Origin of the sequence: Streptomyces sp. NPDC021093 (assembly GCF_044333135.1) — a bacterium.
Lineage (GTDB): Bacteria > Actinomycetota > Actinomycetes > Streptomycetales > Streptomycetaceae > Streptomyces.
In genome coordinates this window covers 113,229-170,608 of sequence record NZ_JBIRQJ010000009.1, presented here as the reverse complement: position 1 = coordinate 170,608, position 57,380 = coordinate 113,229, and the positions used below count along the sequence as shown (strand labels likewise).

Here is a 57,380-nt window from a genome sequence, read left to right as displayed (position 1 = left end):
GGCTGGACGGAATGAACTCGGACGAGGAGGCGTACGGCATGGACGAGGTGGTCCTCGACGTAGCCCGCACCATCCGGCCGTACCTTGCCGGTCTGATCGGAGAGGACGCGGAGGTGCTCGACCGGAACCTTGTCAGGCTGCTCGGTCGGGCGCGGGCCGGCGCGGACGTGGACGAGGCAATCCTTGACCTGTTGAGCGAGTCGCCGGCGACACACGCGTGGACAGCGTCCGTGCTCGGAGACGAACGGCATCTGCCGCCGGATCTGCAGTCCAGGGCCGAGCGGTCAGGCGACAAGGGGGGATACACGCCGTTGGGCAATCCACACGGTGGCGATCCCGTTGATGCCGAGCGGTACGTCTGCCCTGAGGACGGCGCCTACGCGTGGTGGCGGACGTCGGTCGGACAGTCGATCCCCGACTGTCCCGATCATCCGGGAGTGGGGCTGGTGTCGCGGTGAAGGCACTCTGATCGTGGGGAAGTTCTGGGAGAGCGTCGGCGGCAAGCTGGCGGAGCGGTGGGCCGCTGTCTCGGTGCCGGCTCTGGTGTTCTGGCTGGGCGGGCTGCTCGCCTGGACGCGTGCCCGAGGCGGGCCGCACGCGTGGGAGGCGTCCGCGGACTGGCTCGGCCGACAACCCGGTGGCGCGCAGGCGGTGGTTCTGTTGGCGCTGCTCTGTGCTGTGGGCGCCTCCGGAGTGGTGATCGACCGGCTGACAAGGCCGATGCTGGCGTTGTTGGAAGGCTACTGGCCCGCGCCGCTGCGGCCGGTCCGCAGACAGTTGACCGAGAGGGTGAGGCGCAAAGCGCGCGCTGCGGGAGACGAATTCCAGACGCTGGCCGGGCCGGTCCACGACGGCAGCGCGACGCCTGAACAGCGTGCACGGTACACGCGTGTCGACAGACGACTTCGACGCCTGCCCACTGGGCCGCGGCTGCTGCCGACGCGTCTCGGCAACGTGCTGCGCGCCGCCGAGACCCGACCGATCGACAAGTACGGGCTGGATGCGGTCGTTGTCTGGCCTCATCTGTGGCTCCTGCTGCCCGATGCGCCCCGTAGCGAACTGGCCGCTGCCCGCAGGTCCTTGGACGCCTCGGTCGGCGCCTGCGTGTGGGGGATCCTCTTCACCGCCTTCACGCCCTGGACGCTGTGGGCCCTGCCCATCGGGCTCGCAGTCGCCCTGGCAGCCACGTTTGTATGGGCCCCCGCCAAGGCCGAGGTCTTCGCCGACCTGCTGGAAGCCTCGTTCGACCTGCATCGAGGGGCGCTGTACACCCAACTGCGATGGCCGTTGCCGGACAACCCCGCCGACGAGCGGATCAAAGGACGCCGGATCACGACATATCTCATGCGAGGGCTGGACGGTGCGAGTCCGACGTTCACCGGCGGTGAGCCGCCCGCCGCGGTAGGGCCGGGCAGCGGCGCCACCGGTACCTCGCCCCCACCACCGGCCAGTACGACCCCACCGCCGTCTCCGTAGGAGGCCGAGAAGATGACATCGGACGACGCCGTCAGCCGACTCGCAGCCCTGATCGGCGCGGATTCCCTGGATGAGGCGGAGCAGATCATCCGCCGGGACGGGGAACTCACCAACGATGCGAGCATGGAACTGCTCCAGGAATGGGCCGAGCAGGCGGCCGCCGGCGGAGACAGGGAAGCCGCCGACGTTTTCTCGTCGCATGCGCGGCTGCTGTACCGCTGCCGGATCGTCGGTGTGGCCGAGACCTTCGGCGAGATTCGCGGACGCCCCATCGGGGTTACCGATGCCTGGGAGCGCGCCAACGACGCGACCGCCGCGTACGAGAACGACGGAGACGAGACGGATCTGGCGAACGCGCAGGAGGCATGGCGGCAGGTACTCGACCTGGTGCCGTACGAAGAAGACCGCACGTCCCCGGAGGCACGCACGGTCTCGCTGGACGGACTCGCCCGCCTGCTGTTCTCCCGCCCGATGGGGGAGACACCCAGGAGTCCGGATGAGCTCGACGAGGTAGTGAGCCTATGGCGCCAAGCCGCGCACGAGACCGCCGACGCATCGGACAGCGCCGTCTACCGCACCAACCTGGGGGCGGCGCTCGCTCGGCGGTACGAGATGAAGGGTGACACCCGGGACTTGGCGGAGGCAGCCACCGCCTTCACGGCGGCCTCGGAGACCGCCTCGGCAGAGGTCCTTACCCGGGCCAGCGCGTTGACCGGTCTGGGAAACGTGCTGGTCGCCCAGTTCGAGTCCGACCGAGCCGCAGCCGACGTCGATGCCGCGCTTCATGCACTGGAGCGGGCGGTCGACCTTGTGGACGCCGACGACCCGGTCCGAGCCGAGTTCGTCAACAACCTGGGGCTCGGGCTGCTTAACCGATACGAGGCAGTCGGTGCGATCGAGGACCTCGACCGCGCGGTGGAGACTCTTGAAAACGCGCTGCAGGTGCTGGACGAGGAGTCACCGGAACTGCCCGGCGCCTTGGCCAACCTCGGCAACGCACGGCTACAGGCGTACGAGAGCGGCGCGGATCAGGCCGACCTTGAGCGTGCCTTCGAGGCCCTGGAACAGGCGCTGGCCCACCACTCGCTCTCCCTCTCGGAACGGTCCGGATGTCTCAACACGTATGGCGGCTGCCTGTTGGCCCGACACACGCGCCACGGCAGTCTCGACGACCTCGACGTGGCGATCGACGGGTGCGAACAGGCGGTAGCGGACACCCGGGCCTCCGCACCCGAGCGAGCCGTCTACCTGAACACCCTTGCCTCAGCGAGACGGGAACGCTTCCTGCGCACCGGAGACGGCGCAGAGCTGCGCCGGGCGGTCGCGGCCGCGGAGGAGGCGGTCGAAATGACCAGCCCCGACGCCACGGAACGGGCGCGCCGCCTCGCCACGCTCGCCGACTGCCTGGCGACCACCCCCGGAGCGGAGGGCGTCCAGCCGGGCCTGATCGATCGGATAGTGGGCTGTTCCCAGGAGGCGTTCGACCTCACCCCGCATGACTCCCCGCAGTGGTGGGTGTACGCGAGCAACCTCGCCGCCGGTCTGCTCGACCGTTATGAGATCGGCCGGGTTCCGGACGATCTCGACCACGCGTGCCGCCACTACGAACAGGCGATCGCCGCGGCCGGACCGCAGCTGCCCGAGATGGCTGCCCTCTGGTACAACCTCGCGGTGAGCCTCCGGCTGCGGTACGAACACGGTGGTGGCCCTGAAGATCTCAGCAGGGCGACGGTGGCACTGCGCCGTGCCGGCGGCCTCGGACTTGCGCACAGCCCGCAGGTCGCACTCCTCGCCGCCCGCACTCTGGGCGACTGGGCTGCCGACCGGAAGTCGTGGGACGAGTCCGCACGTGCGTACGCGGTCGGGCTGGAGGCCATGCACCGTCTGGTGCGGGCGCAGTCCACCCGGGCGCAGCGCGAGACATGGCTACGCGCAGCCCAACGGCTTCCGGCACGCGCGGCATTCGCCATGGTCATGGCCGGTCGCGGCGCCGAGGCCGCCGTCGGCTTCGAGCGCGGCCGGGCGCTGGTCCTCTCCGAGGTCCTGGAACGCGAACGAGTCGACTTGTCCCGTCTGCGCGCCTCCGGGCACGGCGACCTCGCTGATCGCTACCAGCAGGCCGCCGAACAGGTGACCGCACTCGAGCGAAGTAGTCCCGGCGATGCCACGCTGCAGTTCGCCCGGCCTTCGGCTTCGCGACGGCGAGACGCACACCGCGTCGCCCGAACGGAACTGGAAGGGGCGATCGCGGCGATCCGTACCACGGATGGCCTGTCCGATTTTCTGCGGCAGGATTCCGGGCAGCGGTCGCCCCGGTCGGCGGACGGCACAGCGGTGGTCTATCTGGCGCCCGCACCGGCCGGCGGGCAGGCGATCGTCGTAGACAGCGGTGTCCGCGCCATCGCCCTGCCAGCTCTGACCGAGTCGGCGGTCGCGTCCGCTGCCGCGGAGTTCCTGGCCGCGCAGACGGGGCGATCCGCCTCGGTGGCCGCGTGGGAGAAGTGTCTGGACAGTGTCACGCGTTGGCTGTGGGACGCCGTGATGGCATCAGTGCTCCCGGCACTTGAAGGGCACGAACATGCCGTTCTCGTGGCTGCCGGCGAGCTGAACCTGCTGCCACTGCATGCTGCCTGGCGGCCCGCGCAGACTGCGAGCGGCCGGTGGTACGCGATGGACCAGCTGCTGCTGACCTACGCACCCAACGCCCGGGCTCTGGAAGTGTCGCGGCGACTCGCGGCCGGAGCCGACGCAGCGAGTTTGCTGATGGTCGACGCCGCTGGTTCCGAGCGAGCCGCGGACCTTTCCACGATCGGCCATGAGGTGAACGCCGCGCTCGGTCAGTTCCGCCGACACCAGCGGTTGACCGGCGTCCGGTGCTCCGCACAGAGGGTCCTGGCCGCGCTGCCGGAACATCCCGTGCTGCACTTCGCCTGCCACGGCGTCGCGGATCTCACCAGCCCGCTCGACAGTGCGCTACTGCTGGCGCACGGGGAACTGACGCTGCGCGATGTACTAGAACAGCGGCTGCCGTCGGCCAGGATCGCCGTGCTGTCGGCCTGCGAAACCGCCATGTCGGGTACCGCTCTCCCCAACGAAGTAGTCGGGCTGCCGACTGGACTGAGCGAGGCCGGTGTCGCCGGGGTGGTCGGCAGTCTGTGGCAGGTACCCGACATCACGACCACCCTCGTCATGTCCCTGTTCTACCAACTGTGGCGCGAGGACGGACTGGGGCCGGCCCAAGCGCTGCGCGGCGCCCAACAATGGGTACGCGACAGTACGAACGCCGACAAGGCGGCACGATTTCCGGACATCCTCGAGGTCGCCAAGCCCGACATGCCAGCACTGCACCGCCGCTTCTGGCAAACGGCGCGGGCACACACCAACCCCGCCTTCTGGGCCGCATTCACCTACATCGGGGCGTGAAGCGCACGCGCCCATTCTGCCCTTGGCTCTTTGGGCATCGTTCGTTCAAGTTGGCCGGTAGCGGTTCCGCGTACGCTCCGGTCCTTCGTCGTGAACGGGGGCATGAACCTTCCCGTCAATCCCCCCGTTCAGAGCCTGGTCATGATCCCCGATCGGCTGCGGTGAATTCGGGTGGGGCTCGGCGGCAGGCCGGGCACCGCCAGAGGGTGGCGATCAGTGCTGTCTGGAACAGGGACACGACCTGGTACAGGTTCAGGCCTTGTCCTCGTCTCTTGGGCTCAGGCGCTGTTCCAGGCAGAAGAGGTGTGCGGCGGAGGCGAGGGTGACGTGGTGGTGGAAACCCCGGTAGGTGCGGCCTCCGTAGTTGCCCAGGCCCAGGGCCTGCTCCATCTCGCGGTAGTCGGTCTCAATGCACCAGCGGCTTGTGGCATGCCGGACCAGCACCGGCAGCGGCGTGTGAGGGGGCAGGTCGGTGATCCAGGAACGGAAGATGTCTCCGCCGTGCTTGCGGTTCCACTGGACGGGCAGCGTGCGCACTCCAGGCCGGGAGAGTTCCGGTGCTTCGCCGGAAGGGCGTGGCGAAACCGGCACGATTGGGCTGCTGTACGACGCCACCTCGGCCAGACGGAGGCGGGGTGATGGTCGACTCCGCAAGGCGTAGCCCACTTGGTCTGCTCGTCTACGAGCGACTGCCCGTGGAGAGCCTGGCTTCATCGGGCGCCGCTGTTTGGCTGCGAGTGACCGTGGTCACATTTATGGTGGGCTTGCAGTGGGGCGCGGCTGGGGGCGAGTGACGTGCATTGGGCAGATCTTCGACGGGACAAGGACATAGGGCGCCTGGGGGCGATGGCGGACGAGGTCCGATCCCTCGTGTCTGCGGCGGCGATCGAACTGGATCCACGGTCACAGGTCCTCGACCGCGACTGGATCACTCGGGTCGTCGACCGGGTGTCGGCAACGCTGTCCGTCATGGTGATCGGGCAGGTTTCCTCCGGGAAGTCGTCGTTGATCAACTCACTGCTCGGACGGAAGCTGCTGATCACCGACAGCAAGCCGACCGACGGTGTGGTAGCGGTTCTCAACCCGCTCGACGACGGGGCGCCGGAGGAGTACGCCGAGCGAATCTGGTCCGACGGCACCGTCACCCGGTTCGAATCGGTCGAGCGCGCCGTGGATTTCCTCCGTCAGCAGAAGGCGCTGAGTGAGCAGCAGGTGGCCTGCCGGGAAGTGCGGCTGTACCTGCGTGAGCCGTTGCTCCGCAGGCTTCGCCTCATCAGCACACCCGGCCTCGCCGATCGCCTGCAGGCATTCGAAGACGTGACGCTCCGGTACCTGCGGGAGGACGAATCGGATCTGGTCCTGTGGACCTTCTATCCGGAGAGCGCCGGGAACGCTGGAGAAGCTGGTGTCTTCGCCGGCGCGCTCGCGAACCGGAGGGAGGCGGTCCTGGGGGTTGTCACCAGGTCCCTGGAAGACCACGACGACGATCCTGAGTACGACCCGCACCGTGATCCGCGGCTGACCGGACCGGGCGGCGTGGTCGACGTGCTGCGCGAGAACCTCGGGGCCTATCTGACGGACATCGTGCTGTACGACTCCCACGAGGCACGACGACTGGTCGAGCGCCGGCAGCAGGAGCCGGCTCTGGCCGCCGACAGCGCGTTCCAGCGGGAGCTGGAACGCTGCGGTTACGTGTCCCTGCGTCAGGCACTGGACGACCTCGTGGGCCCCTTCGGCGAGCGGATCGAACGCTCCCGCGTGCGGTTGCTGCTCCTGCGGTGTGCCGGTCACGCCAAGGGCCTGGCCGACGTACTGGAGGCCGCGAAGAGCGAGTTCCGACGCCGCGCCGAGTTCAGCCGCGCGTATCTGCTTGAGTGGGCCCGGCTCGAACGTGAGGTGATCGAGCCTGCCCGGACGCGGATGCGGGACGAGATCCGAGCGGTTGCCGCGGAGCGGGCTCAGGAGCTCGCCCCGCTCTACGGACGCGCCAGCGCCGATACGGTGTCGGAGCACTTCACCCTGGTGCGGACGTTGGTGGGCGCGGCGAGGAACTGGGCGGGCACGGGTGAGTCCCCTGCGGACCGCCTCGACCGGCTGATCCGTTCCGCCATCGTGCGCGCCGAGAAGGAGATCTCCTTCTGGGAGCGGGTCAACGTCGGCGGCACATCCGTCACCGACGAGAGCCTTCGAAGGCTGCAACAGGATCTGCGGGACGTCGGGCAACTCGCGACCCCCGCCGACGAGGGTGGGGGAGAGGCCCCCGCTATGCCGCTCGGCCGCCCGGGGGCCGACGCCCAAGAGACCATGAACACAGCCGTGACGATCGCGGGGACGGTGGCCGCAAGGGCCGCGGTTGCGGCCGTGGGCAAGCTAATTGCTCAGCAAGCCGCCAAGGATGCAGCAAAGGAGACGGCCAAGGAGGCAGCCAAACAAGCTTCCAAAGAAGCCGCGAAGTCGGTCACGGCGATGCTCGGAGCCGCGGTGACGGTCGTCCTCGCCGCTCTCACGGCCGCTGACTTCCGCAAGCTGGGCACGGACTTCCGTGAGGACCGGGATGCCCTCGCCGACAAGCTCCGGGCGCGGTATGAAGCCGAGGAGGTGGCCTTCAATCGCCAGATCTTCGACCACCTGTGGGCCCCTGCCGAACGTCGGCTCGAGGCGATGCTCGGCGGCTCACGGGCCTCCCTCGCCCAGCGTGCGCAGGAGGTTGCACTGGGGGAGGAGAAGGCCGCTCGGGCACAGCAAGTCAGGGACCAGCTCACGGCCATGTCCCACGACTTCACGGAGCGGGCAGGGCGATAGGCGTGAGCGAAAGCAAGCCGCGTGCAGGCCGGTCGAGGCGCCGTGCACTGTCCGTGCCTGACCGTTTCCGCAGGGACTCGCTCGCGCTGATGGAGCGAGCGCACGCGCTGGCGTGCGACGTGGAGGGCAGGACAGAAGGCGGCGGCTCGGACACGACCCTGCTGCAGTTCGACCTCTTTGAAGTTGTCAACCTGTGGTCCGCGCGGGCGCCGCAGGTGCTGCTGCTCGGGGCCTATTCCTCGGGCAAGACCAGTCTGATGGCGCGACTGCTTGGCCTGGACTGGCTCCCCGTGGCCATGACGCCGACCACGGCCGTCCCCACCGAACTCCGCTTCGGACGCCGATCGAGGGGCCTGTTGCGGTTCCGAACCAAGGTCCGCATGGCCCTGCCGCTGCAGATCGAACGCCAAGCCCGGAGCAATGCCAAGATCCTGGCTGGCTGGCTCCGGTCGCCGGACGACTTCGGCGTACAGCAGATCCACGAGATCACTGGAGGCGACCGTACATCGGTGCGGGTACCGGTCCTCCTGGCCGAACTGGACCAGGAACTCGCAGGTTGCTCGGAGCAGCCCCTGCCGGCGCGGACGTTCGAACTCACCCTGCGGCGACGGGAGCCGGCTGAGTTCGACCTCGCCGAGCCGGACGCGTTCGCACATCACCTCACCGACCCCGGACTGGCACTGCTCCTGCACAAGGCCACCTGTGAGATCCCGCGTCCCGAGCTACGGCGCCTCACCTTCCTGGACACCGCGGGTCTGTGCTCGCCTGTGCCGTTGCATGCCGAGGTGTACGCAGAGCTCGTCCCGCCCAGGGCCGATGCGATCGTCGTGCTACTGGACGTCCGCCGTCCCGACTCGTACACCAACAATGCGGCACTGGAGGCGCTCCGCCGTTTCGTCCGGGTGCCCGACGACTACCGCCGCGTGATCTTCGCCTTCACCTGGTGGGACCGAGAGGTCAAACGGCTCATGAGTGCCGAAGACTACTCGACCGGTCCCGAGCGGGACTTCGGCTCCCGGCCCCAGCGGGAAGCCACGGCCGCTGAGCGGATGACCGAGCTCCGTGAGCAGCTGCGAGACCTGCTCGCAGACGTAGTGGGAGTCCCGCCGCCCGGCGAACCCGCGACCGCCTTCCTCGCACTGGCCGCTTCCGTGCCGGAGGAGATGCGGGGCGGGCCCGGAGATCTCTGCCGTCGTTTGGAGGAGGACTTCGCGGGGGAGTTGGGCGCCCGGATGTGGAGGGATCGCTGGCAGTCCGCCGTCGAGTTCGGTCCCCGTCTTCGCGAGGCGCACAGGCGGGCGTACGAGGAGGCGGGTCTGCGCTTGGAGCTCTCCGCTGCTGACACCAACCGTGAGTACGAGGCCCGGCGGATCGTACGGGAGCGGCAGCAACTGCAAGCTGCCGTCGAACGCTCCTGCCAGTCCGTGGCCCAGATCGTCCAGTCCTTGGAGCGGGCGATGCTGGTGGACATCGCGGCTCTGCGGACCAAGAAGCGCGTGCTGGAGTACGTTGGGGAAGGGTATGCCCGAGCGGTGGCCGGAGCGCTGGCCGTCCTGGCCGAGGCCGCAATGGAACAAAGCCGTGCGATCTTTGAACTTTGCCCTGAGGCCGCCGTACTGGAGCCTGTCGTGGTCGACGCACGGCTGCTGGCGCTCGACGAGGCGACGCGGAAACGGATCATGGCCCTCTTCACCGGTGCCGGGTACCGGCTCAGAGCCCTTTCTGACACCGCATTCGGTGGCTTCCATGAGTTCACCACGGCGGAGCGCGAGGCCGCTCGTGAAGAGCTCAGGGGCCGCCTGGGATCGGTGACTGACATCCTCTCCATGAGTGCGCGGGACTGGGCGGCGCGTGCCCGATTGATCGAGGGACAGGCCCTGGAGCGCTTGGAGCGACGCGCCCAGGTACTGACCGTCGACCGGGCCGAGGCCGAGCGCCTGCGTACAGCGCTGCGTGAGCGGTTGACCCACCTCGAGCTGCTGGAGCCGGAGGTCGCGGCGTTTGCCCACAACATTGAGGAGTTCGTGACGGGCCGTACCGCTCCCGTGGCAAGAGACGAGACATGGGTGCGGGGGTGGGTACGGAGGTGGATCACTTGAGTCCCGGACGGCTCGGATGATTTCCGTGGCTTCACTGAGCACCCGCGCTCGGTGCTCGGACCGGGTGCCGGCCATCGTCAGGTGGGTCGCGAGGACGGGGGTCTGTCAAAAGAACGAACCGCTCTTCCAAGATCTTCGTAGGCGTTGATCGACTGCTCGGTTTCGGCCCGGATGAGAGTCTCACTGCGGCAAGGTGGTGGCGTGTGATGTCGAGCTGAGGGACCTGCTGCCGCATCTGTCATCGGTGCTGGTCGAGACGGCGGAGACTGACGGAGCCCTGATCCGCATCACAGCGCGGACCGCAGACACGGTGCCGGTGAGCTGTCCCGCCTGCGGACAGCCCTCGGAATGGGAGCACAGCCGCTATGTCCGGCGGGTCGCCGACGATGCGATCGGTGGCAGACCTGTGATGATCAACGTGTGGGTACGGCGCCTGTACTGCGAAAACCACGGCTGCGCGAAGACCACCTTCGTCGAGCAGGTTGATGGACTACTGACCGAGCGCTACCAGTGCAGAACCCCGGCACTACGAAGGGTAGTTGAGGCCTGCGCCGTGGTCTTGGCGGGATCAGCCGCCGCACGGCTACTGACCGTGCTGCATCAAACGCTGACCCTGGCAACGGTGCTCAATTGCCTGATACGACCACCGCGAAGCGCGTAGGGGTGCAGGAGACCCCGTCACTAGACCGGAGGGAGGAAACGGAGGGGAGCGCCTTCTCACATGTACTCGGCCACGTGGACGGTGAGGTCGAGGAGGCGGTTGCTGTAGCCCCATTCGTTGTCGTACCAGCCGAAGACCTTGATCAGGTCGCCGTGTACCTGAGTGAGACCCGGGTCGAAGAGGCAGGAGGCGGGGTCCTTGATGACGTCGCGGGAGACGATCGGGGCGTCGGCGACGCGGAGGATTCCGTGGAGGGAGCCGTCCGCGGCGTCGGTGAACGCGGCGTTGATCTCCTCGGCGTCGGCCTCGCGGTTCAGGACGACGGTGAGGTCGGTGAGGGAGCCGTCCTCGACGGGGACGCGGACGGCCAGGCCGTCGAGGAGGCCGGCGAGTTCGGGGACGACGAGGCCGACGGCGCGGGCGGCGCCGGTGGACGTGGGGATGATGCTGAGGGCGGCGGAGCGGGCCCGGCGGAGGTCTTTGTGCGGGCTGTCGAGGAGGGCCTGGTCGTTGGTGTAGCCGTGGATGGTGGTCATCAGGCCGCGGGCGATGCCGAAGCGTTCGTGCAGGACGGTGGCCATGGGGACGACGCAGTTGGTGGTGCAGGAGGCCGCTGAGACGACGTGGTGTTCCAGCGGGTTGTACGCGTCGTGGTTGATGCCCATGACGACCGTCAGGTCGGAGGCTTTGCCGGGGGCGGAGAGAAGTACCTTGCGGGCGCCGGACTTGAGGTGGACCGCCGCGCTCGCGCGGTCGCGGAACCGGCCCGAGGACTCGATGACGATGTCGACCTGGTGGGCGGCCCAGTCGACTGCGGCCGGGTCGCGCTGGGTGGTGACGGCGATGTGCCTGCCGTCGACGGTGAGGGAGGTCGTGTCGTGCTGGACGGGGAGGCCGAGGCGGCCGTAGGTGGAGTCGTAGCTGAGGAGGTGGGCCAGGGTTGAGGGTGCGGTGATGTCGTTGACCGCCACCACTTCCACGCCGGTGGCGTTGCCGCGTTCCAGGAGGGCGCGCAGGTAGTTGCGGCCGACGCGGCCGAAGCCGTTGATGCCCACTCGTACGGTCATGGGGTGCTCCCTGGGAATGGTTGGCGGTCCGGTGTACTGGTTCGGTCGTGGATCGGTCGTGGATCGGTCGTGGATCGGTCGTGGATCAGTCCTGGTTCGGCACGATGGCCACCGGGCAGTGGGAGTGGTGCAGCAGGGCGTGGGCCGTCGGGCCCAGGTGCAGGCCCACGGGCGTGTGCCTGTGACGGGCGCCGAGGACCAGGAGATCGGCGGTGGCGGTGAGGTCGCGCAGCACCTTGTGGGCGGGGCCCTCGGCGGTGGTGCGGATCACGCGCATGCCGGGGTGGTCGTCGGCCGCGCGCAGGGCGTCGTCGAGGCGGGCCGCCGCCTGCTGTTCGTAGCTGCGCGTGAACCGGGCTGATGCGGACGGGAGGAGGCGCGGGTCCTGGGCGGGGCTGCGCCAGGCGGCCACCGCTTCGAGCCCGCAGGACCGTGCCTTCGCCTGGTGGAGGGCGAACCGTACGGAGGCGGGGTCGGGGGCCTGCCGCTGGACGCCCAGGAGGATCTTTCCGTAGATGCCGTCGCGGTTGGCCTTGTTGCCTCGGACCACGATGACGGGGCATTGCGCGCGGGCGGCCACCGCCAGGCTCACGGAGCCGAGCAGGAGTTCGGTGAGCGGGCCGAGTCCGCGTGTTCCGGTGATCAGGGCCGAGGCATCGTGGGCTTCGCGGAGCAGGGCCGTCCGGGCGTCGTCGGACACCACCGCGGTGGACACCTTGAGGTCGGCCTGCCGCTTCGCGGCGCGGTCGGCGGCAGCGATCACGGTGCGTTCCGCGACGTCCATCCTGGTGGCGCCCGCGAAGTCGTAGCTGAAGGCGGCGCTGTCGTAGTTCTCCCACAGCGAGGCGTGCACGAGCCGGAGCGGCAGTCCGCTCCGGGCGGCTTCGTCGGCGGCCCAGTCGACCGCCTGAAGGCTCGATTCCGAACCGTCGACACCCACGATCAGAGGCAGTTCCATGCTGTTACCCACCTTTCGGCTCGTCGTTCAGGAGCTCGGGAGGAGCTGTCCCGGCCAGGCTCGCCGCTGCGCCCGGCCTCCGGCAGGGTCCGGTCCGGCCCAGGGCGAGGGCCGATCGGTCCCCATTCAGGGAAGCGCTGTGCGGCGCTGGTCAGCGGGAGATCAAGGCTCGGGCGATGCCGTCGGCCCATTCCTCGATGGCCTCCCAGTCGCGGTAGTCGCCGTACCGGCACCCCATGAGGCGGAACATGATTCGCCCGCTGAGCGGGAACTGATCGCGCGCGACGACGCCCGACAACAGACGGTGGTCCCGGTACGACGCCAGGCCTTGCAGACCGTTGACGATCAGCGGTCCCTCCTTGGCCGCGAGCCGTTTCCAGGGCCTGCGCAGGGCTCCCGGCATGCCCACGCTGAAGAGCCACAGGGGACGGCTGCCGAGCGCGTCGCCGTAGCGGTGGACGAAGTCCTTGGCCGGTGGCAGCCACGCTTGGCCGTGGACGGCGCTGCCGAGCACGAAGGCGTCGTACCTGTCCGGTACTTCGATTCGGCTCATCGCCCGCACATCGGCCTTGAGACCGTGCTCCGTGAGTCGCGCTCCGAGACGTTCGGCGATCTCCCGGGTGGAACCGTGAGCGGTCGCGTAGCCCACCAGGATGTCCATGACGTTCACCTCCCTCGGTAGTCCTGCCGCGTGGTGGGTGGCCTTGCGCTTCCAGCCTCGTCCGCCGGCCTCCCTGGGACGAGATGCCACTGGGCCCCTGTGCAGGGGCTGGGTGGCCCTGGTAGGGCGAGGCGAAGGGGACCGGTTGCCCGGAGGGTGCGACCCGGTCGGCCCGCGGACGGCCACCGGTTCCGGCGGCACGCTGCGGGTGACGGCACGGCCCCGTGCTCGAAGGCCCGAGGGGGCGGCGATGATTCCTCTGATCCTGCTGGCAGCGACAGTGCTGGGTGCTGTGGTGATCTTCGGCCATTCCTCGTTCGTCGTGGGCTTCGCCCTCCTGGCGGGCGGCGTCCTGGGCCTCATCAGCTTCCTAGCCGCCCAGGGGCGGCAGATGCCCGGTGAGCGGGAGAAGATCGTCGACGAGCGCCACTACATCGGCGGCCACGACCACCACCGGGACCACTACGACGAATACGACCACCGCCGCTGAAGAAGCGCCTGAGAGCCTGCGGGCCCCGGCCGGGGCCCGCAGGCTCTCAACTGCCCAGTGAGCGCGCATGGTCGGGCACATGGTGCTGAAGATCCCGCGGCGGACGCCGGTACCCCGTGCCCGGAGGCCGTCGCGGGAGCCGCAGCGGTCTGCCGGGCACCGCGCGGTAGGGGACCGTGGTCAGCAGGTGGGCGATCATGTTGAGGCGGGCCGCGCGCTTGTCGTCGCTCTCGACGACGTACCAGGGTGCCTCGGCGATGTCGGTGTGGACGAACATGTCGTCCTTCGCCCGCGAATACGCCTCCCACCTGCTGATCGAATCCATGTCGATCGACGAGAGCTTCCAGCGCCGGGTGGGGTCCTCCAGCCTTCGGCGGAAGCGTTCCTCCTGCACGGCGTCGCTCACCGAGAACCAGTACTTCCGCAGCAGGATTCCGTCCTCGACCAGCATCCGTTCGAAGGCCGGGCACTGCCGGAGGAAGAGTTGGTGCTCCTGCGGCGTACAGAAGCCCATGACGTGCTCCACACCTGCCCGGTTGTACCAGCTGCGGTCGAACAGGACGATCTCTCCGCCGGCCGGGAGGTGCTGGACGTACCGCTGGAAGTACCACTGGCTCCGCTCGCGGGCGGTGGGCGTCGGCAGGGCGACGATGCGGGCGGCACGCGGGTTGAGGTGTTCGGCGACCCGTTTGATGGTGCTGCCCTTGCCCGCCGCGTCCCGGCCCTCGAACACCACGACCAGCCGGACGCCCTCCGCCCGCACCCATTCCTGGAGGGCGACGAGTTCCGTCTGGAGCCGGTACAGCTCGGCCTCGTACACGGTCCGCGGCACCACGGACGCTTCCTTCCTTCCGCCCGTACCGTGCTTCGGACTTCTGGTGGGCGACATCTGTGCCTCCTGTCCATGGCGGCATTCCGTGCGGTCCGTCACGTGTGGGGCACCACGACCACGGGGCACAGGACGTGGTGGATCACGGCGTGGGTGGTGGGGCCGAGATGCGGTCCGGCGTTGGCGGGGCGGCCTACGACGAGGAGGCTCGCGTTGGCGGACGCCTTCAGCAGGTGGTGGCCGGCCCGTCCGTGGACGGTCTCCGGAACGACCTCGGTGCCCGGGAACTTGTGCTGCCAGGAGCCGAGCACGGCTGCCAGTCGGCGCAGCCGCTGCTGCCCCGGGTCCTCAAGAGCGGCAGAGGGTACGAGCGGCAGCGTCCAGGCGTGCAGTACGTGCAGGGCCGTGTGTCGGGCCGCCGCCGCGTCGAATGCGTACTCCAGCAGCTCGTCGCAGGGGCGGTCCAGGTCGAGCCCAAGGAGGACCGGCCGGTACGGCGCGCCCGGTGCACCCGCGCGTTCGTCGGCCGGCTGCTCCCCGGCCCGTACGAGCGCGACCGGGCAGGTGGCGCGCGCGGCGAGTGAGAGCGCCACCGAGCCGACCATGAGCCCGGTCAGTGCGCTGTTCCCGCGCGAGCCGACGACGAGCAGGTCCGAGGTCTCGGCCATGGCCAACAGGGCCGGCACCGGCGGGCCGGTGACCGGTTCCTCAAGGATGCCGAGTGCGGGGTGGGCGTAGGAGAGGTGCAGCGTCGCCCGGTCCAGTGCGCTCTGTTCCCGGGCGGCAGCGTCGCCGGTGGACGGTTGCCGGGGCTGCGTCGGTGCGGTGAAGGCGTGCACCAGGTGCAGGGGCAGCCCGCGGAGCTGGGCTTCGCGGGCTGCCCAGTCCGCGGCGTCCAGGCTTTCGGGCGAGCCGTCGACGCCGACGGTGATCGTGCGCTGGGTGGGCATGGGGCACACCTCCGTGAGGTGGAACACGAGTGGGACGGGGTCAGCCGGTCCAGGTCCGGTCGGCGACCTCGGGGAGGTCCACGCCGTGGGCGCGGATCCAGGTGTGGTGGCGGGTGCGGGCGTCCGCCATGGTCTGGCGTACGGTCGCGGCGCGGACGGCGAGTCCCGGCACGCGGTCGATGACGTCCATGACGAGGCGGTACCGGTCGAGGTCGTTGCGGACGACCATGTCGAAGGGTGTGGTGGTGGTCCCCGCCTCCTTGTAGCCGCGTACGTGCAGGTGCGGGTGGCCGGTGCGGCGGTAGGCGAGGCGGTGGATGAGCCAGGGGTAGCCGTGGTAGGCGAAGATCACCGGTTTGTCGGGGGTGAACAGGGCGTCGTACTCGGAGTCGGGCATGCCGTGCGGGTGTTCCTCGCGCGGCAGCAGGCGGGTCATGTCGACGACGTTGACGACCCGTACGGCCAGGTCGGGGAGGTGGTGGCGGAGCAACTGGGCTGCTGCCAGGACCTCTTGGGTGGGTACGTCGCCCGCGCAGGCCAGCACCACGTCGGGCGGGCGGGTGTGGTCCTCCGTACCGGCCCATTCCCAGATGCCGGCGCCGCGGGCGCAGTGGGTGCGGGCGTCGTCCAGGGAAAGCCAGTCGAAGGAGGGCTGTTTGCTCGCGACGACGACGTTGACGCAGTCCCGGCTGCGCAGCACGTGGTAGATCTGGCCGGCGGCAAGGTAGTTGGCGGCGCGCCAGTGGGAGTCCAGGTCGGCCATGCGGTCGTGAGCCACGTTGCCTTCTCCGTCTACGAGTCGGGACGTACGGGTTACCGGCACGGCTGTGTTCAGTCGTGCGGGACGACGGCCACCGGGCAGGCGGCGTGGTGCAGGACGCCGTGGCCGACGGGACCGAGCTGCATCCCGAGGTGCCCCTTGCGCCGCCGCGCGCCGACCACCAGCAGGTCCGCCGTGAGGGAGGCGTCAAGGAGCGCGGACCGCGCGGGGCCTTCGACGACCTCACGCCGGACCGCGACGTCGGCGAACTCGGGACGGGCGTGCACCGCGGCCTTCAGTGCCTCCGTGACGTGGCGCTCCGCCCGCAGCCGGTGGTCGTCGGGCACGGCCCTGGGATAATCGGGGACCTCGTGGGCAGGGCAGCGCCAGGCATGCACGACCGTCACCGACGCTCCGCGCAGCAGCGCCTCGCGGAAGGCGAACTCCAGCACGGGCGCGGCTTCCTCGGGCGCGTCCACACCGATGGCGACCGTACGTACGGCACCCGGCTCCTTCCCCTTCGCGCCACGTACGACGATCACGGGCGAACCGCAATGCGCGGCCACCGCCAGACTCACCGACCCGAGCAGCAGTTCCGCCAGCTCGCCGTGCCCCCGGCTGCCGACCACGACGGCGTCGGCCTCCTCGCCGAGTCGCGCGAGCGCGAAGGCCGGGTCCTCGGCGACCACCGTGCTCCTGACCTCCACCGCGGGCTGTCGGCGCACCGCGCGCTCCACCGCCGTGGCGGCGACGTTGTCGGCATAGACCTGGAGGGAGGGGCGGCTGTAACCGAAGGCCGGCTCCAGGGCGGCGTAGTGCTCCCACCGCCAGGCGTGGACGACCCGCAGTGGCGCCCCGCGTGCCGCCGCCTCGTCGGCGGCCCAGTCCAGGGCGGCCAGGCTCGGCTCAGACCCGTCGACCCCCACGATCAGCTGCTCGTGCACCGTGACACCACCTTCCGGTACGCCCCTCGGCAGAGGCGCTGCGGGGCTCTGCTGCGGACGCTTCCACGCGGAAGCCGCGCGGGGGAGGGGATAACCGGCCCAGGACAGGGCCTTTCGGCCCCTGCCGCAGGTCCCGTCGCAGTGGGCACGGTGGAGGCCCCGCCGACGGAAGGAAGCGCCATGATCACGCGGCCACGCATCGCTGTGATCGGTGTCGGCAATGAGTTCCGCCGGGACGACGGCGTGGGATGGGCGGTGGTCGGACGCCTCCGTGAGGACTTCGCCGTCCTGTCCTCGTTCGCGGACGTGGCCCTTGCGGTCTGCGACGGTGACCCCGTCCGGCTCATCGGGCTGTGGGAGGGGGCCGACCTCGCGGTGGTGGTGGACGCCGCCCACGCGCACCCCGCCAGTCCCGGGCGGGTACACCGCCTGGAACTGGACTCCGGAACGGCGGGCCGGCCGTCCAGCACCAGTTCGCACGGGCTGGGGCTCGGCGAGGCGGTCGAACTGGCCCGGATTCTGGGCCGGTTGCCGACCCGACTGATCGTGTACGCGGTGGAGGGCGTCGACAGTACCTACGGGCCCGGTCTGTCTCCCGCCGTCGCGGCGGCGGTGGAACCGGTCGCCGGGAGCATCGAGGGCGAGATCCTGCGCCACGGCGGAGCAGCGGGCAGGGGCGGAGGCGGGGGCGGGGAATCGTCCGGCACCGGCTCGGAACCCGCCGGGGGAGACGACCGGCCATGACCTGGACCCCGCGCGCAGCCGCCAGTACGCCCCGCGCAGCCGCCGGGGCACCGTACACGGCCGTCCGCTTCGAGGTGTTCGGCACCGTCCAGGGAGTGGGCTACCGGCCTTTCGTCCACCGGCTCGCCACCGGTCTGGGACTCGACGGCTGGGCCGCCAACACCGACGGGCACGTGGAGGGCGTGGTCGCCGGACTACCTCTGTCTGTGAGGGAGTTCAGTACGCGGCTCCGTACGAACGCCCCGATGCTGGCCCGGGTGCTGCGCGTACGACTGACCGACGCCGAGTATCAACCGGCCTCGCTCGGAACGGGGTTCAGCGTGCGGCACAGCAGTGCGGGACGCCACGGCACCGGCAGTTCCCGGGAGGTCCCGCCCGACGCCGCGATCTGCGACGCCTGCCTGCGTGAACTCCTGGATCCGCGGGACCGCCGCCACCGCTACCCCTTCATCAGCTGCACCGACTGCGGTCCGCGCGCCACCGTCGTCGAGGACCTGCCCTACGACCGCATCCGCACCACCATGCGCCGCTTCCCGCTGTGCGGTGCCTGCGCGGCCGAGTACAAGGACCCCGGCGACCGGCGCTTTCACGCAGAGTCCCTGGCCTGCCCGGACTGCGGACCCCGGCTCTCCTGGCGGGCCGCGCACGCGGGCAAGGAGCTGCACGGCGAGGCGGCGCTGCGGGCCGCGGTCAAGTCCGTCGAGAACGGGGAGATCGTCGCGGCGAAGGGCCTGGGCGGCTATCAACTCGTGTGCGACGCCACCGACGGAGCGGCCGTCGCGGCGCTCAGACAACGCAAGCACCGCCCCGTCAAACCCCTCGCCGTCATGGTCCAGGATCTCGCAGCCGTAAGGGAGTTGGCGTGCGTGTCGCGGACCGAGCGGGCCGCCCTGGAGTCACCGGTGCGTCCCGTGGTGCTGCTGTCCGCCCGCGGCGCGGGTGTGGCGGCCGAAGTCCACCCGGGCACCCGGCGGATCGGGCTGTTCCTGCCGACCACCGGACTGCACCACCTCCTCCTGCGGGAACTGTCCGGTCCGCTCGTCGTCACCAGCGGCAACCTCGCGGGCGGGCCCATCGCCGTCGACGACGAGGAGGCCCGCCGGGTACTGGGGCCGGTGGCAGACGGATTCCTCGTCCACGACCGGCCCATCCGCTCCCGGTACGACGACTCCGTCGTCCAGGCCACCGGCCGTCACCTGCACACCCTCCGCAGGGCACGCGGCCTCGCCCCCGCCTCCCTCCCGCTGCCGGTGCCCGCCCCCGCACCCCTGGTGGCCGCCGGTGCCCAGCTCAAGCACACCTTCGCCCTCGCCGCGGGACGATCGGCCCAACTCTCGCCACAGGGAGGTGACTTGACCGACGCGGCGACCCTCGACGCCTTCACCCGCGGTTACGCCGATCTCGTCCGGCTGACAGGTCTGACCCCTGCCGCCGTCGCGCACGACCTGCACCCCGGCTACCTCTCCACCCAGTGGGCCCACGCCCAGCCGCTGCCCCGCGTCCCCGTCCAGCACCACCACGCCCACCTGGCGGCCTGCGCCGCCGAACACGGGCTGAGCGGCCCCTTCACCGGCGTCGCCTACGACGGCCTCGGCCTCGGCGACGACGGCACGCTCTGGGGCGGCGAGATCATGGTCGCCGACCTGACCGGCTTCCGGCGGGTGGGCCGCTTCGCGACCGCCCCGCTGCCCGGTGGCGAGGCGGCGGTCCGCCACCCGTCACGGATGGCGCTGGGCTACCTCTACGGGCTGGAGGCCCTGGGAGTTCCACGCCCCTACCCCTGGCTGACGCGTGCGTTCACCGACCGGCTCGACCCCCGGGAGGCCGAGGTCGTCCGGACCCTAGCCGAGCGGGGCCTCAACTCCCCACGGGCCTCCAGCGCGGGACGGCTCTTCGACGCGGTGGCGAGCCTGCTCGGCCTCACCGACACCGTCAGTTACGAGGGCGAGGCCGCAGCCGCCCTGGAGAGCGCGGCAGGAAGCGTGCGGACGGCCCCGCTGGCCCACCGGCTGGTACGGGCGGGCGGGCTGTGGGTGTACGACCCCGCCCCGACCCTGACCGACCTCCTTCAGCGGCAGCACGCCGGGGAAGGCGTGCCGGAACTCGCCGCCGCCTTCCACCTCGCCGTCGCCGAAGCGACCTCCGACCTGGTCGCCCGCGCGGTCGCGGACGGCGCCCCGCGCACCGTGTGCCTGGCCGGCGGCTGCTTCGTCAACCGGCGCCTGCTCACCGAAGTCCGCCACCGACTGCGCGCACAGGGACTGCGGGTCCACGCCGCGGAGAGCGTCCCGGTCGGCGACGGCGGCATCAGCTACGGGCAGACGGCCGTCGCCGCCGCCCGCCTCGCGAAGGAGTGAAGACCATGTGCCTGGGCATCCCCGGCCGCGTACTGGAAACCCACGACGACACCGGACTGCGCATGGCCACCGTCGACTTCGGCGGAGTGCGCAGGCCGGTCTGCCTCGCCTACACCCCGGACGCCGTCGTCGGGACGTATGTCATCGTGCACGTCGGGTTCGCCATCACGGAGGTCGACGAGGCCGAGGCCGCCCGCACGCTGGCCGTCCTGCGTGCCATGGCGGGCGCGGTGGAGGCCGAACTCGGCGAGCGACTGCCCGGCCCGGCCCGGCCGACCTGACGGACGCCACGAGCACGCGGCCGCGCCCGATCCGGCTCCGGGCGAGCCGTGACCGTACCTGCTGCACATTCCTCCCGGGAGAGTCACCTGTCCCGGTGGGGCCGAGCCTCCCCTGCTTCGGTCTCCTCCTGTGCTTCGGTCTCCTCCTGGCGCCGGGTGGAGACCGGCAGGGGCAGCGAGAACCACACGGCTTTGCCCTCCTGCGTCGGCAGGATGCCCCAGCCGGAGGCCAGGTGGTCCAGCAGCGCCAGGCCACGCCCCGACTCCTCGTCAGGCCCTGCGGTCCTGATGCGAGGCAGGACGGGGCTGCCGTCGCAGACCTCGACGTGAAGTTCGTCCTTGGTGCGGCGCAGGCGCAGCCGCATGGGGTCGCAGGCGTGGCGCACCGAGTTGGCCATGAGCTCGGAAGCCAGGAGGCAGGCGGTGTCGACGAGGTCTTCGCAGTCCCATCCCCGTAGGGTCCGGCGCAGGAACCGGCGCCCGTCCCCCACGCTGATCGGTCGGGCCGGCAGGAGCGCGGAAACGGCGGTCGTCGGTGCCGGGGGGATGCGGGCGAGGAGGAGGGTCACGTCGTCGGCGTACTCCTGAGGGCCGGGCAGCAGGGCGCCGAGAACGGAGTCTGCGGCCGTTTCCAGGCATGAAGTGTTGGCATTGGCCTTCTCCAGGGTGATGGCGAGGGCGTCGATCTGCTCCTCGATGTCGCTGGTCGGGGTTTCCACCAAGCCGTCGGTGTACAGGGCGAGAACCGAGGCGGGCTCCACCACCACCCGGGTCTCCTGGTGGGGCACTTCGCCGACGCCCAGAGGAACGCTCACCGGAACCGGGAGTCTGCGGACCTGCCCGGTGGGGTCCACCATCAGCACCGGCAGGTGTCCGGCGGAGCACACGGTCAGTGTGCTGTCGTCGAGGTCCAGGATCAGGTAGCAGCAGGTGACGAGCTGGTCGGGCAGTTCGCTGACGACCGCGTCCAGCGCCCGCATCAACTGCCAGGGCGGCATGCCGGTCTTGGCCAGGGCGTGGGAGGCCGAGCGCAGTTGGCCCATGACGGCGGCGGCCTCAAGACCCCGTCCCATGACGTCGCCGATCAGTACCCCCACGCGACCACCGCCCAGTGCGATCAGGTCGAACCAGTCCCCGCCCACGCCCGGGCCCTGCCGTGCCGGGAAGTACCGGCTGGAGGTGTCCATGTCGGGCAGGGGTGCGGGCGAGCCCATCAGGCTGCGCTGCAGGGTCAGAGCGACGTGGCGCTGTTCGTCGTAGAGCCGGGCCAGCTGGGCTTCGGCCGCCTTGCGTTCGCTGACGTCGCGGATGGCGGCGGAGACCAGGGTGCCTTCCGGCGTCTCCAGGGGGCTGAGGCTGATCTCGACCGGGAATTCGCCCCCGTCCTTGCGCAGCCCGTACAGGTCCAGGCCGGCGCCCATGGGGCGTACCCGGCGGTTGTCGACGTAGCCGTGCCTGTGAGAGGGGTGGTGATGGTGAAAACGCTGCGGGACCAGGACTTCCACCCGGCGGCCCAGGAGCTCCTCGCGCCGATAGCCGAACAGGGCCTCGGTCTGGGCGTTGACCAGCTGGATGGTGCCGGCGTCGTCCACGATCACGATGGCGTCCGGAGCGGCTTCCAGCAGGGCCCGGAAGCGTGCCTCCGCCGCCTTGCGCTCGGAGACGTCGCGCACGGCGGCGGAGATGAGGAGACCGTCGGGCGTCTGCAGCGGGCTGAGGCTGATCTCGACCGGGAACTCCGCCCCGTCCCGGCGTAGTCCGTACAGTTCGAGGTTGGCCCCCATCGGACGGACCTGCTGGTTGGCGGAGTATCCCAGCCGGTGGCCCGGGTGCTGGTCCCGGAAGCGCTGGGGCACCAGAACTTCGACGGGCCGACCGAGCAACTCGTCGCGGCCGTAACCGAACAACGTCTCCGTCTGGGCGTTGACCAGGCGGATGATCCCGCCGTCGTCCACGATCACCATGGCGTCGGGTGCCGCTTCCAGCAGGGCCCGAAACGGTTCCTCCGTGACGGGAATCCCGCGTGGACGTGTCCTGTGCTTGGCCGGTTCCATGGAGCATCTCAGCACCCGCCGCACGGCGAGCGGGTGGTTTGTCGCCATCTGCGCTTTTGTGACGGGTTCTTGACCGTTTGAAGCTGCCCCGGCCGGGGCCCGTTCGTCCGGCCGACGGACGGGCGTGCCGATGGATGGGGGAAGCACCGTCCGCGAAGCACGGAAGCCGACGCCGGGCGGAGACCTTGCTGGACGGCTCCCGGAACAGGACCTGCTCGGGCCCGACCGGGAACCGGTCGGCCATTACGTCGCCACGGCTGCGGGGGCACCGTCGAAGCAGAGGGAGCAACGGCGTGCCCCGGCGCTCTCAAGGCTCTCCACGAGTGGGACCGGGGAACCGTCGAGGCGTCCCTCACGACAGTGCACGAAGCCGGCTGTCGGGCAGTGGCCGCCGTTTGCGGGACTGCGGCGGCCACTCGCCGACCACACCCACGGCACAAGATGCCGACGGGCACGGAGCACGACGTGACCGGGGTCGCGCACGGGGCTGTCCCGCACACCGTGCCAGGCGCGGTGAAGGCCGGGACCGGAGAGCGAAGCTGCCCGGCCCGGCGGGCGAGCAACCGACCGGCCCCGGCGGCAGGGCCGGTCGGCCCCTGACAGCACCCGTCCAGCCCCTGCCCGCCGCTCCGGTTCCGCCGGACGCTCGAAGTGCCGACCCACCCTCAGGAGGCCCACGATGACGGACGGCGCGCACCCCGGCCCCCCGGCCCACGCCCTGCTCGCGGACGGCACGACCACGTGCATCCGTACCGCCGGCCCGGACGACCGGGCGCAACTGCGGTCGCTGTACGAGGAGATGTCCCCGGAGCACCTGAGGCTGCGGTTCTTCGCCGCGAGCCGCCGCTCCGCCGAGCAGGCCGCGGACCGGGCGAGCGCCCCGGCCCGGCCCGGTTACCTGGCGCTGCTCGCCGAGAGCGGGGGCAAGGTGATCGGCCTGGCCGAGTACGAGTGCACGGAGGCAACCGACAGGGGTGAGTTCGCCGTCGGCCTGCTCTCTGCCGATGTGCCCCGCGCCAATGAGCCCCGTACTGATGAGCCCCGCACCGACGGGCCCCGCACCGCCGAGATCTCCCTAGCCGTCGCCGAAGGGCTCCACCACCGGGGCATCGGCACGCTCCTGCTGGAGCACCTCGTCTCGGCCGCACGTGCCGAGGGCGTCACCGTCTTCACCGCCGATGCCCTCGCCGAGAACCGCCAAGTGCTGGAGGTCTTCGCCGACCTCGGTCTGGCCGTCGCCCGTCGGCTGGAGGGCCCCGAACTGCACTGCACCATCCGCCTGGACGAGGACGAGACGTATCTGTCCGCCGTCGAGACCCGTGGGCGCAGGGCGGACGTGGCCAGCCTGGAGCCGCTGCTGCGGCCGGACACGGTCGCCGTCGTCGGCGCGCGCCGCAAGCCGGGCTCGGTGGGCCGGGCGATCCTTCGCAATCTGCGCACCGGCGGCTTCCCCCGCTGGCTCTTCGCCGTCAACCCGCACGTCGACTCACTGCTGGGCGTGCCGTCCTTCCCCTCGGTCACCGCACTGCCCCGGATCCCCGACCTGGCCGTGCTCGCCGTCCCCCTGCCCGCCCTGGTGCCCGTCGCCGAGGAGTGCGGCAAGAGCGGAGTGCGCGCACTGGTCGTGGTCTCCGCCGGGCTGGACGCAGGCCTGGGCGCGGACCTGCTGGCCGTGTGCCGCCGTTACGGGATGCGGCTCGTGGGCCCCAACTGCCTCGGCGTCGCCAACACCGACCGGGGCATGTCCCTGGACGCGACCTTCGCCGCCCATCACCCCCGGCCCGGCTCCGTAGGTGTCGCCGTGCAGTCCGGCGGGGTCGGCATCGCCCTGCTGAGCGGGCTGTCCCGGCTGGGCCTCGGAACGTCCAGCTTCGTCTCGCTGGGTGACAAGTACGACGTCAGCGGCAACGACATGCTTCAGTGGTGGGAGGCCGACGGTCGCACCGAACTGGCCCTGCTGCACCTGGAGTCCTTCGGCAACCCGCGCGTCTTCTCCCGCACCGCACGCCGCGTCACCCGGCGCATCCCCGTGCTCACCGTGGACGCGGGCCGCACCGACACCGGCCGCAGGGCGGCCGCCTCGCACACCGCGGCAGCCGCCACCAGGACCGTGACCCGGCAGGCCCTGTTCACCCAGGCCGGCATCACCGCCACCCGCACCATCGGCGAACTCCTGGAAACCGCCGCCCTGTTCCACTCCCAGCCGCTGCCCGCCGGGCCCCGGGTCGCGATCGTCACCAACGCGGGCGGGGCGGGTGTCCTGGCAGCCGACGCCTGTGCGGAGGCCGACCTCCAGGTGCCGCTGCTCGGCCCGGACGTACGCGAGCGACTCCTTGCCGTACTGCCGACAGGCGCCTCGGTCGCCAACCCGGTGGACACCACCGCGGCGGTCACCGAGGAGCAGCTGAAGACCTGTGTGGATCTGCTCACCGAGTGCACCGGTATCGACGCCGTCCTCGTGGCCCTCGTGCCCACCGCAGTTGGCGCGGCGACCGGCGACGACCTGCCCGGGGCCGTCTCCCGTGCCCCGGGCCGTCGCTCCCGGGCGGTCGCGGCGGTCTGCCTCGACCAGGACGAACCGGTCGCCCTGTTGCCCGGCGTCGACGGAGGAGCCGTGCCCAGCTACGCCGACCCGCAGGCTGCCGCCCGCGCCCTGGCACACGCCGCCCGGCGCGCCCAGTGGCTCGCCAGGCCGCCCGGCACCGTCCCCACCCTCACCGGAGTGGACACCCCTCGGGCGCACACCGTTGCCGAGGCGTGGCTGGCCGCGCACCCCGAGGGCGGCTGGCTGGAACCCGGCGCCTGCGCAGAGCTCCTGGACTGCTACGGCCTGTCCCAACTCCCGTGGGCCTGGGCCGAGTCCGAGGACGAGGCCGTCCTCGCCGCCGAACGGCTCTCCGGCGTCGACGGCCGGGTGGTCCTGAAGGCCCACTGGCCGGGACTGCTGCACAAGAGCACCCAACGTGCCGTCCTCCTCGACCTGCGCGGCCACACCCAGATCCGGTCCGCCCACCGGGACCTGGAGACCCGCTTCGAGGGACTCATGACCGGAGTGGTGGTCCAGCCGCTCGCCCCACGCGGCATCGAACTCTTCGCGGGCGTCGTCCAGGACGAGGTGTTCGGCCCGCTGGTGCTCTTCGGGCTCGGCGGCACGGCCACCGACGTACTGGACGACCGGGCCGCCCGGCTGGCCCCGCTCACCGGTGCGGATCTGCACGACCTGATCACCGCGCCGCGCTGCGCCCCACTGCTGTTCGGGGAAGGTGGCGCGGGCCCCGTGGACCTGGAGGGCCTGGAGCAGACCCTGGCGAGGCTGTCCGCGATGGCGTGCGACCTGCCCCAGCTCGCGGAGGCCGACCTCAACCCCGTACTGGCACGGCCGGAGAGCGTCACCGCACTCGACGTGCGGATTCGGCTGCTGCCCCGCACCGCCCACGACCCATATCTGCGCCGGTTGCGCTGACCCGAGGTCACGGCGCCGTCCGTCCCGAGAGGAGTGCACGATGAAGCACAGCAAGACCGGCTCCGTGATGACCACAGAGGTCGTCACCGCCCGCCACGACACCCCGTACAAGGAAGTGGCCCGGCTCCTGGCCGAACACCGCATCAGCGGACTGCCCGTCGTCGACCCCGACGACCACGTCGTCGGCGTGCTCTCGGAAACCGACCTCCTGGTGCGCGAGGCGGAGGCCCCCGACCCCTACCGGGCCCCGCGCCGCTTCCACCTGCCCCGCATCACCCCGGCCGCGCGTACCACGCGGACCAAGGCGACAGCCCGTACCGCAGGACAGCTGATGTCCACACCCCCTGTCTGTATCCACGCGGAGAACACCATCGCGGAGGCCGCCCGCAGCATGGCCCGGCACTCCGTCGAGCGGCTGCCCGTCGTTGACGAGGAGGACCGGCTGGTCGGCATCGTCACCCGCCGCGACCTGCTCCAGGTGTTCCTGCGCCCGGACGACGAGATCCGTCACGAGGTGATCGAAGAGGTGCTGGTGCGCACCCTCTGGCTGCCCCCGCAGTCCGTCGGCGTATCCGTCACGGACGGAGTCGTGACCCTCGACGGCCAGTTGGAGCGCCTCAGCGAGATCCCGGTCGCCGTGCACATGGCGCGGCAGGTCGACGGCGTCGTCGCGGTCGTCGACAAGCTCACCTACCGCACGGACGACTCCCACCTCCGGCCCACCGAGCAGGCACTCCAGGGCGTGGCCGACGACTGGCTGCGCAAACTCTGAGAAGGGACGGCCCACGATGACGGTCAAGGTGCTCGTCGCGTACGCGACGAAGAACGGGTCCACGGAGGAAATGGCACGCACCATCGCCCAGACCCTGGAAAAGGAAGGCGTCGTCGCCGACCTCCGACCGACGGCGGAAGCCGGTGACGTACGGGAGTACGACGCCGTGGTGCTCGGCAGCGCGCTCTACGCGGGACGGTGGCTCAGGGACGCCCGCCGGTTCGCCGCACGGCAGCGGGCGGCGCTGGCCGCCCGCCCGGTGTGGCTGTTCAGCAGCGGCCCGCTCGACGCGAGTGCGGGCGAACGGGACATCCCGCCGGTCCGAGGCGTCCGCCGCATCAGCAGCAGGATCGACGCACGGGAGCACGTCACCTTCGGGGGCTGCCTGCGCGCCGGAGCGAAGGGCCGGATGGCCCGGATGATCGTCGACTCCGGCAAGGGCGGCGACTTCCGCGACTTCGCGGCAATGGACGCCTGGGCCCGGCGCATCGCCGCCGAACTCCACACCCTGCTCGTGGATCGGCAGGTGGACTGACGCCATGGATGCGCCGACCCGGCCCGGCGCCCGGCTCGCAGGGTGGCGGTGGCGGCGCAGTCCGCTGCGCCGACCCTGCGACGTCATCGAAGCGTGGACCCGGCTGGTGATGCTGACGCTGCTGCTCGGCGTGGTGCCGTCGGCCGGAGTGTGGACCGGCGTTTCCAGGTACGACACCGCTCGCTCGGAGGCGGACCGGCAGCGCGCCGCCCACCACGTCGTACGGGCCACTGTCGCCCGGAACGCCCCCGACCCGTCCGCCGCCTACGGCACGGGCCGGACGGTGCACCCGGTGTCCGTGCGGTGGACCGGTCCCGACGGCACCCCGCGCGTCGCCGTGGTGCGGGTCGAGGCCGGGACACCCGCCGGCAGCGGGACCGACGTCTGGCTCGACGCCTCGGAGCAGGTGGTCGAAGCCCCGTCGACCGGCGCCGAACTGTGGACCGTGGCCATCAGCACCGGCTGGGTCACCGTGGTCGGCGGCTGTCTGCCGGTGGCGGGGATCTGGTGGGCGCTGCGCACCGCCGCCCACCGCAGGCGGACGGCCGAGTGGGCGCGGGACTGGGCCAGGACCGAGCCGTCGTGGAGCGGTCGGCGGGCCTGAGTCCGCCCGTCCGTACCCGGTGGGCCGCCGGGTACGGCAGGACCACAGATCTGGCCCCGTACGACCCCGATGGGGGCCGGTCGGCCCCTGCCCGCAACTGCCCGTTCCTCCGAACCTGGAAGTGGCAGAGGACAGCGGCCCGGCCCGCCTCCCGCCCCCGCCCAAGGAGGGCAACGATGACCACGACCACCGCCACGGCAGTGCTCGACAAGGACGGGCTCGACGCCCTCGTCGCCGCACTGGTCGCGGACGGCCGCACCGTCGTCGGACCCACCGTCCGCGACGGCGCCGTCGTCCTGGCCGAGCTGGAATCCGCCGGCCAACTCCCGTACGGCTGGGGCGTGGAGCTGGAGGCCGGACGCTACCGGCTGTGCCACCGCGAGGACGGGGCGGCCTTCGCGCACTCCGCGGGACCCCAGTCCTGGAAGAACTTCCTGCACCCGCAGCGGGAGAAGCTGTGGAGCGCCGACCGTACGGCGGACGGCGACGTCACCATGCACGCCGAGCGCCCGGAGCCGCCGTCGTACGCCTTCCTCGGCGTCCGTCCCTGCGACCTGCGCGCCATCGAGATCCAGGACCGCGTCCTGACCGGCGGACACTTCCGCGACACGGGCTACGGGGAACGCCGGAGGGGAGCGTTCCTCATCGCCGTCGAATGCACCGCACCGGGCGCGACCTGCTTCTGCGTCTCCATGGGCGGCGGCCCCGGTACGGACAGCGGGTTCGACCTCGCGCTGACGGAGGTGATCGACGAAGCAGGACACCGCTTCCTCGTCCGGGCGGGCAGTGACGCAGGGGCCACGCTCCTGGACAAGCTGCCGAAGCGTGCGGCCGACTCCGCCACCCGCGACGCCGCCCGCACCGCCGTGGCCGGGGCCGCCGACGCGATGGGCCGGGCCATGCCGCCGGTGAACCTCCAGCAGCTGATGGGGGAGAGCCTGGAGGCCGCCCGCTGGGACGACGTCGCCTCCCGTTGTCTGACCTGCGGCAACTGCACCATGGTCTGCCCCACCTGCTTCTGCACCACCACCGAGGAGGTCACCGACCTCACCGGCGACCACGCCGAACGCTGGCAGCGCTGGGACTCCTGCTTCGACCTGGACTTCTCCCACCTGCACGGCGGGCCCGTCCGCTCCTCGGGCCGCAGCCGCTACCGGCAGTGGCTCACCCACAAACTCGGCACCTGGCACGACCAGTTCGACAGCTCGGGGTGCGTGGGCTGCGGGCGCTGCATCGTCTGGTGCCCCGTCGGCATCGACATCACCGAGGAAGTCACGGCGCTCAAGGCGGAGGCCGACGAGAAGACCCACCAGGAAGAGGCAGAACAATGATCCCCGCGCGCACCACACTGAACGCCCTGCCCGCCGAACACCGCCAACGCCTGATGCGCATCGCACGCGAGACGGCCTTCCCCGCGGGCACCCGGCTCTTCGAGGAAGGCGGGCACGCCGACCGGTTCTGGATCGTCCGCACCGGATCCGTCGCCCTGGACATGCATGTCCCCGGCCGCAGGGCCCCCGTGATCGAGACTCTCGGGCACGGTGAACTCGTCGGCTGGTCCTGGATGTTCAGCCCGTACGTCTGGCAGCTCGGCGCCGAGACCCAGAGCCCCGTACGGACCTACGAGTTCGACGCCACCGCCGTCCGGCTGATGTGCGACGACGACCCCGCGCTGGGCATGGCGGTGAGCCAGTGGGTCGGCCGCGTCCTCACGCACCGGCTCCAGTCGGCCCGCACCCGGCTTCTGGACCTGTACGCCCCCTACGGCAGTGGAGGCGGTGTGCGGCGATGACCACCGCCGTCCCCGTTCCGTACCGGGTCGTGGCGCGCTGGGAGGAGACCCCGGACACCGCGACCCTGCGGATCGAACCGGTCGCCGAGCCCCTCCCGCCGTTCGCGCCGGGACAGTTCGCGATGGTCTGGGCGTTCGGCCGGGGCGAGATACCGCTGTCGGTGAGCGCCATCCCCACCACGGGCGGCCTCGCGCACACCGTCCGCAGCGTCGGCGCCGTCTCCGAAGGCCTGTACGCGGCAAGGGTCGGCCAGATGATCGGGCTGCGCGGCCCCTACGGCACCGGCTGGGAACTGGAGAAGGCCGTCGGACAGGACCTCGTGGTCGTCGCGGGCGGCATCGGACTCGCCCCGCTGCGGCCCCTGGTCCGCGACGCGGTCGCCGACCCGAAAGCGTACGGACGCCTCAACGTCCTGGTGGGCGCCCGCACCCCGGCCGACCTCATGGCGAAGGTCGAGACGAAGCAGTGGCCGACCGCGTACACCGGAGTGACCGTCGACCGGCCCGACGCCCGCTGGTCCGGCCAGATCGGCGTCGTCACCAGACTGCTCGACCGGGCCCGCTTCGACCCGCACCACGCCACGGCGTTCGTCTGCGGCCCCGAACCGATGATCCGCGCCGCCGCCCGTGACCTCGTGCACCGCGGCCTCGCCCCCAGCAGTATCCGGGTCTCCCTCGAACGCAACATGGGCTGCGCCACCGGACACTGCGGCCACTGCCAGCTCGGCCCGCTGCTGCTCTGCCGGGACGGCCCGGTCGTCGGCTGGAACCAGGCCGAACCGCTGCTCTACACAAGGGAGTTGTGAGATGCGTACGACGAGCAGGCCGACCCTTGCGGTCTTCAAGCTCGCCTCCTGCGACGGCTGCCAGCTCACCCTCCTCGACTGCGAGGACGAACTCCTCGCCCTGGCGGGCGAGGTGGAGATCTCCCACTTCCTGGAGGCGTCCAGCACGGTCCGTCCCGGCCCGTACGACCTGACCCTCGTCGAGGGCTCCGTCACCACTCCCGCCGACGCCGAGCGCATCCGGGAGATCCGTGCGGCCTCCCGCCACCTGGTCACGATCGGCGCCTGCGCAACGGCGGGCGGCATCCAGGCACTTCGCAACATCGCCGACATCGAGGAGTTCACCCGGGCCGTCTACGCGCGGCCCGACTACATCGACACCCTCGCCACCTCCACCCCGGTCTCCGCCCACGTCGACGTCGACTTCGAGCTGCGCGGCTGCCCCGTCGACCGCCGCCAGCTCCTCGAAGTCATCACGGCGCACCTGGCGGGCCGCAAGCCGGACGTCTCCGACCACAGCGTCTGCTTCGAGTGCAAGCGGCGCGGCACGGTCTGCGTCACCGTCGCCCACGGCACACCCTGCCTGGGCCCGGTCACGCACGCCGGCTGCGGGGCGATCTGCCCGGCGTACGGGCGGGGCTGCTACGGCTGCTTCGGGCCTGCCGGGCGCCCCGATGCCTCCGGCAGGGCCCTCTCGGTCAACCTGCCCGCCCTCATCCCCGTACTGCACCGCGACGGCATGGACGACCGCGACGTCGAGCGCTTCCTGCACACCTTCAACTCAGCAGCGTTCGAGGATGAGTTGCGGGCCGGCGAGGAGGAAGTGAAGCCATGACGCACCGAGGCTCCCGCGTCCTGCACGTCGGCTCGCTCACCCGGGTCGAAGGCGAAGGCGCCCTGCACCTGAGCGTCCGCGACAACACCGTCACCCGGGCCCGGCTCCAGATCTACGAACCGCCGCGCTTCTTCGAGGCCTTCCTACGTGGCCGTGCCCACACCGAACCTCCCGACATCACCGCCCGGGTGTGCGGCATCTGCCCCGTGGCCTACCAACTCAGCGCCTGCGCCGCGATCGAAGACGCCTGCCACGTCACCGTCGACCCGAAGATCACCGCGCTGCGCAGGCTCCTGTACTGCGGCGAGTGGATCGAGAGCCAGACCCTGCACATCTACCTCCTGCACGCCCCCGACTTCCTCGGCTGCGACGGAGCCCTCGAACTCGCCCGCACCGCCCGCCACCACGTGGAACGCGGACTGCGCCTCAAGAAGTCGGGCAACGCGGTCCTGGAGCTCCTCGGCGGCCGCGCCATCCACCCCGTCAACGTCCGCCTCGGCGGCTTCCACCGCGCGCCCACGATCGCCGAACTGCAGCCCTTGGCTCCGGAGTTGAGGCGGACACTGGACGACGCCTGGCAGACCGTGGAGTGGGTATCCGGCTTCGAGTTCCCGGACGCGACGGTCGACGCGGACCTGTTCGCGCTGACCGCCCCCGGCACGTACGCCATCGAAAGCGGCACCCCAACCGTCCTGCGCGCCGACGCCACCCTGAACACCTTTCCGCTGCACACGTTCCTCGACCGGGTCCGCGAGGAGCACCTCCCGCACTCCACCGCGCTGTACTCCACCCTCGACGGGCGCCGCCATCTCACCGGCTCCCTCGCCCGGTTCGCGATCAGCGGCCGCTGGCTCACCCGCACCGCCCGCGACGCCGCCCGCACCGCCGGACTCGGCGACCCCTGGGACGGAGCGGTCTGCCGCAACCCGTACCGCTCGATCCTGGTGCGGGCCGTCGAGGTCGTGTACGCGGTCACCGAGGCACTGCGGATCATCGAGACGTACGAGCCCCCGGCCCGCCCGTACGCCGATGTGCCACCCGTCGCGGGCACCGGCCACGGCGCGACCGAGGCACCGCGCGGCCTGCTCTACCACCGGTACGCACTCGACGCCGACGGCACCGTCACCGACGCCCGGCTCGTTCCGCCCACCGCCCAGAACCAGGGCGCGATCGAGGACGACCTGCGCCGCACCGCCCAGGCCGCACTCGACGCGGGACAACCGGACGACGCCGAGCTGGCCGCCCTGTGCGAGCGGGCCATCCGCAACCACGACCCGTGCATCTCCTGCTCCACCCACTTCCTCGACCTCACCGTCGAACGCACCCACACCGTCCGAACCCCACCCAGGAGGCCCGCCGTGCCCAGTTCGCCGCACATCGTGAGCGACGTGATGACCCAGACCGTCGTCTCCGTCGGACGCGACGCCGCGTTCAAGGAGATCGTCCTGCTCATGGACCAGTGGAAGGTCAGCGCCCTGCCCGTACTGGAGGGCGAGGGGCGGGTCGTCGGCGTCGTCTCCGAGGCCGACCTGCTGCCCAAGGAGGAGTTCCGGGACCAGGCTCCGGACCTGTCACTGTCCGACCGGCACCCCGCCGCACCTCTGCCGACCGGACGGATCGCGTCCCTCCGGGCGCGGCACCTCGCCGAACTGGCCAAGGCGGGAGCGACCACGGCGGGGGACCTGATGAGCACCCCGGCCGTCACCGTGCACGCCGACACCACACTCGCCCAGGCCGCCCGCATCATGGCCAGGCTCGGCGTCAAACGGCTCCCGGTGATCGACCGCATCGGCATCCTCCAGGGCGTGGTCAGCCGCAGCGACCTGCTCAAGGTCTTCCTGCGCTCAGACGCCGAACTCGCCGCCGAGGTGCACCGGACCCTCGCCCCGCTCTTCCCGCAGCAGGACGTGACAACCTCCGTGGCGGACGGCGTGGTCACCGTCCGCGGCACGATGCACGACCGCCGCCTCGTCCCGGTGGCCGCACGGCTGGCCCATGCCGTGGAGGGCATCGTCGACGTACGGATGGACCTCACCGAGCCGGACACACTCAGCCGATGAAGTACCTCGACGAGTACCGCGACCCCGCCCTCGCCCGGCGGCTGCTCGCCGAACTGGAGCGCGTCGCCACCCGCCCCTGGCACCTCATGGAGGTGTGCGGCGGCCAGACCCACACCCTGGTGCGCCAGGGCATCGACGAACTCCTCCCGGCCGGCCTCCGCATGATCCACGGTCCCGGCTGCCCGGTCTGCGTCACCCCGCTGGAAACCCTCGACCGTGCCATGGCGATCGCCGACCGTCCCGGCGTGATCCTCACCAGCTTCGGCGACATGCTCCGCGTCCCCGGCAGCACCACCGACCTCCTCGCCCTGAGCGCCCGGGGCGCCGACGTACGCGTGGTCTACACGCCCATGGACGCGGTACGCCTCGCCCAGCAGCACCCGGACCGCGAAGTCGTCTTCCTCGCCGTCGGCTTCGAGACCACCGCACCCGCCAACGCGATGACCGTCCTGCACGCCGCCCGCCTCGGACTGGCCAACTTCTCCCTGCTCGTCAGCCACGTCCTCGTACCGCCCGCCATGACCGCGCTCCTCGACGACCCGGCCTGCGAGGTCCAGGCGTTCCTGGCCGCCGGACACGTCTGCGCGGTCATGGGCTGGCAGGAGTACGAACCGATCGCCCACCGGTACGAAGTCCCCGTCGTGGTCACGGGATTCGAACCGCTCGACCTGCTGGAGGGCATCCTGATGGCTGTCGCCCAGCTCGAAGCAGGCCGCCACGACGTCGAGAACCAGTACGTCCGCGCCGTCCGCCGCACCGGGAACACCGCCGCCCAGGACGTCATCGCCCAGGTCTTCCGCGTCACCGACCGGGCCTGGCGCGGCATCGGCACCCTGCCCGCCAGCGGCCTCGAACTCGCCCCCGCCTACGAGAAGTTCGATGCCGCACGGCGCTTCGACGTCGGCGGCCTGCACCCGGTCGAGGACCCCGCGTGCATCGCCGGAGCCGTTCTCACCGGAGCCCGCCTCCCCACCGACTGCGCCGCCTACGGAACCCGCTGCACCCCGCGCACCCCGCTCGGCGCGCCCATGGTGTCCGCCGAGGGCACCTGCGCCGCCTTCCACGCCGCAGGCCGCACCAGGAGGAGCACCGTATGAACACCGCCCTCGCACCGAACGCAGCCTGCCCCCTCCCGTACAGCGAGAACGAACTCGTGCAGCTGGGGCACGGGGCGGGCGGGCGGCTCACCGCCGAGCTGCTCGAAACCCTGGTCCTGCCCGCCCTCGGGGGCTGTGAGACCGGGCCGCTCGAAGACGCCGCCCCGCTCCCCGGCTTCGAGGAACTCGTCGTCTCCACCGACTCGTTCGTTGTCAGCCCACTCTTCTTCCCCGGCGGCGACATCGGCTCACTCGCCGTCCACGGCACCGTCAACGACCTCGCCATGCGCGGCGCCATGCCCCTCGCACTCACCCTCTCGGTGATCGCCGAAGAAGGACTGCCGCTGACCGAACTGCGCACCGTCCTCACCTCCACAGGCAAAGCCGCACGCGAGGCAGGTGTCCCCGTCATCACCGGCGACACCAAGGTCGTGGGCCGGGGAGCCGCCGACCGGCTCTTTCTCAACACCACCGGCATCGGCCGCCGCCTCCCGAGCCTCCGCCCCTCGGCCGCCGCGGCCAGGCCGGGTGACGTGGTGCTCCTCTCCGGTCCCATCGGGCTGCACGGCACCGCCGTCCTCTCCACCCGCGAAGGGCTCGGCTTCGAGACCGACATCGCCTCCGACACCCGCCCGCTGCACCGCCTCGTCCGCGCCCTGGCACCGTACGGACCGGACATCCACGCCCTGCGGGATCCCACCCGCGGCGGCCTGGCGACCTCCCTCAACGAGATCGCCCACGATTCCTCGCTCTGTGTGGAGATCGATGAAGCGGCCGTACCCGTCCCGCCGGCTGTGGCAGCCGCCTGCGACCTGCTCGGACTCGATCCCCTGATCGTCGCCAACGAGGGCTGCCTGATCGCGTTCGTCGCAGCCCGCTCCGCCGACGCGGCTCTGGACGCCCTGCTCTCACAACCCGAAGGAGCGCAGTCCGTACGGATCGGGAACACCGTGCCGGGGCCGGCGGGCCGGGTGGTGATGCGCACCCTCGTCGGCGCGCGCCGGGTGGTAGACATGCCGGTCGGCGAGCAGCTCCCGCGCATTTGCTGACGGTCAATCAATAGTGGGCAGGCAAGGGCTGATTGGGGCCGACCGGCCCTGGTGCGTCGCCCCCACGCAGGGCACGATCGCTGCGGGACGACAGAACGCGAGGGGCAGTCATGACCGTACGGGCGTTCTCGCCACAGGAACCGATCCGGGTCTTCCTTCTCGACGACCACGAAGTCGTACGGCGCGGGGTGCACGACCTGCTCGGCGCCGAGCCCGACATGGCGGTGGTGGGCGAGGCGGGCACCGGTGAACAGGCCCTGGTCCGGGGTCCGGCGCTGCGTCCGGACGTCGCGATCCTGGACATCAGGCTGCCGGACGGCGACGGCATCACCGTCTGCCGCGAACTCCTCTCCCGCACACCGGGGCTGGCCTGCCTGATGCTGACCTCGTTCGACGACGACGACGCGCTGCTCGACGCCATCATGGCGGGCGCCTCGGGCTACGTCCTCAAGCAGATCAAGGGCTCGGACCTGGTCGAGGCCGTCCGCACGGTCGCCTCGGGCCGGTCGATGCTGGACCCGGCCACCACCGCCCGGCTGATGAGCAGCCTGCGCGGACCGGCCCAGGAGACCACGGCCGGGGACGCCCGGCTGGCCGGTCTCACCCCGCGGGAGCGGGAGATCCTCGCGCTCGTCGGCGAGGGCCTCACCAACCGTCGGATCGGCAAGCAGCTCTACCTCTCCGAGAAGACGGTCAAGAACCACATCTCCCGGCTGCTGGCCAAGCTCGGCGTCGAGCGCCGCATCCAGGCGGCCGTCCTCGCCACCCGGTTCACCCCGCCCGACACGAAAGGCGAGTGAACAGGCGTCACTTCAGTCCGTGGAGCGGAACCCTCCACCTCAGGCGCGTCCCGCCCGTCGCCCCGGGGCCGACGGTCAGCCGTCCTTCGAGCCGCTCCGCCCGCTCGGCGAGATTGCGCAGCCCGCTGCACCGCTGCTCCTCCTCGCGCAGCCCGACGCCGTCGTCGGCCACCGCCACCGTCAGTACGCCCTGGCCCACGGTCACGGCGACGTCCGTCCGCGACGCCCGGGCGTGCCGGGCCACGTTCGACAGCGCCTCGCCCAGCACCGCGACCACCTCGTCGGCCACGACCTGCGGCACGTCCGTGTCCAGCAGCCCCTCCATCCGCAGAGCCGGGGTGAACCCGAGCGCCGAGATCGCCTCCTCCACCGTGCGCACCGCCCTGATCCGCAACCCGCTGCCGGGCACCGGCGATTCGTGGGCGCGCAGGCCGAAGATGGTCGACCGGATGATCTTTATGGTCTCGTCGAGGTCGTCCACCGCGCGCACGAGCCGTTCGGCCGCTTCCGGGTGGTCGACGAACCGCCGGGCGCTCTGCAGGGTCATTCCGGTGGCGAACAGCCGCTGGATGGCGAGGTCGTGCAGGTCGCGGGCGATCCGGTCGCGGTCCTCCAGCAGGCTCACCTGCTCGGCGTCGCGCCGCCGGTCCGCCAGCTCCAGGGCCAGGGCCGCCTGTCCGGCGAAGCCGGGCAGCGGGGCCGTTTCAGCTGCGCTGAAGGGCGGCCTGCCCGTGGTGCGGGCCAGTACGAGCACCCCGCGCTCGCCGATCGGCACCGCCACCGCGGGACCGAGCCCCTTCCAGCGTTCGGGAGCGAACGTCACCCGGGGATCGTCCGCGACGCAGGCCGACGACACCAGACCGGCCGTCTGGAGGGCGATGCCCGCGAGGGTTCCCTCCCGGGGCACCGTCAACCCACAGTGAGCTTCAGCGCCCTCACCCAGCGCCAGCACCCCGCGCAGCGTCTCCGCGCCCTCCACCAGATCGACCACACCCAACTCGGCCGACGTGATCCGGCGGGCCCTCTCGACCATCACCTTAAGCACCCGGGCCTCCGGCATCCCGGACAGCAACCCGGCCGTGAACTCGGTGCTCGCCTCCAGCCACTGCTCGCGCAGCCGCGCCTCCTCGTACAGGCGGGCGTTCTCGATCGCCACGCCGGCCGCCACGGCGAGCGTGGTCAGCACCGCCTCGTCCTCCGCGTCGAACTCGCCGCCGCCGCGCTTCTCGGTCAGATAGAGGTTCCCGAACACCGTGTCGCGCACCCTGACCGGCACCCCCAGGAACGAGTGCATCGGCGGATGGTTCGGCGGGAAACCCGAAGAGGCCGGATGGTCCGCGAGCTCCGGCAGCCGCAGGGGCTCCGGATGGCGGATCACCTCCCCCAGCAGTCCGTGCCCGGACGGAAGGTCCCCGATCCGCGCCCGCAACTCCTCGTCGACCCCCATGGTCAGGAACTGCGCGAGCCGCTGATCCTGACCGATGACCCCCAACGCCCCGTACTCGGCGTCCACCAGCACCACCGACGCCTCGACGATCCCCCGCAACACCTGCGGCAGATCCAACTCCCGCCCCACCGACAGCACGGCCTCCAACAAGCCGTGCAACCGGTCCCGCGTGCCCCGCACCGCTTCGATCCGCACCTGGAGCTCGTCGAGCAACTCGTCCAGCCGGAACCTCCCCAGCCGACTGTCCGCCCCACTGCCCCCGGCCTCGGTCCCGCTCATGGACCCCACCTTCCGATCCGGCAGGCAAGAGAGGACACCCGCACTCCACCGTAACGACGGAGCACACCGGCGGAAGGCCCCGGAGCGCAGCCGGTGGCGGAAGGCCGGAAACAGCGCCCCGTGGGTCCCGTTGGTCTACCGTGGCAACGTCAGCCGACGGGACTCCCCGGGTGCCACCGATACCGTCTGCCCCGGGAGTTCGATGTCGATCGGCGACCGGTCCGAGGCCGGAACGCTGACGTCCAGCTGCCCCGGAACCATTCGCAGGCGTACATCCCAGTGCCCCTGGTAGCGGAGGGAGAAACCGTACTCGGACAGTTCGGGCAACGGTGCCGGGGCGAGCCGCAGGACATTGCCACGGGTTTCGAGCCCGGTCAGGCCCCGCTGTACGAAGTCGAGGATGCCGGCCATCGCGCCGAGGTGGATCCCCTCACCGGTGGTGCCGCCCTGAAGGTCCGCGACGTCGCCCCGCAGCGCCTCCTGACAGAACCCCCACGCATCGGCACGCCGCACCCGTGCGAGCACGTGGCCGTGGACGAGCCCGCTCAGGGTCGAACCGTGGCTGGTGCGGCGCAGGTAGTGATCGACGGTGCGGCGCCAGGTGTCCTCGTCGCACCGCACCCCCAACCGGTCGAATACCGAACGCAGTTCAGCAGGGGGGAGGAGGTAGCCGAGCATCAGGACGTCGGCCTGCTTCGACGCCTGGTAGCGGTTGACCGAGTCGCCCTCGGCCTCCAGGATCCGGTCGAGCCGCCGGATGTTCCCGTACCGCTTGCGATACCCCTCCCAGTCGAGCTCCGCCAGTTCCCCGTACCCCTCGAACTGGCTGATGACACCCGCGTGGAAGGGCACGTGCAGCGTCCGCGAGACCTCCTCCCACAGTTCCAGCTCGCCGCCGTCAAGACCGATCCGCTCGACGAGTTCCCGACGCCGAGGCTCGGGCAGGACGCCCAACAGCTCCAGGGCACGAGCAAGGACCCAGGCGGCCATCACATTCGTGTACGCGTTGTCGTCCAGGCCCGGCTCGCCCGCCCCCGGATACGCGTCGTGATACTCGTCGGGCCCCACCACCCCACGGATGCGATGACGGCCGAGCCCTTCGTCGTACGTCGCCGAGGCCGCCCAGAACCGGGCGATCTGCAGCAGCATCTCCGCTCCCTTGGTGTGCAGGAACTCGGTGTCCCCGCTCGCCGCGCAGTACTGCCACACGTTGTACGCCACGGCCGAACCGACGTGGCGCTGAAGGCGCGAGTGGTCCGGCAGCCAGCGCCCGGACCGGGGGTTGAGGTGCAGCTCCTGGGTCTCCTCCCGGCCGTCGCTGCCGCTCTGCCACGGGTACAGGGCGCCGGTCAGGCCCGCGTCCCTGGCGGCGCTGACGGCCTGGCCGAGGCGCCGGTGGCGGTAGGTGAGCAGGGCGCGGGAGACCTCGGGTAGATGCAGGTTGAGGTACGGCAGGACGAACAGCTCGTCCCAGAAGACATGCCCGCGGTACGCCTCACCGTGCAGCCCCCGTGCCGGCACCCCCACGTCGAGGTCCGCGGTGTGCGGCGAGAGGGTCTGCAGCACGTGGAAGAGATGCAGCCGCAGGATCCGCCCCGCTTCCCCCGGGACGTCGAGGGCGGCCCTGTGCCACAGCTGGTCCCAGGCCGTCAGGTGCGATTCGAGCAGCTCGTCGAAACCGGGTGCACGCGCGACCCGGTCGCAGGCGGCGTACAGCGGGTCGCTGATGGCGGGATCGCGCGAGGTGTGCAGGGTCACGGCCTTGTCGACGGTGACGGTCTCACCGGGGAGGAGTCGAAGCCGGACCCGTTGCGCCACGAGGTGTTCCCCGTGGTGAATGGTGGCGGGCGCGTCGGCGGTTTCGGCGGTGAGGCGGGCCGCCATGCCGATCCGGATGTCGGAGGTGCTGGTGCGGCAGCGGAGCCACACGGTGCCGGGCCCTGACTCGCCGGTGTGCACGTGGACGAGATGGCGACCGTTCAGGTCGTGGTAGCGGTGCACTCCACTGTTGGTGACGCCACCGTCGAGCGCCGCCTCGACTTCGAGGTACCCGGAGAAGCCCTCGGCCGTGAACTCGGTGCGCAGCGCGGCCAGATGGGGATCACCCATGTGCACGAGACGCAACTGCGTGACGCAGAGAGTGCCGCGCCCGGGAACCACGTACCGCATCCTCCGCTCCAGGAGCCCCGAGCTGAGCAGGAGGGTCTGCCGATATCCGTCCGCCACGTCGGAGTCCGGACGAAGCCATGCGCCGGGCCCCTCGTCGCCGTGCAGACGGAAGCGCAGAGGAAGCCAGTTGGGCAGATTGACCATGTCCTCGTTCTCGACACGACGGCCTGCCACCGTGGAGCGGAGGCGGTTGTAACACCCCGCCGCATACGTGCCCGGGTAGTGCACCCCGTCCGCCGCGCACTCGGGGGCCGCCCCGCGGGTGGCGAAGTAGCCGTTGCCGAGGGTGCACAGAGACTCCCTGAGCGCTTCCTGGTCAGGGTCGTAACCCTCGTAACTCCACGTCCGGTCCGTGTCCGGAACGCCGATGTCCGTCACGCCGGTGCTCCTTCCACGACCAGTTCACCGAGATCCCGCACGACCAGGTCGGCGCCGCGCCGCCGCAGTTCCTCCCCGGCGGCCTGCCCGGACGTCCGGTTCACACCGATCACCAGACCGAACCCGCCGCGCCTGCCCGCCTCCACTCCGGCCAGGGCGTCCTCGAAGACGGCGGTGTCGGCGGCCGGGACCCCCAGCCGTCGGGCGGCTTCCAGGAAGAGGTCGGGCTCGGGCTTGCCAGGCAGCCCGAGCCGGGCCGCCTGGGCGCCGTCCACCAGGGCGTCGAAGAGCCCCAACACGCCCGCCCGAGTGAGGAGTTCACAGGCGTGCCGGGAAGCGGACGCGGCGGCGAGAGGCAGCCCGTCCCGCCGCAGGACGTTCAGCAGCCGTACCGTACCCGCAAAGGCATCGACGCCGTGCTCCCGCAGTTGCTCGGTGTACCGCCGCTCCTTGTCAGCGGCGACGGCCCGCACCAGGGAGGGGTCGGGATCGATGCCGCGCGAGGCGAGGAACGCGGTGGCCCCGTCCTGACGGGACCTGCCGTCCACGAGGCGCGGATAGTCGTCCGCCACGTCGAACGGCCTTCGCTGGTACGGATCTTCAGGCGGGTGCTCCCTCAGGAAGGCGTCGAAGGAGGCCTTCCAGGCGGCCGCGTGGACCCGGGCCGAATCCGTGATCACGCCGTCCGTGTCGAAGACGGCGGCCCGGACGCCGTGCAGGGCGGGTGCGGACTCCACGCGGGGACCCGCCCCGTCCGGACGTTGCGGTGGAGTTCGTCGGGGGATGGCAGGCACGGAGGTCTCCTCTGCTCGCTCTCGCGGCCCTGACGGGCACGGCATCAGCCTCGCGTCGGAACAACGTTGCGTACAGGGCCCGTTGGACCTCGACGGGGTACGGGGGACGCCGTCAGTGGAGCGAACCGGGACAGTTCATGGTCACCGCGGCGATGACTCCGAGGTCGAGCAGCACGCCGAAGGACAGCCATGCGTGGAACCAGAGTGCCTTGAGTGCCAAGCCGGCCGCGGCGGCGGCGACCGCCACGGCCGGCCACGCGTCGGCCTGCGCGACGACGGCCGCCCCCGCGGCGACGTACAGGACGGCAACGGCACCGGCGAGGAGGACGGAAGCCTGCCCGGCCCGTGCCTGTGGCAGCTCGGCGACGGCGAACGCCCAGGAGTGCCGCGGGTCGAACGGCGCGGACGAACGGGCGGACCCGGCGGAGGAAGCCCACCACACCGGCAGATGAGCGAGACCGTGCCGGACCAGGAACACGGTGACGAGGGCGGTCTGCTCATGGACGCGCTTCCGGCTCCTCGCCACCCTGGTCGAGGCGGAAGGGCGGGTAGGCGTCCGTGAGGGGAGCGGCGTACGCGGCGACCCGCAGCACCCACCGGTTCAGCCCGATCACCAGGTCGAAGAGGCCCCGGGGATAGCGCCCGGTGAAAAGAGGAGGGCGATGCCGGCGAACAGTAAGAGCACGCCGACGAGTCCGCCCGCCGCCCATGGCACGCGGACACCGCCGAGCAGGAAGCTGAGCACCAAGAAGTGGGGGACTGCCAGCAGCCACCACTTCACCAGGACCAGGCCCCGGGAGAGTTGGTCCGGATACGCCACGTCGTAGCGCGCCGGATAGTCGGGTGCGTCTCGCAACGTGAACGGCGGGTAGCGGTCGGTACCGAGCGCGCTGTAGGCGTAGTACCCCACCCGCCAGCTTCCGCGCAGCACACCCGCACTGAACTCGAAGAGCGGACGCGGCTAGCGGCCGGCGATCAGGATGGTGAAGAAGGCTACGACCCACACCACCAGGAGGGCCGCCCACAACAGGATCAGCACGAGGTAATGGGGCAGCGCCAGCAGCCACTTGACCAGCCACAGCCAGCGGGACAAGGGCGAGTCCAGCCGGGCCGAGAGACGGGCCGGATACGCGGAGTACGGAGACTTCGGGGGAGCGGTGTTCATGCTGCTGCGACCTTCCAGGCGAACAGCGTCGCGGGCCTCGACGGCCATGGGTGAAGCCCGGGGCGAGCGCGGAGGAGCGGAGAGAAAGGACTGCGCCGAGAGCAGTGGCGGCGCAGCGCAGGGAGAGCGATGAACCACTCGCTCCCTCAGAAGGAGAACCTCCTGTTCCCGATACGAGGCTGCCCTCTCCTCAACGAGCGCCCGGGGTCGGACGGCCCCATCGGGGTACCGGTCGGCCCTGGAACGTGGGCCGGAACCCTGCCCGACCCGCTCTCGCGCAAGGTCTTTCGGCACTCGCGCGCTGCCCCGCCCCGGCGGGACTCTGGAATCGAGAAAGAAGCACAACCACCCGACAAGGAGGGCGAGATGACAGGAACGACCGAGCGTCGGACGACCTGGCCAACCCTGCTTCCCGACCTGTTCAGCTGGGTCGAGTCGGGCATCCCGGGCCTGCACACCGCACCCGGCCTGCACAGCATCCGCATCGAGGAGTCCCTTGAGGACGGCACCTACATCCTCCGCGCGGAGCTTCCCGGAATCGATGCCGACAAGGATGTCGAACTCACCATCGCCGAGGGCATCTGTGGCGGCCAGCTCCCGGACTGCCTGCTGCTCGTCCGCCAGGGTGGCCAACGGAAGTACGGTGCTCTGGCGCTTCTCGGGCGTTGTGCTGAGCACATGTGAGCTGGTTACGCGGCCGCCGAAGGCGGATCGGAGCCTACGCGGTGTAGCGACCCATGGTCCGGCCGGAGGAGTCCCTGAACAGCCGGCCGGTCTCCGAGCTGCTCTTCGCAGCAACGAGCAGGGCCAGTGCCTGATGGGACAGCCGGGCGCTTTTCGCTCCACCCCTTCACGTTCGTCCGTGAGCCCCTATCTTGCTGAGATGGAGTGGTTCACGCTCGCCAGCACCCTTGTCGGTGGAATGATCGCTGCCGTTGCCGCTCTACTCGCGGATGGTCGTCGCTGGAAGCGGGAACGCAGCAATCAAAGCGCAGAGGTTCGACGCACCCTATACGGGAGCTACCTGGCTAGCCTGACGCAGGCCAGGCACACGTGCAGTGCCTTGGCGCGCGATCCGGAAGCATCGGCAGCTGCGAGGCGTAGCGCGATCAACGTAGCGTTCGATCCATGCAACGCCTTCCGTGCGCAGGTGACGATCGTCGCTCCATGGGAACTGGTTACTCCATCGCGCCGCGCATTCCTAGACCTGCAAGAGTTTGGGAATCGCATTGTCGCAGGGTTGAACTTGGAAGATCCGGAATACACCGTACGACGGATCAGGCACGACCAACTTCTTACGGTGCTGATTGACGCGATGCGGAAGGACTTAGGGAATGCGACCTAAGGGCCCGCAGAAGAACAACCTGCGTGCTCGCATCTCGCTGACCTGGGGCGTCAAGTCCCAGAACCAAAAAGTTGGTGTTATCTACGAGCCCTTAGAGGGCGAGCGGGTTCTTCTGCGTGCCACGGACCGTCGACGATTCCATGCTGCCGAGGGTCCGCCTGCGCGACCGGGAAATGAGTCGGGCGACAGTGTGGCCGACTCATCATCGCTGCGGATTATCGCGTTCGGGAAACGGTGGGTTTCTCGGGCGATGCTCTGCTGGTTCTTCAGGAGCACCCGCCCGTTGTATCAGCGTGGTCAATACATCCTGTACGAGCGGGAGTTCATGCCTGCGCGGGAGTAGAATGGGACTATCGGGAACAGCCCTTGAGCCGGTCCTCGTGTCGGCCCCGTTCCCGGTGAACGATGATGCCGGGCCATCTTTTCGTGGGTCCGGAGACGGGTCCACGTCATGATCGCGACCATCGCATACCCGGAGCCGCGGCAGGCGACCGCAACGGTGCCGTCCGTCCGCCTCGCCCTGAAGGCCCGGAGTGTCGGCAAGGGGCTGTTGGACGGGGCGTGGTGGCCCCGCTCGCGTGACTTGTCGCGGGAGCTTCCCGCGCTCACGGAGGTGCTGGACCCGTTGTGGGGGCGGATCACTCATATCGCGGTCAACCCCGCGCGGTGGCCCCTCATTCCGCGCAGAGTACCCGTCCACGGGCATGTGGTGAAGGTCGGCTGGTTCAGGGCCGAACTGGACCCGCACAAGATTCTCCTGCTGTCCTACAACTCCGGACGCTGGGACCTGCTGGTCGTTCCACCGCACACCGGCGCGGCCGCGGCCGCCCGCCTGATGGCTGCTGCTTCCGACGTGGCGGGTCCGTTCCGCACCGCGAGTGCCCTCGTCGCGGCTGAGGAAGCCGCGTACGGCACTCTGGGCGCGGGCTGGCAACAGGATCCTGAAGAGGGGTGGGAGGGTGAAGGCGGAGCTCGTCCGGCCACTGTGGCTGTTCCTGGCTGTCCGGACTGTCCGGGCGGGCGTTCCGCGAGCGGTCGTGGTGCCCTGGCACTCCAGGCAAGGATCAAGAAAGCAGACCTCGAACTGATGACGGTCACGATCGAGGCCATGCGCGGCATCCACGCCGAGAAGACCGATCCTTAAGAGAGGACCCTCACCCACAAGCGCCCGTTCTGCCTCCGGCAGGGCGGGCGCTTCGCGTTGCCGCCCCTTACTCGTACTGCGGTCCGCTCGCGTCAGTCCGTAGCGGGACCCGCAGGGTTTATTGAGCAGGACCAGCATGTACTCCCTGCTCCTCTTGGCTGCTCACCTCGACTGATGAGGCCCTCGGCGACCTGACTGCGCATGTCCGCGTCGAATCAAGGAAAGGAGCTGCAAGAGCACCTCCTCGCTTCTGAAGGTCACGCCAGTCTCGATGCCATGAAGCACGAATCGTGGCTGGTGCACGGCTTCGACGACGAGCACCAGGGTTGGACGCCGGCCAGGGTCAAGCTGCTGATCGGCCGGATGTTCCACGTCGGCTGCACCGTCCAGGGGATGTGACGGCTGTTCAGGCGCCACGGCTGGAGCTGCCAGGTGCCCGTCCGGTGGTGCGGGTGGCCGGGCGGCGCGGTGGGCGGGTCAACATCGCCGGGACGGTGTGCTTCCAGCCGGGGGTGCGGGCCCGGATGTTCTTCAAGCTGTACGTCTGTCGCGGACGCAAGGGCGAGCCGAAGTCGTTCACCTGGCAGGACTACCGCGACTTCCTCCAGATGGTGCACCTGCAACTGGGCACCCCGGTGGTGTGGGTCTGGGACAACCTTTCCGTCCACCTGCAGCAGGAAGCCTTCGACTTCGCTGAGGAGCACAAGGTCTGGCTGGTCATCTTCCATCTGCCGCCGTATGCATCGGAGACCAACCCGCAGGCGGGGACCTGGAGCCTGCTCAAGCGGGCCCTGGCCGACTTCGCCGCCGCGGATCTGGCGCACCTGATCCGCGTGAGTAAGCGGAAGCTGAAGAAGATCCAGTACCGGTCGCACTTTGATCGACGGCTGCCTGCCAACCACCGGCCTGGACTTTGTCGGCCTGAATGATCAGCCGGACATCGCGGATTCAAGCCGAGTAGATACGCGTGAAGAGCAGCAGACTCCTGCATGGCGCCTGAGCTCAGGCACGTCACGCCGTGATCCGCTGCGTCCATCGCCAGGAACCCGGCTCGCCCGTTCTCTTCCAGGACGCGAGCCCTCTCCTGCTTCTGGCACTTCAGGGTTCGCGGGGCGAGAGGTATAGAGAAGTGTCTGAGTAGGATCCAGGGCGCAACTGTCCGGATTCCAGGAGGGTTTCGGGTTCACCGGATGCATTTCCTGCCGCTCCAGCTAGGCTTACTCCCGGCGTTTTCTGGCACTGTGGCCCTTGGTCCTCGGCTCGTGGCATGCGGTGGCGGACGGGGGAGGGGAAGTGTTCAGTCCACTGGTGTGGCCCGCGTTTCTCAAGCGCCGAGCCCTCGACCCGCTCGTGCCTGACGGTGACATCACCTCGGAAGAGCTGCGCGTTCGGTCCTACGACGTCGAACCCCTGTTCCGGTGGTTTCACGCCCGCCGTCTCCGGCCCGCGCTACTGCTTCTGTTCCTGCCCCTGGAATTCCTGCCGCTGATCGTCAGTACCGCGCTGACCGGGAATCTGAACCATCCAGAAATCTGGCAGGTCGCGCAAGCGGACTTTCTTCGCATGGTGAGGCTGGGAGATGGAACCTCAGATTTCGCGGTTCCATTGGTCAGGGACTATCCCTCGCTGATCAATGTCGTGATCGCGGCGGTCACTCTCCACCTCGCCTTCGGAAACTGCCGGCGTGCGGACGAATTCGCCGCCCGCCTCCATGCGCAAGGCATGCTGCGGGTGCCCCCGCAGAGCCGAACCGTCGTCCGTCTGGCCGTCCTGCGGGCGAACCGGAGATTCGCCGCGTGCGGTCGGCATTCGTGGGCCGTGGCACTGCTCTCCGCCGGGGTAGCCCTGCTTCTCATGGGCGCCTTCCGTCAGGGCGGGGTGTTCTCCTGGCTGGCACCCGACGGGGATACCGCGTCCCGGCGTGCGTGGAGTGCTGCGGCCTACCAGTCCTGGTGGGCCTCGCCGGAGGCCGGGGGCCTGGCCGGTCCCCTCGCCTATGGGCTGGTCGCGACGACGGTCTCGTACGTGATGATCAAGCACAACCTCATGGGCGTCTGCCTGATGTCCTTCTTTGTCGCTATACGGAAAGATGTGCACTATGCCTTCGACATGACCGATGCCGATGGTTTCCACGGCTGGAAGGACGCGCGGGCGCTCGTACAGGGAGTCGTCGTGTCCGTGCTGATCAGCCTGGTCGCGTTCGGCTCGCTCTTCCTTTCCCTCTCGGTGCACCAGGTCCGCTGGACGACCCCGCTGCTGTTGCTCTTCCTGCTCGGCGTTCCCACGTACTTCGTCGGCCCTCTGCTTCTCATCCGGCGGGCGATGCGGGGGTTCCGTGAGCGGGAGATCGCACGGCTGCGGGGCTGCTTCGCCGACCTGCGGGAGCGTACGAGCGCGGACTCACTCGAACGGTTCGAGATAGAGAACGTCGAGCGGCGAGAGATCGCGGTCGTACGGGACGGTCGTGTCCGTCTGTTCCGGGTGAAGGAGGTAGTCGCCACGACCTCCGTCTATCTGGGGTCGGTGGCGGCCGCCATGGTGCGCATCCTCACCCGCTAGGTTCTCCGCGGCTGGCATGGTTGGCGTGTTGGCCTCGCGGCGGCTTGGTGGGGTCGTGGGCGGCGATACCTGCTCGGCGATCGTCAACTGTTCGCGGATCACCGGTCTGACCAGGGACGTGATCGCTGAACTCGTTGCCGGGATCGGCCCGTTGTGGGCCGCTCAACGGCACCAGAGACTTTCGGGACGTCCGCGGCAACGCGCCTTGGGAGCGGGCGCCCGTTACACGTTGGTCTTCGTCGACCGACTAGTTGCCACGCTCTTCCCTCTCCGGCATGAGGTCACCCACGACGTGCTGGCCTGCTGGTTCGGCGTGGAGCGCTCCAACATCACCCGCGCGATCGGAAAGATCCGGCCCTTGCCGGCCCAGCGCGGCTGCACTGCGGGACTGGATGCCCGGCTGCGTACGCTTGCTGACGTCATCGACCACCTCGGCGCGAGCGGGCAGGGCGCCATCATCGAAGCCACCGAGATCCGCGTCCGCCGCCCCACGCAGGCAGTTGGACTACTTCGATGCCCCGGGAACTGAGCACACTGTCTCCTGCCCACGTGATCTGATCGAGCCCGGTCAGGAGTCAAGGACGTACACCACGACACGTGACATCCAGGAGTCCGAACTCCACTCCAAGCGCGCCATGTGCCACCTGAGGGTCACCAGCGGCCAGGAGCAGGAGTTGTTGGCCAATCTGCATGACGGCTACGCGTTTGAACTCCCGGCAGGCGTCGAATCAGTTTCCAACTCTGTCACCGTCGAACGTGCTTGGAAGTGACAGTGGCTGGTTCGATTGAGCGGCCCTGTCCGGGATCTTGAGGAGCGAAGGTCATTTGCCCTGGCGCCATCAACGCGGGCGACAACCCGGGGCGGTCGCCCCGGGGCTACCTGGCTTCGAGGTCCTCCAAGGGCGGCGGCAAGGGTGATGTGTGCAGGCTCCCTTTCGCCACGAAGTCGCGCTGGCTGGCCTGGGGCGATGCAACGTATCGGGCTACCCGTACATTCACTTCCGGGACGAGGCGTGGATGAAGACCGCCGCCTTGTACTGGCCGCGGATGGCCCGTGTAGTCCCGGCCGGTTTCAAGCCGTCGGATTCCGGCTCAGCTCTCGCGCACAGGGACGAGCTTGATTTCCTGGTGGACGCGGACCCGGACGTGGCGGCGCATGCCGTGGCCCCGGTCTTCCAGCGGCTGATCAACGACCACGAGTGGGGTCCTCGGTGTGGCGCCGGTCGGTCGTCTGTTCCGGAATCAGGCGGGCACATACGTAGACCCTGCTGCTTGCGGCACGACGGGGGCACGTGCTCGGGAGTACGTGCTGACCCGTACGGAGCTCGCTGCCGGGCTGGCCAAGCGTCCGTGCGATCTCCGGCACGCGGGGATCTCGTTCTGGCTGTACTCCGGGGTGGACCCGGCCGAGTGCGCTCGCCGTGTCGGCCAGACCATTGAGGTGCTCTTCCGTCACTACGCCAAGTTCCTGGATGGTGTCCGGGAGCAGGCCAACCGGCTCATTGAGCAGTCGATGGAGGAGTGGGATCGCGTCCACCGGGGTGCGACGCCTGGGGCCTGAGGCGGGCTCTTGGTCCGTGACTGGTCCGGAAGGGCTGGTCAGGAGCGGGATACCAGTGGGATGAACAGGGAGTTACGCCTCAAATCGATCTCGGCGTCGATGGGGTCGACAGAGGGGCGCCTGGCGGGAGAAACCCCAGTTCAGGCGCCCCTTTTCGCGCGTCTAGAAGAAGCCGAGCTTGTTCGGCGAGTACGACACGAGGAGGTTCTTCGTCTGCTGGTAGTGGTCCAGCATCATCTTGTGCGTCTCGCGGCCGATGCCCGACTGCTTGTAGCCGCCGAAAGCAGCGTGTGCCGGGTAGCTGTGGTAGTTGTTCACCCAGACTCGGCCCGCCTGGATCGCGCGGCCCGCCCGGTACGCGGTGTTCATGTCGCGGGTCCACACGCCGGCCCCGAGGCCGTACAGCGTGTCGTTGGCCGTGCCGATCGCGTCGTCGAAGTCCGAGAAGGACGCGACCGCGACGACCGGTCCGAAGATCTCCTCCTGGAAGACGCGCATCCGGTTGTCGCCCTCGAAGATCGTCGGCTGGACGTAGTAGCCGCCCGCCAACTCGCCGTCGTACTCGATGCGCTGACCGCCCGTCAGGATCTTGGCGCCCTCCTGCTGGCCGATGTCCAGGTAGGAGAGGATCTTCTGCAGCTGGTCGTTGGAGGCCTGTGCGCCGATCATCGTGTCGGTGTCGAGGGGGTGCCCCGGTTTGATGAGTTCGGTGCGGGCGATCGCCGCCTCCAGGAACTCGCTGTAGTGGCCCCGCTGGATGAGCGCACGCGACGGACAGGTGCACACCTCGCCCTGGTTGAGGGCGAACATGGTGAAGCCTTCGAGGGCCTTGTCGCGGAAGTCGTCGTCCGCGTTCCACACGTCGTCGAAGAAGATGTTGGGGCTCTTGCCGCCGAGTTCGAGGGAGACCGGCTTGATGTTCTCCGAGGCGTACTGCATGATCAGCCGCCCCGTGGTGGTCTCCCCGGTGAACGCGATCTTCGCGACGCGCGGGCTGGAGGCGAGCGGCTTGCCCGCCTCGACGCCGAAGCCGTTGACGATGTTGACGACCCCCGGCGGCAGCAGGTCGGCGATCAGGCTCATCCAGAAGTGGATCGACGCCGGGGTCTGCTCGGCGGGCTTCAGGACGACGGTGTTGCCGGCGGCCAGCGCCGGCGCCAGCTTCCAGGTCGCCATCAGGATGGGGAAGTTCCACGGGATGATCTGGGCGACCACGCCGAGCGGCTCGTGGAAGTGGTACGCGATGGTGTCGTCGTCGAGCTCGCTGAGGGACCCCTCCTGGGCGCGCAGCGCACCCGCGAAGTACCGGAAGTGGTCGATGGCGAGGGGAATGTCGGCGGCCAGGGTCTCGCGGACCGGCTTGCCGTTCTCCCAGCTCTCCGCGACCGCCAGCTCCTCAAGATGCGTTTCCATCCGGTCGGCGATCCTGAGGAGTATGTTCGCGCGGTCGCCGGGAGCGGTGCGCGCCCAGCCGGGCGCCGCCGAGTGCGCCGCGTCCAGGGCGAGTTCGACGTCCTCGGCGGTGCCGCGGGCGATTTCGGTGAAGGTACGGCCGTTGACCGGGCTCGGGTTCTCGAAGTACCCGCCGCGCACGGGGGCGACGAATTCGCCGCCGATCCAGTGGTCGTAGCGGTTCTGGTACGAGACGAGTGCACCCTCGCTGCCGGGCGCGGAGTATCGGGTCATCGCGGTGGCCTCCCTCGGGCGGTGCCGTCCGCCGGTGGACGGCACCCGGAGGGACGCTAGAGCGGGCGACGTTGCAACGCCGTTGCAGGAGTCCGCGCAGGAGTCCGTGCTGGTGTCCCTGTTGGTGCTCCCGCAGGTGTTCCTCCGGCGGCCGGTGCCGCCCCCAGTTCCGCGTCGAGCGCGGCCACGCGCGCGTACACGGCCGGACGCCGCTCCGCGGGCACGGCGGCGGCGAGCGCCCGCCACACTCCGAGGTCGTCCTCGCCCCACGGGCTGTACACCCAGTCCGACAGCAGCCCTGGATCCGCGCGCGCCACCAGTGCGGCCCGTAGCTCACCCTCCAGCCGCCGCCTCAGCCGTACGACGGCGGGCGCCTGCGAAGCGGGCAGCAGCGGCCCCGGGTACGCCCCCATGGCGGCGGCCACGGCGCCCGAGCCGAGCCGCCTGGCCACCACCGTGAAGTCCGCGTCGACCGGGACGGTCAGCCGGTACGGGCGCGAGCACAGCAGGTCCGGCCCCAACAGGCGGCGCAGCCGCGACAGTTCCGCCCGCAGTGTCACGGGCGTCACCGACTCGTCCTCGTACAGCTCGCACAGCAGCTCGTCGCCGGAGAGGCCCTCGGGGCGGCGGGCAAGCACCACCAGGATCTCGCTGTGCCGCCTGCTCAGCCGCACTTTGGACCCGCCCGCAACCAGCAGCGCCTCGTCACGCCCCAGGGCATGCAGCAGGGCCGTACCGGTGTCCGGGGACGGCGGGGGAGCGAGCAGCGCCAGCTGGGACTCGGCGGCGCGGGCCACGGCCTGTACGAAGGCCAGGCTGTGCGGATGGGCGAGGCTGTCGCCCCCGGTGATGTCCACCGCGCCCAGGAGCCGCCCCGTGTGCGGATCGTGCAGAGGGGCCGCCGCGCACGTCCACGGATGCACGGGCCGCAGGAAGTGCTCGGCTGCGAACACCTGGACCGGCCGGTCCAGGGCGAGCGCCGTGCCCGGCGCGTTCGTCCCCACCGAGGCCTCGGCCCAGCGGGCGCCCGGCACGAAGTTCATCCGCCCGGCACGCTCCCTGGCACGCGCGTGCCCCTCCACCCACAGCAGCCTCCCGTGCGCGTCGCACACCGCCAGCAGATGCTCCCCGTCGTGTGCGTACGCCCCCATCAGCTCGCGGACCAGGGGCATCGCCCGGGACAGCGGATGGCCGTCCCGGTACGTCCCGAGCTCGTCCTCCGCGAGCTCCACGCGCGCGGAGCCCTCGGGGCTCACCCGGGCGTGCGCGGAACGCCGCCAGGAGTCGGCCACCACGGGGCGCACCGGCCGCTCGATGCGGCCCGCCGACGCGAACGTGTCGTACGCCCGGCGCAGCACGCCGAGCCGCGCGCCGGGATCGGCACCGGGATCCAGAGCCACCCATGTGTCGGTCAACTCGGCCTCCCCGGCGAAGACTTCGGACGGAAGCGGGCCCGGCGGGCCGCGAGATCCATCGTCGTACCGCCGGGGGAGGGCGACAAGCGGTGCGGCAGCCGACCCGAGCGGCGGGAACCGGCCTGTGACGTCCGCCGTCGCTCCGTCCAGCTGCGCCGTCCACCTGCTCCGTCCAGCCGCAGTGCCGTCTGCTGCCGCGCGTCCGCTACTGCTCCGACTGCGCGGCGATGATCAGCTCCTTCATCAGCTCACGGCTCAGCTCCGGATCGTCCTCGAAGGGCAGCCAGTCCCGCCCGCACCTGCACCGCATCCGCACCGGGTCGCCCCACCGGCCCCCGGCGGAGAACCCGATGACCGCCGCGCAGCCCGGGCAGGCCATCGGGCCTTCCCCCGCGACCACGATCGGCGCCAGCATCTCGATCGACCAGGGGTCCAGCAGCTCGAACTCGTCCACGACGGCGCGCCTACCGGGGCGGAATCTCGCCGAGGCCCGCGCCCGGCCGCCACGGGGCGTCCGGAGAGATCCCGGAGTGCGGGGCGGCCTCGGCTTCGCGCGGGCGCTGCAGGGCGAGCTCCGGCGCAGCCAGGCTCTTCTCGGTGTCCATGCAGCGGATAGTGGCACGGGAGCGGAGTGCACTGCCAACCGGTGCCCTGACCGCCCGGCCTGTTCGGCGGGCCCCGGGTCACGCCGCAGCCGGGTCCGGGTCCCGCCGCAGCCGGTTCCCGGTCCCGCCTCCGTGCTGGTCCTGTCCCGTTCCCGGCCCTACCCCCGTACCGTCCGTGCCACCTCGCGCAGGTGCCGGTGCAGCCCGCGGTGCGGGTCGCCGGGCGGCAGCCACTCCTTGCGGATCTTCGCCACGCAGGTGTAGTTCGTGTCGCAGACGTTGGCGAGCGGTGCCTGGCCGGCCTGGCTGACCAGTTGGTACGCATCCAGCTCCGACAGGCCGTAGTCCCGTGCCAGCCACTGCACCAGATCCAGCTGGGAGATCCGGAACGCATCCTCAAGAGGGCGCGCCGAGCCCGTCGAGAGGATGTGGGTGTCGGACTCCAGGCGGGGCCACGGTGTGGCCACCCCCTTCAGCAGCTCGACCACCACGACGGTGTTCATGGCGCACTCCACGGCGACCCCGCACGTCTCGCCCTCGCCCTGACGGGCATGCCCGTCGCCCAGGCTGAGCAGCGCGCCTTCCACGTTGACGCCCAGGTAGCAGGTGACACCGGTACGCATCTCGGGGGTGTCCATGTTCCCGCCGTGCGCGTCGGGCACCAGCGCGGAGCGCACCTCCAGGTTGGCAGGCGCCACCCCGACCGTGCCGTGCATCGGGTCCATGGGCAGCTCGATCTCGATGTCGCTGTCCCGGGCGCGGAAGAGACAGGTACGCCGTTCCCGGTCCAGCTCCCACATCCACACCACCTCGGGCAGCGGCGCCTGCAAGGAGGCCGTCGCGTGCGTCGAGGTCAGCGCGCCGAACAGGGGCACAGTCGTCGACGCAGCCCAGTCGCGCGCGGGCTCGATCGACACGAAGTGCACCGCCACCGTGTCGCCGGGCTCGGCACCCTCCACGTAGAACGGCCCGGTCTGCGGATTCAGGAACGGGAACTCGCACACCTGCGACACGAGGTCCTTCTCGGACCGCACCCGGCCCGCGAAACAGTCCTCCGTATACAGGTCGAGCACCGTGCCCGGCGCGATCCGTGCCACGGGCGCGGCTCCGCCGAAGGTCCAGGCGAACTCGCCCTCTTGAGGTCGTACGGTCACCACGCGGGGATCGGTCATCGGTGTGCGGCTCCACTCTGGGGGTTGTGCGGTGGCGGGGGACTCTGCGGCGGGTGCGGGTGCGGGTCGAGGTCGTTGGGCAGGTCGTCGAGGTGCACCCGGCCGGTCTCCGCGACCCGCTCCGGATGCCTGCGCAGCAGTACGCCCAGGACGACGACCCCGAGGAGCATCCAGACGGCGACGACCGGACCCGCGTACGACACGGGTGCCTTCAGCTCCGACACGAAGTCGAAGGCCGGGATCCCGGCGGCCGTCAGCAGCGCGGGGACGAACGTCGCGATCCCCAGCACCGGGAAGAGCAGGTGCAGCACCGGGTTGAACAGGTCCCGGCGCCGCCGCAGGAAGTACCCGATGCAGGACAGGTTGACGACGATGTACACCCCGATGACGACGGTGACGATGACCGTGGCCAACAGGACGAACGCCGTCAACGGGTCGTACGCGAAGCCCAGTCCGAGCATCGCGGCCACCGCGACGGCGAACTGTACGGCGATCCCGGTGACGGGGGAGCGGTGACGGGGGTGCAGCCGGGCGAAGGCGCTCGGGAAGACCCCGATGCGGCCGAGGGCGAAGGCGGTCCGCGTCGAGACGTTCGCGCAGGCGTTGGCGTTGGCGACCGTCGAGTTGACCACCGCGAGGAACAGCAGCAGCCAGAACAGCCCGAACGACGCCCGGGCCACCCCCTCCCACGAGGCGGCACCGGCGGCACCGAACCCGGCGAACTTCTCCGGCCCCAGATAGACCGCCATCGCATAGGTGGTCAGGACGTACACCAGGCCGATGGACAGGGCGGCCCCGAGCACCGCGCGCCGCATCGTACGGCGCGGATCCTTCGCCTCCTCAGCGAGCGGCGCAGCGGCCTCGAACCCGGCGAACGCGAGCACCGTGTAGACCGACCCGGCGAAGATGCCGCCGACTCCCTCGAACCCTTCCGCCGTGTGCGAAGTGCCGAACACCGAGAGGGTGTTGGCATCGCCCGCCTGCGAGATCAGCAGCACCGCGAACACCACGAACACCAGCACCTCAAAGATGCCGAGGACCGTCCCGAAGCGCGCCGACGCCCGCACCCCGAAGAATCCGGCCAGCGCGATGATCACCGCTCCCGCCAGGGACCACGGCCACCACAGGTCCGCGGGGTAGGAAGCCCACTCCTGGTGCAGCGTGCCCGCCGTGGTGAATCCCAGCTGGAGCAGCAACAGCGCCGGTACGAGCGACTCGACGAAGGCGTACCCCCAGCCCACCAGGAAGCCCACCGTCGGATGCAGCCCCTGCGCCGAGTACGTGGCCACGGAACCGGCGGCGGGCATCCGGCGGGCCAGCTCCGCCACGCACGACGCGGTGAACAGACAGGCCACCAGCGCCACCAGCACCGACAGCGGCAGACTGCCGCCCGCGAAAGCGGCACCGGCCGGGATGGAAGCGGCGATCGCCGCCGCCGGCGCCATGGCCGTCACGCTCTGGAAGAGGACGTCACGCAGCCCCACCGCATCGCGGCGCAGTCCCGTTTGCGGTTCCCCCGACACCCTGTGCTCCCCTGTCCGCCGACCGGATTGCCTCGTTCGCTGAACGGTTGCGCGATGTGCGGGATCACCGTACGGCGCGGGGCGCATGCGGAGGAAGAGGTACGGGGGAAGTGCCGTGCCCGCGCGACACGGCCGCGCCGGAGTGCGCCCGGACATGCGGAATGTTGCGGTCCGTCGAGCGAAGGGTGCCAACTTGCCCACAGGGCTCGCAGGATGACCCCGTACGGTCGACTCTGGACGGTATGGCCACGCCGCCCGTACCACCGCACCAGCCGCCGGGAACGCCGTCCGGAGGAGGCTTCGGACCACCACAGGGGCCGCCGCCAGGGCCGCCACCAGGCCCTCCGCAGGGCGGCCCGCCCGGTGAGCCGCCCGGCGGCTACGGCCCGCCCACCTCGGGCGGCGGACCCGGCTGGCCCCCGGAGGACCAGGGCCCCGGTGGGCCGCCCCGGGGCCCCGGCGGCCGGCGGCCCCTGGTGATCCTGCTCGCCGTCCTGCTGGCCGTGGCCGCCGTCGTGGCGGTCGTCCTCGTCGTGACCGGCAGCGACAAGTCCGGGCAGCCGAAGGCACCCGCCCCCAGCACCACCAAACCGGGACCCTCCTTCAACCTGCCGAGCGAGTTCCCCACCAGCATTCCGACGGAACTGCCTTCCGACTTCCCGACGCTCCCGTCCGACTTCCCGACGGAGCTGCCGTCGGACTTCCCCACGGAGCTGCCCAGCGACCTCCGCTCGGAACTGGAGTCCTTCCTGCCCTGACGACGGTCCCGCCTTGACAGCAGTCGCCACCGACACCTCTTGAGGCGGCCCGGGGGGCCTGCCGCATGCCGCGACGGTGTACTCAGCGACACCGGCGCAAGGGGGCAGGCCCCCGCATGCTCCGGGTGGTGACGCCATGGCCGCGGCCGGTTCTGATCCGTAGATTCACGGAGAGTCAGGCGCCGTATCTTCCCAGTGCGCCTCCAGAGACCGGAGTTCCCACATGCCCCAGGCCATCGCCGCCGCGACGGAGCACTCCTCCGGTGCGGCCCCAGGCAGCGACTTCGCGCCACTTCTGCGCGAGGTCCGGGGGCAGGGACTGCTGGAGCGCCGCCACGGCTGGTACGCCGCGCGGATCGGGGTGAACCTGGCCGGCCTGGCCGCGGTGATCACGGGCATCGTGCTCCTCGGCCACACCTGGTGGGTACTGCTCCTCACGGTCCCGTTCTCCCTCGTGTGGACACGCACCGCCTACCTGAGCCACGACGCAGGCCACGCCCAGATATCGAGCAGCCGCCGCGCCGGCCGGTGGCTCTCGCTCACCCATGCCAACCTGCTCCTCGGCATGAGCCAGGCCTGGTGGAACGAGAAGCACAACCGCCACCACGCCAACCCCAACCACGTCGACAAGGACCCGGACGTCGGTGTCGGAGCGCTGGTCTGGACCCAGCAGCAGGCCGCGGGCCGCGAGGGCTTCGCCCGCTGGCTCGCCCGCCACCAGGCCCGGCTGTTCTTCCCCATGCTGCTGCTCGAAGGCATCGCCCTGAAGGTGTACGGATTCCAGGACCTGCGCCGCCAGGACGTGCGCGAGCGCAAGGTCGAGGCAGCCCTCCTCGTCGCTCACCTCGGGCTCTACGCGGCGCTGCTGCTGACCACGATGTCCCCGCTCACGGCACTCGTCTTCGCACTGGTGCACCACGCCTTCTTCGGCCTCCAGCTGGGCATGGCCTTCGCGCCCAACCACAAGGGCATGGAAATGCCCGACCCCGACGGCGAGCGCTGGGGCCACCTGCGCCGCCAGGTCGTCACCTC

50 protein-coding genes and 3 pseudogenes (1 of these 53 only partly in view) are annotated in these 57,380 nt (G+C 70.5%); 33 read left to right on the top strand and 20 right to left on the bottom strand.

Going from position 1 to position 57,380, the window contains the following annotated elements; all coding sequences use genetic code 11:
- Positions 1-11: 11 nt before the first annotated feature.
- The 3 genes from ACH4SP_RS28130 to ACH4SP_RS28120 are packed head-to-tail and all read left to right on the top strand — an operon-like array spanning position 12 to position 4,899.
- On the top strand, positions 12-458 hold the full coding sequence (locus tag ACH4SP_RS28130; RefSeq protein ID WP_398418680.1) for a hypothetical protein: 447 nt from the start codon (positions 12-14) through the stop codon (positions 456-458).
- Between the two features lie 13 nt (positions 459-471).
- Entirely contained in the window at positions 472-1,476 is a 1,005-nt protein-coding gene (locus ACH4SP_RS28125; RefSeq protein ID WP_398418678.1) for a hypothetical protein, read from the top strand.
- Between the two features lie 12 nt (positions 1,477-1,488).
- Positions 1,489-4,899: a CHAT domain-containing protein gene (locus ACH4SP_RS28120; protein ID WP_398418676.1), complete on the top strand. Its 3,411-nt coding sequence runs from the start codon at positions 1,489-1,491 to the stop codon at positions 4,897-4,899.
- Between the two features lie 252 nt (positions 4,900-5,151).
- Here the strand turns inward: ACH4SP_RS28120 and ACH4SP_RS28115 are convergent, their stop codons facing one another.
- Positions 5,152-5,436, bottom strand: coding sequence for a hypothetical protein (locus ACH4SP_RS28115; RefSeq protein WP_398418674.1), 285 nt, complete (start codon positions 5,434-5,436; stop codon positions 5,152-5,154).
- 309 nt (positions 5,437-5,745) lie between these two features.
- Between ACH4SP_RS28115 and ACH4SP_RS28110 the strand changes: the two genes are divergently transcribed.
- From ACH4SP_RS28110 to ACH4SP_RS28100, 3 genes are all read left to right on the top strand, one after another.
- Positions 5,746-7,701 (top strand): dynamin family protein, encoded by a 1,956-nt coding sequence (locus ACH4SP_RS28110; protein WP_398418672.1) that lies wholly within the window; start codon positions 5,746-5,748, stop codon positions 7,699-7,701.
- Positions 7,702-7,754: 53 nt separating this feature from the next.
- Positions 7,755-9,800, top strand: coding sequence for a dynamin family protein (locus ACH4SP_RS28105; RefSeq protein ID WP_398418670.1), 2,046 nt, complete (start codon positions 7,755-7,757; stop codon positions 9,798-9,800).
- Between the two features lie 196 nt (positions 9,801-9,996).
- Entirely contained in the window at positions 9,997-10,461 is a 465-nt protein-coding gene (locus ACH4SP_RS28100) for a transposase family protein (protein ID WP_398418668.1), read from the top strand.
- A 56-nt stretch (positions 10,462-10,517) separates the two neighbouring features.
- On the opposite strand, the gene gap is transcribed toward ACH4SP_RS28100, so the two are convergent.
- From gap to ACH4SP_RS28085, 3 genes are all read right to left on the bottom strand, one after another.
- Positions 10,518-11,528 (bottom strand): type I glyceraldehyde-3-phosphate dehydrogenase, encoded by a 1,011-nt coding sequence (gap, locus tag ACH4SP_RS28095; protein WP_398418666.1) that lies wholly within the window; start codon positions 11,526-11,528, stop codon positions 10,518-10,520.
- Positions 11,529-11,613: 85 nt separating this feature from the next.
- Positions 11,614-12,486: a universal stress protein gene (locus ACH4SP_RS28090; RefSeq protein WP_398418664.1), complete on the bottom strand. Its 873-nt coding sequence runs from the start codon at positions 12,484-12,486 to the stop codon at positions 11,614-11,616.
- 151 nt (positions 12,487-12,637) lie between these two features.
- Positions 12,638-13,147: a flavodoxin domain-containing protein gene (locus tag ACH4SP_RS28085; protein WP_398418662.1), complete on the bottom strand. Its 510-nt coding sequence runs from the start codon at positions 13,145-13,147 to the stop codon at positions 12,638-12,640.
- Between the two features lie 250 nt (positions 13,148-13,397).
- Between ACH4SP_RS28085 and ACH4SP_RS28080 the strand changes: the two genes are divergently transcribed.
- Positions 13,398-13,637, top strand: a complete 240-nt coding sequence (locus ACH4SP_RS28080; protein WP_398418660.1) for a hypothetical protein — start codon at positions 13,398-13,400, stop codon at positions 13,635-13,637.
- 46 nt (positions 13,638-13,683) lie between these two features.
- Here ACH4SP_RS28080 and ppk2 read toward each other — a convergent pair whose 3' ends face one another.
- The 4 genes and pseudogenes from ppk2 to ACH4SP_RS28060 form a co-directional block, all read right to left on the bottom strand.
- Entirely contained in the window at positions 13,684-14,526 is an 843-nt protein-coding gene (gene ppk2 / locus ACH4SP_RS28075) for a polyphosphate kinase 2 (protein WP_398418658.1), read from the bottom strand.
- Between the two features lie 38 nt (positions 14,527-14,564).
- Positions 14,565-15,416 (bottom strand): universal stress protein, encoded by an 852-nt coding sequence (locus tag ACH4SP_RS28070; RefSeq protein WP_398418656.1) that lies wholly within the window; start codon positions 15,414-15,416, stop codon positions 14,565-14,567.
- Between the two features lie 40 nt (positions 15,417-15,456).
- Positions 15,457-16,119: pseudogene (locus ACH4SP_RS28065) on the bottom strand (phosphoketolase); the annotation flags it as partial.
- Positions 16,120-16,247: 128 nt separating this feature from the next.
- Positions 16,248-17,120: a universal stress protein gene (locus ACH4SP_RS28060; RefSeq protein ID WP_398418654.1), complete on the bottom strand. Its 873-nt coding sequence runs from the start codon at positions 17,118-17,120 to the stop codon at positions 16,248-16,250.
- A 180-nt stretch (positions 17,121-17,300) separates the two neighbouring features.
- On the opposite strand from ACH4SP_RS28060, the gene ACH4SP_RS28055 reads away from it, so the two are divergent.
- From ACH4SP_RS28055 to ACH4SP_RS28045, 3 genes are read left to right on the top strand one after another with little or no spacing between them, the layout of a single operon-like run.
- Complete coding sequence (locus ACH4SP_RS28055) at positions 17,301-17,864, top strand: hydrogenase maturation protease (protein ID WP_398418652.1); 564 nt, start codon at positions 17,301-17,303, stop codon at positions 17,862-17,864.
- Entirely contained in the window at positions 17,861-20,221 is a 2,361-nt protein-coding gene (gene hypF, locus ACH4SP_RS28050) for a carbamoyltransferase HypF (RefSeq protein ID WP_398418650.1), read from the top strand. Before ACH4SP_RS28055 ends, hypF begins: the two co-directional genes overlap by 4 nt.
- Before the next feature lie 5 nt (positions 20,222-20,226).
- Complete coding sequence (locus ACH4SP_RS28045) at positions 20,227-20,502, top strand: HypC/HybG/HupF family hydrogenase formation chaperone (RefSeq protein WP_398418648.1); 276 nt, start codon at positions 20,227-20,229, stop codon at positions 20,500-20,502.
- A gap of 83 nt (positions 20,503-20,585) precedes the next feature.
- Here ACH4SP_RS28045 and ACH4SP_RS28040 read toward each other — a convergent pair whose 3' ends face one another.
- A complete protein-coding gene (locus ACH4SP_RS28040; protein ID WP_398419140.1) occupies positions 20,586-22,556 on the bottom strand; it encodes a PAS domain S-box protein in 1,971 nt (656 codons plus the stop codon).
- 679 nt (positions 22,557-23,235) lie between these two features.
- Between ACH4SP_RS28040 and ACH4SP_RS28035 the strand changes: the two genes are divergently transcribed.
- The 13 genes and pseudogenes from ACH4SP_RS28035 (at position 23,236) to ACH4SP_RS27975 (ending at position 36,348) form a co-directional block, all read left to right on the top strand.
- Positions 23,236-26,019 carry a GNAT family N-acetyltransferase gene (locus ACH4SP_RS28035; protein WP_398418646.1) on the top strand — a complete coding sequence of 928 codons (2,784 nt, stop codon included), beginning with the start codon at positions 23,236-23,238 and terminating at the stop codon, positions 26,017-26,019.
- A gap of 40 nt (positions 26,020-26,059) precedes the next feature.
- On the top strand, positions 26,060-26,791 hold the full coding sequence (locus ACH4SP_RS28030; RefSeq protein ID WP_398418644.1) for a CBS domain-containing protein: 732 nt from the start codon (positions 26,060-26,062) through the stop codon (positions 26,789-26,791).
- 16 nt (positions 26,792-26,807) lie between these two features.
- The gene (locus ACH4SP_RS28025) at positions 26,808-27,326 is read left to right on the top strand and encodes a flavodoxin domain-containing protein (protein WP_398418642.1); all 519 of its coding nucleotides are present in this window, start codon (positions 26,808-26,810) and stop codon (positions 27,324-27,326) included.
- A gap of 4 nt (positions 27,327-27,330) precedes the next feature.
- Positions 27,331-27,930 (top strand): hypothetical protein, encoded by a 600-nt coding sequence (locus ACH4SP_RS28020; protein WP_398418640.1) that lies wholly within the window; start codon positions 27,331-27,333, stop codon positions 27,928-27,930.
- A gap of 176 nt (positions 27,931-28,106) precedes the next feature.
- Positions 28,107-29,261 (top strand): 4Fe-4S dicluster domain-containing protein, encoded by a 1,155-nt coding sequence (locus ACH4SP_RS28015; protein WP_398418638.1) that lies wholly within the window; start codon positions 28,107-28,109, stop codon positions 29,259-29,261.
- Complete coding sequence (locus tag ACH4SP_RS28010) at positions 29,258-29,722, top strand: Crp/Fnr family transcriptional regulator (RefSeq protein ID WP_398418635.1); 465 nt, start codon at positions 29,258-29,260, stop codon at positions 29,720-29,722. The genes ACH4SP_RS28015 and ACH4SP_RS28010 overlap by 4 nt, the downstream gene beginning before the upstream one ends.
- On the top strand, positions 29,719-30,528 hold the full coding sequence (locus tag ACH4SP_RS28005; RefSeq protein WP_398418633.1) for an FAD/NAD(P)-binding protein: 810 nt from the start codon (positions 29,719-29,721) through the stop codon (positions 30,526-30,528). The genes ACH4SP_RS28010 and ACH4SP_RS28005 overlap by 4 nt, the downstream gene beginning before the upstream one ends.
- Position 30,529: 1 nt before the next feature.
- Positions 30,530-31,342: an oxidoreductase gene (locus ACH4SP_RS28000; protein WP_398418631.1), complete on the top strand. Its 813-nt coding sequence runs from the start codon at positions 30,530-30,532 to the stop codon at positions 31,340-31,342.
- Positions 31,339-32,667 (top strand): annotated as a pseudogene (locus tag ACH4SP_RS27995) (Ni/Fe hydrogenase subunit alpha); the annotation flags it as partial. The gene ACH4SP_RS28000 and the pseudogene ACH4SP_RS27995, both read left to right, overlap by 4 nt.
- A gap of 66 nt (positions 32,668-32,733) precedes the next feature.
- Positions 32,734-33,402, top strand: coding sequence for a CBS domain-containing protein (locus ACH4SP_RS27990; protein ID WP_398419138.1), 669 nt, complete (start codon positions 32,734-32,736; stop codon positions 33,400-33,402).
- Positions 33,399-34,499 (top strand): hydrogenase formation protein HypD, encoded by a 1,101-nt coding sequence (hypD, locus tag ACH4SP_RS27985; protein WP_398418629.1) that lies wholly within the window; start codon positions 33,399-33,401, stop codon positions 34,497-34,499. Before ACH4SP_RS27990 ends, hypD begins: the two co-directional genes overlap by 4 nt.
- Positions 34,496-35,548 carry a hydrogenase expression/formation protein HypE gene (hypE, locus tag ACH4SP_RS27980; protein WP_398418627.1) on the top strand — a complete coding sequence of 351 codons (1,053 nt, stop codon included), beginning with the start codon at positions 34,496-34,498 and terminating at the stop codon, positions 35,546-35,548. Before hypD ends, hypE begins: the two co-directional genes overlap by 4 nt.
- A 110-nt stretch (positions 35,549-35,658) precedes the next feature.
- Positions 35,659-36,348, top strand: coding sequence for a response regulator (locus tag ACH4SP_RS27975; RefSeq protein ID WP_398418625.1), 690 nt, complete (start codon positions 35,659-35,661; stop codon positions 36,346-36,348).
- Between the two features lie 7 nt (positions 36,349-36,355).
- Here ACH4SP_RS27975 and ACH4SP_RS27970 read toward each other — a convergent pair whose 3' ends face one another.
- From ACH4SP_RS27970 to ACH4SP_RS27950, 5 genes and pseudogenes are all read right to left on the bottom strand, one after another.
- The gene (locus ACH4SP_RS27970; RefSeq protein WP_398418624.1) at positions 36,356-38,074 is read right to left on the bottom strand and encodes a GAF domain-containing protein; all 1,719 of its coding nucleotides are present in this window, start codon (positions 38,072-38,074) and stop codon (positions 36,356-36,358) included.
- Positions 38,075-38,209: 135 nt separating this feature from the next.
- Positions 38,210-40,621 (bottom strand): glycoside hydrolase family 65 protein, encoded by a 2,412-nt coding sequence (locus tag ACH4SP_RS27965; protein ID WP_398418621.1) that lies wholly within the window; start codon positions 40,619-40,621, stop codon positions 38,210-38,212.
- Positions 40,618-41,358 carry an HAD family hydrolase gene (locus ACH4SP_RS27960; protein WP_398418619.1) on the bottom strand — a complete coding sequence of 247 codons (741 nt, stop codon included), beginning with the start codon at positions 41,356-41,358 and terminating at the stop codon, positions 40,618-40,620. Before ACH4SP_RS27960 ends, ACH4SP_RS27965 begins: the two co-directional genes overlap by 4 nt.
- A 169-nt stretch (positions 41,359-41,527) precedes the next feature.
- Positions 41,528-41,941, bottom strand: a complete 414-nt coding sequence (locus tag ACH4SP_RS27955) for a hypothetical protein (RefSeq protein ID WP_398418617.1) — start codon at positions 41,939-41,941, stop codon at positions 41,528-41,530.
- A pseudogene (locus ACH4SP_RS27950) lies at positions 41,913-42,580 on the bottom strand (DUF4389 domain-containing protein). The gene ACH4SP_RS27955 and the pseudogene ACH4SP_RS27950 overlap by 29 nt, the downstream one beginning before the upstream one ends.
- A 366-nt stretch (positions 42,581-42,946) precedes the next feature.
- On the opposite strand from ACH4SP_RS27950, the gene ACH4SP_RS27945 reads away from it, so the two are divergent.
- The 8 genes from ACH4SP_RS27945 (at position 42,947) to ACH4SP_RS27910 (ending at position 49,189) form a co-directional block, all read left to right on the top strand.
- Entirely contained in the window at positions 42,947-43,264 is a 318-nt protein-coding gene (locus tag ACH4SP_RS27945; protein WP_398418615.1) for a hypothetical protein, read from the top strand.
- Between the two features lie 199 nt (positions 43,265-43,463).
- The gene (locus ACH4SP_RS27940; RefSeq protein ID WP_398418613.1) at positions 43,464-43,925 is read left to right on the top strand and encodes a hypothetical protein; all 462 of its coding nucleotides are present in this window, start codon (positions 43,464-43,466) and stop codon (positions 43,923-43,925) included.
- Positions 43,926-44,376: 451 nt separating this feature from the next.
- Positions 44,377-45,069, top strand: a complete 693-nt coding sequence (locus ACH4SP_RS27935; protein ID WP_398418611.1) for a DUF5994 family protein — start codon at positions 44,377-44,379, stop codon at positions 45,067-45,069.
- 276 nt (positions 45,070-45,345) lie between these two features.
- The gene (locus tag ACH4SP_RS27930) at positions 45,346-45,468 is read left to right on the top strand and encodes a hypothetical protein (RefSeq protein ID WP_398418609.1); all 123 of its coding nucleotides are present in this window, start codon (positions 45,346-45,348) and stop codon (positions 45,466-45,468) included.
- A complete protein-coding gene (locus tag ACH4SP_RS27925) occupies positions 45,465-45,998 on the top strand; it encodes a transposase (protein WP_398418607.1) in 534 nt (177 codons plus the stop codon). The genes ACH4SP_RS27930 and ACH4SP_RS27925 overlap by 4 nt, the downstream gene beginning before the upstream one ends.
- Before the next feature lie 319 nt (positions 45,999-46,317).
- Entirely contained in the window at positions 46,318-47,628 is a 1,311-nt protein-coding gene (locus ACH4SP_RS27920) for a hypothetical protein (RefSeq protein WP_398418605.1), read from the top strand.
- 55 nt (positions 47,629-47,683) lie between these two features.
- Positions 47,684-48,157: a transposase family protein gene (locus ACH4SP_RS27915; protein ID WP_398418603.1), complete on the top strand. Its 474-nt coding sequence runs from the start codon at positions 47,684-47,686 to the stop codon at positions 48,155-48,157.
- Positions 48,158-48,934: 777 nt separating this feature from the next.
- Complete coding sequence (locus tag ACH4SP_RS27910; protein ID WP_398418601.1) at positions 48,935-49,189, top strand: hypothetical protein; 255 nt, start codon at positions 48,935-48,937, stop codon at positions 49,187-49,189.
- Positions 49,190-49,351: 162 nt separating this feature from the next.
- On the opposite strand, the gene ACH4SP_RS27905 is transcribed toward ACH4SP_RS27910, so the two are convergent.
- The 6 genes from ACH4SP_RS27905 to ACH4SP_RS27880 form a co-directional block, all read right to left on the bottom strand.
- Entirely contained in the window at positions 49,352-50,875 is a 1,524-nt protein-coding gene (locus ACH4SP_RS27905) for an aldehyde dehydrogenase family protein (RefSeq protein ID WP_398418599.1), read from the bottom strand.
- Between the two features lie 56 nt (positions 50,876-50,931).
- Positions 50,932-52,290, bottom strand: coding sequence for a GAF domain-containing protein (locus tag ACH4SP_RS27900; RefSeq protein WP_398418597.1), 1,359 nt, complete (start codon positions 52,288-52,290; stop codon positions 50,932-50,934).
- Positions 52,291-52,495: 205 nt separating this feature from the next.
- Entirely contained in the window at positions 52,496-52,744 is a 249-nt protein-coding gene (locus tag ACH4SP_RS27895; RefSeq protein ID WP_398418595.1) for a hypothetical protein, read from the bottom strand.
- 10 nt (positions 52,745-52,754) lie between these two features.
- Positions 52,755-52,895, bottom strand: a complete 141-nt coding sequence (locus ACH4SP_RS27890; RefSeq protein ID WP_398418594.1) for a hypothetical protein — start codon at positions 52,893-52,895, stop codon at positions 52,755-52,757.
- A 158-nt stretch (positions 52,896-53,053) separates the two neighbouring features.
- Entirely contained in the window at positions 53,054-54,067 is a 1,014-nt protein-coding gene (locus ACH4SP_RS27885) for an acetamidase/formamidase family protein (protein WP_398418592.1), read from the bottom strand.
- A complete protein-coding gene (locus ACH4SP_RS27880; protein ID WP_398418590.1) occupies positions 54,064-55,590 on the bottom strand; it encodes an APC family permease in 1,527 nt (508 codons plus the stop codon). Before ACH4SP_RS27880 ends, ACH4SP_RS27885 begins: the two co-directional genes overlap by 4 nt.
- Positions 55,591-55,832: 242 nt before the next feature.
- On the opposite strand from ACH4SP_RS27880, the gene ACH4SP_RS27875 reads away from it, so the two are divergent.
- Both ACH4SP_RS27875 and ACH4SP_RS27870 read left to right on the top strand, forming a co-directional pair.
- Entirely contained in the window at positions 55,833-56,348 is a 516-nt protein-coding gene (locus ACH4SP_RS27875) for a hypothetical protein (RefSeq protein ID WP_398418588.1), read from the top strand.
- A 223-nt stretch (positions 56,349-56,571) separates the two neighbouring features.
- Positions 56,572-57,380: the 5' portion of a fatty acid desaturase family protein gene (locus ACH4SP_RS27870; protein WP_398418586.1), read on the top strand. 286 nt of this gene lie beyond the right edge of the window; 809 of the gene's 1,095 nt are visible here — the first part of the coding sequence; the start codon lies at positions 56,572-56,574; its stop codon lies off the right edge, out of view.

What these genes read in the sequence shown, in the direction of transcription:
- ACH4SP_RS28130 (WP_398418680.1), top strand. Translation starts at nt 12, where the DNA reads ATGAACTCGGACGAGGAGGCGTACGGCATGGACGAGGTGGTCCTCGAC.
- ACH4SP_RS28120 (WP_398418676.1), top strand. Translation starts at nt 1,489, where the DNA reads ATGACATCGGACGACGCCGTCAGCCGACTCGCAGCCCTGATCGGCGCG.
- ACH4SP_RS28110 (WP_398418672.1), top strand. Translation starts at nt 5,746, where the DNA reads ATGGCGGACGAGGTCCGATCCCTCGTGTCTGCGGCGGCGATCGAACTG.
- gap (WP_398418666.1), bottom strand. Translation starts at nt 11,528, where the DNA reads ATGACCGTACGAGTGGGCATCAACGGCTTCGGCCGCGTCGGCCGCAAC.
- ACH4SP_RS28090 (WP_398418664.1), bottom strand. Translation starts at nt 12,486, where the DNA reads ATGGAACTGCCTCTGATCGTGGGTGTCGACGGTTCGGAATCGAGCCTT.
- ACH4SP_RS28085 (WP_398418662.1), bottom strand. Translation starts at nt 13,147, where the DNA reads ATGGACATCCTGGTGGGCTACGCGACCGCTCACGGTTCCACCCGGGAG.
- ACH4SP_RS28080 (WP_398418660.1), top strand. Translation starts at nt 13,398, where the DNA reads ATGATTCCTCTGATCCTGCTGGCAGCGACAGTGCTGGGTGCTGTGGTG.
- ppk2 (WP_398418658.1), bottom strand. Translation starts at nt 14,526, where the DNA reads ATGTCGCCCACCAGAAGTCCGAAGCACGGTACGGGCGGAAGGAAGGAA.
- ACH4SP_RS28070 (WP_398418656.1), bottom strand. Translation starts at nt 15,416, where the DNA reads ATGCCCACCCAGCGCACGATCACCGTCGGCGTCGACGGCTCGCCCGAA.
- ACH4SP_RS28055 (WP_398418652.1), top strand. Translation starts at nt 17,301, where the DNA reads ATGATCACGCGGCCACGCATCGCTGTGATCGGTGTCGGCAATGAGTTC.
- hypF (WP_398418650.1), top strand. Translation starts at nt 17,861, where the DNA reads ATGACCTGGACCCCGCGCGCAGCCGCCAGTACGCCCCGCGCAGCCGCC.
- ACH4SP_RS28045 (WP_398418648.1), top strand. Translation starts at nt 20,227, where the DNA reads ATGTGCCTGGGCATCCCCGGCCGCGTACTGGAAACCCACGACGACACC.
- ACH4SP_RS28040 (WP_398419140.1), bottom strand. Translation starts at nt 22,556, where the DNA reads ATGGAACCGGCCAAGCACAGGACACGTCCACGCGGGATTCCCGTCACG.
- ACH4SP_RS28035 (WP_398418646.1), top strand. Translation starts at nt 23,236, where the DNA reads ATGACGGACGGCGCGCACCCCGGCCCCCCGGCCCACGCCCTGCTCGCG.
- ACH4SP_RS28030 (WP_398418644.1), top strand. Translation starts at nt 26,060, where the DNA reads ATGAAGCACAGCAAGACCGGCTCCGTGATGACCACAGAGGTCGTCACC.
- ACH4SP_RS28025 (WP_398418642.1), top strand. Translation starts at nt 26,808, where the DNA reads ATGACGGTCAAGGTGCTCGTCGCGTACGCGACGAAGAACGGGTCCACG.
- ACH4SP_RS28020 (WP_398418640.1), top strand. Translation starts at nt 27,331, where the DNA reads ATGGATGCGCCGACCCGGCCCGGCGCCCGGCTCGCAGGGTGGCGGTGG.
- ACH4SP_RS28015 (WP_398418638.1), top strand. Translation starts at nt 28,107, where the DNA reads ATGACCACGACCACCGCCACGGCAGTGCTCGACAAGGACGGGCTCGAC.
- ACH4SP_RS28010 (WP_398418635.1), top strand. Translation starts at nt 29,258, where the DNA reads ATGATCCCCGCGCGCACCACACTGAACGCCCTGCCCGCCGAACACCGC.
- ACH4SP_RS28005 (WP_398418633.1), top strand. Translation starts at nt 29,719, where the DNA reads ATGACCACCGCCGTCCCCGTTCCGTACCGGGTCGTGGCGCGCTGGGAG.
- ACH4SP_RS28000 (WP_398418631.1), top strand. Translation starts at nt 30,530, where the DNA reads ATGCGTACGACGAGCAGGCCGACCCTTGCGGTCTTCAAGCTCGCCTCC.
- ACH4SP_RS27990 (WP_398419138.1), top strand. Translation starts at nt 32,734, where the DNA reads ATGACCCAGACCGTCGTCTCCGTCGGACGCGACGCCGCGTTCAAGGAG.
- hypD (WP_398418629.1), top strand. Translation starts at nt 33,399, where the DNA reads ATGAAGTACCTCGACGAGTACCGCGACCCCGCCCTCGCCCGGCGGCTG.
- hypE (WP_398418627.1), top strand. Translation starts at nt 34,496, where the DNA reads ATGAACACCGCCCTCGCACCGAACGCAGCCTGCCCCCTCCCGTACAGC.
- ACH4SP_RS27975 (WP_398418625.1), top strand. Translation starts at nt 35,659, where the DNA reads ATGACCGTACGGGCGTTCTCGCCACAGGAACCGATCCGGGTCTTCCTT.
- ACH4SP_RS27970 (WP_398418624.1), bottom strand. Translation starts at nt 38,074, where the DNA reads ATGAGCGGGACCGAGGCCGGGGGCAGTGGGGCGGACAGTCGGCTGGGG.
- ACH4SP_RS27945 (WP_398418615.1), top strand. Translation starts at nt 42,947, where the DNA reads ATGACAGGAACGACCGAGCGTCGGACGACCTGGCCAACCCTGCTTCCC.
- ACH4SP_RS27940 (WP_398418613.1), top strand. Translation starts at nt 43,464, where the DNA reads ATGGAGTGGTTCACGCTCGCCAGCACCCTTGTCGGTGGAATGATCGCT.
- ACH4SP_RS27935 (WP_398418611.1), top strand. Translation starts at nt 44,377, where the DNA reads ATGATCGCGACCATCGCATACCCGGAGCCGCGGCAGGCGACCGCAACG.
- ACH4SP_RS27930 (WP_398418609.1), top strand. Translation starts at nt 45,346, where the DNA reads ATGAAGCACGAATCGTGGCTGGTGCACGGCTTCGACGACGAGCACCAG.
- ACH4SP_RS27905 (WP_398418599.1), bottom strand. Translation starts at nt 50,875, where the DNA reads ATGACCCGATACTCCGCGCCCGGCAGCGAGGGTGCACTCGTCTCGTAC.
- ACH4SP_RS27890 (WP_398418594.1), bottom strand. Translation starts at nt 52,895, where the DNA reads ATGGACACCGAGAAGAGCCTGGCTGCGCCGGAGCTCGCCCTGCAGCGC.
- ACH4SP_RS27885 (WP_398418592.1), bottom strand. Translation starts at nt 54,067, where the DNA reads ATGACCGATCCCCGCGTGGTGACCGTACGACCTCAAGAGGGCGAGTTC.
- ACH4SP_RS27875 (WP_398418588.1), top strand. Translation starts at nt 55,833, where the DNA reads ATGGCCACGCCGCCCGTACCACCGCACCAGCCGCCGGGAACGCCGTCC.